Source organism: Sphingobacterium humi, assembly GCF_009768885.1.
Lineage (GTDB): Bacteria > Bacteroidota > Bacteroidia > Sphingobacteriales > Sphingobacteriaceae > Sphingobacterium > Sphingobacterium humi.
The window spans coordinates 115343-173013 of record NZ_WSQA01000008.1 but is presented as its reverse complement, the minus strand read 5'-3'; the positions used below and the strand labels follow the sequence as shown (position 1 = coordinate 173013).

Annotated in this window: 55 protein-coding genes (2 of these 55 running past the window's edge); 31 read left to right on the top strand and 24 right to left on the bottom strand. The window is 42.5% G+C overall.

Annotated elements, in window-relative coordinates; translation table 11 throughout:
• Nucleotides 1–699, top strand: the 3' portion of a protein-coding gene (locus tag GQF63_RS12140; protein WP_160369500.1) for a GH25 family lysozyme. It extends 165 nt beyond the left edge of the window; 699 of the gene's 864 nt are visible here — the last part of the coding sequence; its start codon lies off the left edge, out of view; the stop codon is at nt 697–699.
• Between the two features lie 78 nt (nt 700–777).
• The gene (gene trxA, locus GQF63_RS12135) at nt 778–1077 is read left to right on the top strand and encodes a thioredoxin (RefSeq protein ID WP_160369499.1); all 300 of its coding nucleotides are present in this window, start codon (nt 778–780) and stop codon (nt 1075–1077) included.
• A 6-nt stretch (nt 1078–1083) separates the two neighbouring features.
• On the opposite strand, the gene GQF63_RS12130 is transcribed toward trxA, so the two are convergent.
• Nucleotides 1084–2403, bottom strand: coding sequence for a hemolysin family protein (locus tag GQF63_RS12130; protein ID WP_160369498.1), 1320 nt, complete (start codon nt 2401–2403; stop codon nt 1084–1086).
• A 137-nt stretch (nt 2404–2540) separates the two neighbouring features.
• Here GQF63_RS12130 and GQF63_RS12125 point away from each other — a divergent pair, with 137 nt between their 5' ends.
• Nucleotides 2541–3677 carry a phosphotransferase enzyme family protein gene (locus GQF63_RS12125; RefSeq protein ID WP_160369497.1) on the top strand — a complete coding sequence of 379 codons (1137 nt, stop codon included), beginning with the start codon at nt 2541–2543 and terminating at the stop codon, nt 3675–3677.
• 1 nt (nt 3678) lies between these two features.
• Entirely contained in the window at nt 3679–4317 is a 639-nt protein-coding gene (locus GQF63_RS12120) for a carbohydrate-binding family 9-like protein (RefSeq protein WP_160369496.1), read from the top strand.
• A 1-nt stretch (nt 4318) separates the two neighbouring features.
• Here the strand turns inward: GQF63_RS12120 and GQF63_RS12115 are convergent, their stop codons facing one another.
• Nucleotides 4319–4879 (bottom strand): NADPH-dependent FMN reductase, encoded by a 561-nt coding sequence (locus GQF63_RS12115; protein ID WP_160369495.1) that lies wholly within the window; start codon nt 4877–4879, stop codon nt 4319–4321.
• A gap of 89 nt (nt 4880–4968) precedes the next feature.
• On the opposite strand from GQF63_RS12115, the gene GQF63_RS12110 reads away from it, so the two are divergent.
• Together GQF63_RS12110 and pdeM are read left to right on the top strand one after the other, a co-directional pair.
• Nucleotides 4969–7410: a ligase-associated DNA damage response DEXH box helicase gene (locus GQF63_RS12110; RefSeq protein ID WP_160369494.1), complete on the top strand. Its 2442-nt coding sequence runs from the start codon at nt 4969–4971 to the stop codon at nt 7408–7410.
• Nucleotides 7403–8053, top strand: coding sequence for a ligase-associated DNA damage response endonuclease PdeM (gene pdeM, locus GQF63_RS12105; protein ID WP_160369493.1), 651 nt, complete (start codon nt 7403–7405; stop codon nt 8051–8053). Before GQF63_RS12110 ends, pdeM begins: the two co-directional genes overlap by 8 nt.
• A gap of 5 nt (nt 8054–8058) precedes the next feature.
• Here the strand turns inward: pdeM and GQF63_RS12100 are convergent, their stop codons facing one another.
• The 5 genes from GQF63_RS12100 to GQF63_RS12080 all read right to left on the bottom strand — a co-directional run bounded on the left by GQF63_RS12100 (nt 8059) and on the right by GQF63_RS12080 (nt 16339).
• Nucleotides 8059–8583: a DinB family protein gene (locus tag GQF63_RS12100; RefSeq protein WP_160369492.1), complete on the bottom strand. Its 525-nt coding sequence runs from the start codon at nt 8581–8583 to the stop codon at nt 8059–8061.
• Nucleotides 8584–8593: 10 nt separating this feature from the next.
• Nucleotides 8594–8935, bottom strand: a complete 342-nt coding sequence (locus GQF63_RS12095; RefSeq protein ID WP_212592560.1) for a hypothetical protein — start codon at nt 8933–8935, stop codon at nt 8594–8596.
• 549 nt (nt 8936–9484) lie between these two features.
• Nucleotides 9485–11722, bottom strand: coding sequence for a beta-glucosidase BglX (bglX, locus tag GQF63_RS12090; RefSeq protein ID WP_246163510.1), 2238 nt, complete (start codon nt 11720–11722; stop codon nt 9485–9487).
• Between the two features lie 99 nt (nt 11723–11821).
• Nucleotides 11822–13195 (bottom strand): glucoamylase family protein, encoded by a 1374-nt coding sequence (locus GQF63_RS12085; protein WP_160369490.1) that lies wholly within the window; start codon nt 13193–13195, stop codon nt 11822–11824.
• A gap of 294 nt (nt 13196–13489) precedes the next feature.
• Nucleotides 13490–16339, bottom strand: coding sequence for a ligand-binding sensor domain-containing protein (locus GQF63_RS12080; protein ID WP_160369489.1), 2850 nt, complete (start codon nt 16337–16339; stop codon nt 13490–13492).
• 68 nt (nt 16340–16407) lie between these two features.
• On the opposite strand from GQF63_RS12080, the gene ispE reads away from it, so the two are divergent.
• Entirely contained in the window at nt 16408–17214 is an 807-nt protein-coding gene (gene ispE, locus GQF63_RS12075; RefSeq protein WP_160369488.1) for a 4-(cytidine 5'-diphospho)-2-C-methyl-D-erythritol kinase, read from the top strand.
• Between the two features lie 40 nt (nt 17215–17254).
• Here ispE and GQF63_RS12070 read toward each other — a convergent pair whose 3' ends face one another.
• Complete coding sequence (locus GQF63_RS12070) at nt 17255–17989, bottom strand: LOG family protein (RefSeq protein WP_160369487.1); 735 nt, start codon at nt 17987–17989, stop codon at nt 17255–17257.
• A complete protein-coding gene (locus tag GQF63_RS12065) occupies nt 17982–18824 on the bottom strand; it encodes an ATP cone domain-containing protein (RefSeq protein WP_160369486.1) in 843 nt (280 codons plus the stop codon). The genes GQF63_RS12070 and GQF63_RS12065 overlap by 8 nt, the downstream gene beginning before the upstream one ends.
• A gap of 120 nt (nt 18825–18944) precedes the next feature.
• On the opposite strand from GQF63_RS12065, the gene GQF63_RS12060 reads away from it, so the two are divergent.
• Together GQF63_RS12060 and GQF63_RS12055 are read left to right on the top strand one after the other, a co-directional pair.
• The gene (locus GQF63_RS12060) at nt 18945–19238 is read left to right on the top strand and encodes a YgaP family membrane protein (protein ID WP_160369485.1); all 294 of its coding nucleotides are present in this window, start codon (nt 18945–18947) and stop codon (nt 19236–19238) included.
• Nucleotides 19239–19353: 115 nt separating this feature from the next.
• Nucleotides 19354–20037, top strand: coding sequence for an SIR2 family NAD-dependent protein deacylase (locus GQF63_RS12055; RefSeq protein ID WP_160369484.1), 684 nt, complete (start codon nt 19354–19356; stop codon nt 20035–20037).
• A 186-nt stretch (nt 20038–20223) separates the two neighbouring features.
• Here the strand turns inward: GQF63_RS12055 and GQF63_RS12050 are convergent, their stop codons facing one another.
• Nucleotides 20224–20469 carry a hypothetical protein gene (locus GQF63_RS12050; RefSeq protein WP_160369483.1) on the bottom strand — a complete coding sequence of 82 codons (246 nt, stop codon included), beginning with the start codon at nt 20467–20469 and terminating at the stop codon, nt 20224–20226.
• Between the two features lie 81 nt (nt 20470–20550).
• Nucleotides 20551–21885: an NADP-specific glutamate dehydrogenase gene (gene gdhA, locus GQF63_RS12045; protein ID WP_160369482.1), complete on the bottom strand. Its 1335-nt coding sequence runs from the start codon at nt 21883–21885 to the stop codon at nt 20551–20553.
• 210 nt (nt 21886–22095) lie between these two features.
• Between gdhA and metA the strand changes: the two genes are divergently transcribed.
• The 9 genes from metA (at nt 22096) to GQF63_RS12000 (ending at nt 32097) form a co-directional block, all read left to right on the top strand.
• On the top strand, nt 22096–23040 hold the full coding sequence (metA, locus tag GQF63_RS12040; RefSeq protein ID WP_160369481.1) for a homoserine O-acetyltransferase MetA: 945 nt from the start codon (nt 22096–22098) through the stop codon (nt 23038–23040).
• Nucleotides 23041–23048: 8 nt separating this feature from the next.
• On the top strand, nt 23049–23873 hold the full coding sequence (locus GQF63_RS12035; protein ID WP_160369480.1) for a class I SAM-dependent methyltransferase: 825 nt from the start codon (nt 23049–23051) through the stop codon (nt 23871–23873).
• 99 nt (nt 23874–23972) lie between these two features.
• Nucleotides 23973–24551 (top strand): sigma-70 family RNA polymerase sigma factor, encoded by a 579-nt coding sequence (locus GQF63_RS12030; RefSeq protein ID WP_160369479.1) that lies wholly within the window; start codon nt 23973–23975, stop codon nt 24549–24551.
• Between the two features lie 72 nt (nt 24552–24623).
• Complete coding sequence (locus tag GQF63_RS12025) at nt 24624–25622, top strand: FecR family protein (RefSeq protein WP_160369478.1); 999 nt, start codon at nt 24624–24626, stop codon at nt 25620–25622.
• A 25-nt stretch (nt 25623–25647) separates the two neighbouring features.
• The gene (locus tag GQF63_RS12020) at nt 25648–28998 is read left to right on the top strand and encodes a TonB-dependent receptor (protein WP_160369477.1); all 3351 of its coding nucleotides are present in this window, start codon (nt 25648–25650) and stop codon (nt 28996–28998) included.
• Nucleotides 28999–29011: 13 nt separating this feature from the next.
• Complete coding sequence (locus tag GQF63_RS12015; RefSeq protein WP_160369476.1) at nt 29012–30535, top strand: hypothetical protein; 1524 nt, start codon at nt 29012–29014, stop codon at nt 30533–30535.
• Complete coding sequence (locus GQF63_RS12010) at nt 30535–31449, top strand: DUF4397 domain-containing protein (protein ID WP_160369475.1); 915 nt, start codon at nt 30535–30537, stop codon at nt 31447–31449. Before GQF63_RS12015 ends, GQF63_RS12010 begins: the two co-directional genes overlap by 1 nt.
• Nucleotides 31450–31549: 100 nt before the next feature.
• The gene (locus GQF63_RS12005) at nt 31550–31807 is read left to right on the top strand and encodes a toxin-antitoxin system protein (protein WP_160369474.1); all 258 of its coding nucleotides are present in this window, start codon (nt 31550–31552) and stop codon (nt 31805–31807) included.
• Entirely contained in the window at nt 31807–32097 is a 291-nt protein-coding gene (locus GQF63_RS12000; protein ID WP_160369473.1) for a type II toxin-antitoxin system YafQ family toxin, read from the top strand. The genes GQF63_RS12005 and GQF63_RS12000 overlap by 1 nt, the downstream gene beginning before the upstream one ends.
• Nucleotides 32098–32232: 135 nt before the next feature.
• Here GQF63_RS12000 and GQF63_RS11995 read toward each other — a convergent pair whose 3' ends face one another.
• Genes GQF63_RS11995 through GQF63_RS11970 form a run of 6 tightly spaced genes read right to left on the bottom strand, consistent with a single transcriptional unit; the run spans nt 32233 to nt 38572 of the window.
• A complete protein-coding gene (locus GQF63_RS11995) occupies nt 32233–33477 on the bottom strand; it encodes a sulfate adenylyltransferase subunit 1 (protein WP_160369472.1) in 1245 nt (414 codons plus the stop codon).
• A 22-nt stretch (nt 33478–33499) separates the two neighbouring features.
• Entirely contained in the window at nt 33500–34390 is an 891-nt protein-coding gene (cysD, locus tag GQF63_RS11990) for a sulfate adenylyltransferase subunit CysD (protein ID WP_160369471.1), read from the bottom strand.
• Between the two features lie 9 nt (nt 34391–34399).
• Complete coding sequence (locus GQF63_RS11985) at nt 34400–35098, bottom strand: phosphoadenylyl-sulfate reductase (RefSeq protein ID WP_160369470.1); 699 nt, start codon at nt 35096–35098, stop codon at nt 34400–34402.
• Nucleotides 35095–35676 carry a precorrin-2 dehydrogenase/sirohydrochlorin ferrochelatase family protein gene (locus tag GQF63_RS11980; RefSeq protein ID WP_160369469.1) on the bottom strand — a complete coding sequence of 194 codons (582 nt, stop codon included), beginning with the start codon at nt 35674–35676 and terminating at the stop codon, nt 35095–35097. The genes GQF63_RS11985 and GQF63_RS11980 overlap by 4 nt, the downstream gene beginning before the upstream one ends.
• Nucleotides 35677–35681: 5 nt before the next feature.
• Entirely contained in the window at nt 35682–36452 is a 771-nt protein-coding gene (cobA, locus tag GQF63_RS11975) for a uroporphyrinogen-III C-methyltransferase (RefSeq protein ID WP_160369468.1), read from the bottom strand.
• A 14-nt stretch (nt 36453–36466) separates the two neighbouring features.
• The gene (locus GQF63_RS11970) at nt 36467–38572 is read right to left on the bottom strand and encodes a HEPN domain-containing protein (protein WP_160369467.1); all 2106 of its coding nucleotides are present in this window, start codon (nt 38570–38572) and stop codon (nt 36467–36469) included.
• Nucleotides 38573–38743: 171 nt separating this feature from the next.
• On the opposite strand from GQF63_RS11970, the gene GQF63_RS11965 reads away from it, so the two are divergent.
• From GQF63_RS11965 to GQF63_RS11950, 4 genes are read left to right on the top strand one after another with little or no spacing between them, the layout of a single operon-like run.
• Nucleotides 38744–39721: a substrate-binding domain-containing protein gene (locus GQF63_RS11965; RefSeq protein WP_160369466.1), complete on the top strand. Its 978-nt coding sequence runs from the start codon at nt 38744–38746 to the stop codon at nt 39719–39721.
• Complete coding sequence (pstC, locus tag GQF63_RS11960) at nt 39714–40604, top strand: phosphate ABC transporter permease subunit PstC (protein ID WP_160369465.1); 891 nt, start codon at nt 39714–39716, stop codon at nt 40602–40604. Before GQF63_RS11965 ends, pstC begins: the two co-directional genes overlap by 8 nt.
• Complete coding sequence (locus GQF63_RS11955; protein WP_160369464.1) at nt 40601–41455, top strand: PstA family ABC transporter permease; 855 nt, start codon at nt 40601–40603, stop codon at nt 41453–41455. Before pstC ends, GQF63_RS11955 begins: the two co-directional genes overlap by 4 nt.
• Nucleotides 41410–42219 (top strand): phosphate ABC transporter ATP-binding protein, encoded by an 810-nt coding sequence (locus GQF63_RS11950; RefSeq protein ID WP_160369463.1) that lies wholly within the window; start codon nt 41410–41412, stop codon nt 42217–42219. Before GQF63_RS11955 ends, GQF63_RS11950 begins: the two co-directional genes overlap by 46 nt.
• A gap of 64 nt (nt 42220–42283) precedes the next feature.
• Here the strand turns inward: GQF63_RS11950 and GQF63_RS11945 are convergent, their stop codons facing one another.
• Entirely contained in the window at nt 42284–43780 is a 1497-nt protein-coding gene (locus GQF63_RS11945) for a dicarboxylate/amino acid:cation symporter (protein ID WP_160369462.1), read from the bottom strand.
• A gap of 462 nt (nt 43781–44242) precedes the next feature.
• Nucleotides 44243–44593 carry a 4Fe-4S dicluster domain-containing protein gene (locus GQF63_RS11940; protein WP_160369461.1) on the bottom strand — a complete coding sequence of 117 codons (351 nt, stop codon included), beginning with the start codon at nt 44591–44593 and terminating at the stop codon, nt 44243–44245.
• A 158-nt stretch (nt 44594–44751) separates the two neighbouring features.
• On the opposite strand from GQF63_RS11940, the gene GQF63_RS11935 reads away from it, so the two are divergent.
• From GQF63_RS11935 to dnaJ, 5 genes are all read left to right on the top strand, one after another.
• A complete protein-coding gene (locus tag GQF63_RS11935; RefSeq protein WP_160369460.1) occupies nt 44752–45765 on the top strand; it encodes an acyl-CoA reductase in 1014 nt (337 codons plus the stop codon).
• A gap of 61 nt (nt 45766–45826) precedes the next feature.
• Nucleotides 45827–46030, top strand: coding sequence for a fructose-6-phosphate aldolase (locus GQF63_RS11930; RefSeq protein ID WP_160369459.1), 204 nt, complete (start codon nt 45827–45829; stop codon nt 46028–46030).
• 6 nt (nt 46031–46036) lie between these two features.
• A complete protein-coding gene (locus tag GQF63_RS11925) occupies nt 46037–46717 on the top strand; it encodes a cell division ATP-binding protein FtsE (protein WP_160369458.1) in 681 nt (226 codons plus the stop codon).
• A gap of 127 nt (nt 46718–46844) precedes the next feature.
• On the top strand, nt 46845–47381 hold the full coding sequence (locus tag GQF63_RS11920) for a nucleotide exchange factor GrpE (RefSeq protein WP_160369457.1): 537 nt from the start codon (nt 46845–46847) through the stop codon (nt 47379–47381).
• 10 nt (nt 47382–47391) lie between these two features.
• A complete protein-coding gene (gene dnaJ, locus GQF63_RS11915; protein WP_160369456.1) occupies nt 47392–48540 on the top strand; it encodes a molecular chaperone DnaJ in 1149 nt (382 codons plus the stop codon).
• A 33-nt stretch (nt 48541–48573) separates the two neighbouring features.
• Here dnaJ and kdsA read toward each other — a convergent pair whose 3' ends face one another.
• Complete coding sequence (gene kdsA / locus GQF63_RS11910; protein WP_160369455.1) at nt 48574–49389, bottom strand: 3-deoxy-8-phosphooctulonate synthase; 816 nt, start codon at nt 49387–49389, stop codon at nt 48574–48576.
• 10 nt (nt 49390–49399) lie between these two features.
• The gene (recQ, locus tag GQF63_RS11905) at nt 49400–51589 is read right to left on the bottom strand and encodes a DNA helicase RecQ (RefSeq protein WP_160369454.1); all 2190 of its coding nucleotides are present in this window, start codon (nt 51587–51589) and stop codon (nt 49400–49402) included.
• A 107-nt stretch (nt 51590–51696) separates the two neighbouring features.
• On the opposite strand from recQ, the gene GQF63_RS11900 reads away from it, so the two are divergent.
• From GQF63_RS11900 to GQF63_RS11885, 4 genes are all read left to right on the top strand, one after another.
• Entirely contained in the window at nt 51697–52662 is a 966-nt protein-coding gene (locus tag GQF63_RS11900; protein WP_160369453.1) for a KpsF/GutQ family sugar-phosphate isomerase, read from the top strand.
• A gap of 119 nt (nt 52663–52781) precedes the next feature.
• Entirely contained in the window at nt 52782–53156 is a 375-nt protein-coding gene (locus GQF63_RS11895; protein ID WP_160369452.1) for a DUF1573 domain-containing protein, read from the top strand.
• A gap of 123 nt (nt 53157–53279) precedes the next feature.
• Entirely contained in the window at nt 53280–54476 is a 1197-nt protein-coding gene (locus GQF63_RS11890) for a pyridoxal phosphate-dependent aminotransferase (protein WP_160369451.1), read from the top strand.
• A gap of 347 nt (nt 54477–54823) precedes the next feature.
• A complete protein-coding gene (locus tag GQF63_RS11885) occupies nt 54824–55117 on the top strand; it encodes a hypothetical protein (RefSeq protein WP_160369450.1) in 294 nt (97 codons plus the stop codon).
• A 28-nt stretch (nt 55118–55145) separates the two neighbouring features.
• Here GQF63_RS11885 and cmk read toward each other — a convergent pair whose 3' ends face one another.
• The 3 genes in view from cmk to topA are tightly spaced (at most 4 nt apart) and all read right to left on the bottom strand, a layout consistent with a single transcriptional unit that may run on beyond the window.
• Entirely contained in the window at nt 55146–55829 is a 684-nt protein-coding gene (gene cmk, locus GQF63_RS11880; protein ID WP_160369449.1) for a (d)CMP kinase, read from the bottom strand.
• The gene (locus tag GQF63_RS11875) at nt 55826–56242 is read right to left on the bottom strand and encodes a hypothetical protein (RefSeq protein ID WP_160369448.1); all 417 of its coding nucleotides are present in this window, start codon (nt 56240–56242) and stop codon (nt 55826–55828) included. The genes cmk and GQF63_RS11875 overlap by 4 nt, the downstream gene beginning before the upstream one ends.
• A gap of 4 nt (nt 56243–56246) precedes the next feature.
• Nucleotides 56247–57671, bottom strand: the 3' portion of a protein-coding gene (gene topA, locus GQF63_RS11870; RefSeq protein WP_160369447.1) for a type I DNA topoisomerase. The gene runs 924 nt beyond the window's last position; the window shows 1425 of its 2349 coding nt (coding positions 925–2349); its start codon lies off the right edge, out of view — the gene reads right to left on this strand; the stop codon is at nt 56247–56249.

Genomic DNA, 57671 nt, shown 5'->3' with positions numbered 1-57671 from the left:
GTTAAATGGTTTGAAAAGGATAAGGTCGAACGCGAGGACCTCAGTAAATACGATATCCGCAATAAAGAGCTGATGCGGCGTCATGACGATAAAATCTACGGCATTGACGTTTCCCAATACCAAGGGGAAATATCTTGGGATGAGGTGCTGACCATTCAGGAGGAATTTCCAATCGACTATATCTTTGTTCGGGCCACCATGGGCGAGAAGGCCAAGGATACCAAGTACCACAAAAACTGGAAAGCCATTAAAGAAAAGAATAAGTTGCGCGGGGCTTATCACTATTTTCGGCCGAATGAAAACTCCGCCAAGCAAGCCCGCAACTTTATCAAAACAGTGAAATTGGAAGCCGGCGATCTACCCCCGGTATTAGATATTGAGGAGATGCCCCGAAACCAGTCGATGGATAGCCTGAAAGTCGGCTTAAAACGCTGGCTGTTGTTGGTTGAGGAGCATTATGAGGTGAAACCCATCCTATACTCAGGCGACAAATATTTTGCAGATTTCCTGGAAAAGGAATTCGCCGATTATACCCTATGGATTGCGAATTATAACTTTTGGATCGAGAAACCCAAGAAACATTGGAACTTCTGGCAGTTTTCGGAAAAGGGCACTGTCCGCGGCATCAAAGGTCCTGTAGATCTCAATATGTTCAGTGGCGACATCGAAGACTTGGAAGCGCTTTGTATAGCACTTTAATGACAATTTAATCCTCAGATATTCCCTATATTTGTATATAAATCATACGCTACACAGGCGTGTTAAATCTAGAAAAACATGGCTTCATTCAACGAATTAATCCAAGGAAATAAAGTAGTATTGGTCGATTTCTCGGCAGGCTGGTGTGGCCCTTGTCAAATGTTGGCCCCAATTCTTAAAGAGGTAAAAGAAGAGCTTGGCGAAAAATTGAACATCATTAAAATCGATGTCGATAAAAATCAAGCCCTAGCCAGCAAGTTTCAGGTACAGGGAGTGCCAACCTTAATTTTGTATAAAGATGGTAATCAGGTATGGCGACAAAGCGGCTTGCAGCAAAAGCATGAGCTCATCCGATTGATCAACTCACACCTTTCTTAAGCTATTTTAGTCAATATTGGATGTTTCGTCATTCGTCTCATCCAATATTTTCACAATCAGCTTATCAATGCGGTGTCCATCCATATCCAACACCTCGAAATCCAGGTTCTTATAGACTACGCGATCCCCTTCTTGCGGAATATGGTCTAACAAGAGAAATACCAAACCGGCGACCGTTGTTAAATTCCCGATTTCATCTTCATCCTCTTCCGATAGGTTAATGTTAAAGAGCTCCATAAAGTCATCCAGCTGGTAGCTGCCATCAATAACAAAAGAACCATCTTCACGCTTACGTATGGTTTTCTTCTCGTCATCCTCCGCCGAATTAAATCCACCAACCAAGGAAGCAACAATATCAGCCATGGTAATAATACCTTGAGGGCTTCCGTATTCATCCACAACCACCGCCTGCATCACCTGCGAATTCTTCAGGCTCTGCATCACGTTATAGGCGTAGGTATTCTCATTCACAAAGGGAATAGGATGGAGGAGTTTAGTTAAATCAGGCTCCTCATTATTTAGGTATTCCTTAAATAAGGTTTTTACATGCACCAAACCAATCACATGGTCGAAATTACCATTACATACCGGGTATTCCGTATGCTCACGATCCAAGATAAAGCTTTTATTCTCTTCAAACGTTTTTTGAATATCCAGGTAAGTCACCTTTCCGCGGTGAATCATCAGGTTGATAGCCCGTTTATCGCCAAGGCTTAATACCCGGTCCACCATATCATGCTCAATCCCTTCAATAGCGCCACTATCAACGCCTTCATCCACCAAAGCTTTGATTTCTTCTTCGGTAACTGCATTTTGGGAAGATTTAATATTAAAGAGTTTCACGATAAAGTCAGTAGAGACGCTGAGCAACCAGACGAAAGGTTTCACAATCTTGCTCAACAAGTTCATGGGAACCGCAATAAGGGAGGCGTATTTCTCCGGAATGGCCATACCAATCCGTTTCGGAACAAGTTCACCAATAACCAAGGAAAGGTAGGTAATGGTTAAAACCACTAAAATAACCGATAGTTGGTTGGCGTAGGGTGCCAGGAATTCCACCTGTAGCATTTGTTCGGCAAGAAAGGTAGAAATGGAGCCCCCCGAGAAAAATCCCGTCAAAATACCAATGAGGGTAATCCCAATTTGGACGGTTGACAAAAAATTGTTGGGGTTATCTTTCAGTTCCAGGGCCGTCTTTGCGCCGGCGTTTTTTTCGCTGGCCGCTTGCAGGCGGGCTTTTCTACTGGATACGATGGCAATTTCTGAGGCGGAAAGAATTCCGTTAAGGATAATGAGGATAAGAATGATAAGTATTTCCGTGACCATAGATGGTAAAATTCGCTTTAGCTGTCCTAAAATACAAAATATAAGTGAGTATCTATGTTTTGTGCAACCGTTTGATTGAAAATATTATTTTATTTATTGGCTGAATAAGTAGATATTGCATTAACGTACTTAGAATTATGAATGATTTTAATCTCATGTCAGAGCATAAAATAACAAACAGCATTTCCTCAGCCCAGCAATTTCAAATCGACGGAACCATTGTATCCTCGGTACCTTTTGGTTCCGGACATATCAACGATACTTTTAAAATTGTAACCGATGGTGCGCATGGCCATCTATATTTATTACAACGCATCAACCATCATGTCTTTCGCAATGTCGACGGGCTGATGGACAATATCGATAAGGTCTGCCGCCATCTAAAAAATAAACTCGCGCATTTGGGAGAACAGGAAGTCAGCAAACGCACCATGACCCTGATTCCAACCCTCGATGGTAAAAATTACTACCAGGATCCCCAAGGTGATTACTGGCGGATTTTTATCCTCATTCCCGATACCCGCAGCTACGATATCCTGGAAACCACCGATCAGGCTTATTCCGGTGGACTTGCCTTTGGCGAATTCCAAAAGCAGCTCAGCGATTTAGACCCAAGCAGCATCGTGGAGGTCTTGCCGAATTTTCATAACATCGAATTCCGCATGACGAACCTGCGGAATGCCATCGCCAAGAACGCCGTAAATCGCGTGGCAGAAGTGCAGGACCTGTTGGATTACATCTTTGAACGCGAAGAAAAAATGCGTCGTATCCTCGAAATGGGCCGCGCCAACCAATTGCCTTTACGTATCACTCATAACGACACCAAATTCAACAATGTCTTATTAGATAAGGACGATAAGGTACAATGTGTAATCGATTTAGATACCGTGATGCCGGGCTATGTAGCCTATGACTTTGGCGATGCTATACGCACGATCATCAATTCGGCGGCAGAAGATGAAGCCGATGTGTCTAAAATCGTATTGAACATCCCTTTATTTGAAGCCTTTACCGCAGGCTACCTGGCCGAGGCCAAGGAATTCTTGACCGATAATGAAATTGAATCCTTGATTTACGGGGTACATTTATTGCCCTATATGCAGGCTGTACGCTTCTTAACGGACTATATCGATGGGGATACCTACTATAAAATTGCCTATCCTTTGCATAACTTGGTGCGCACGAAGGCCCAATTGAAATTAGTGCAGGAGTTAGAAACGCATCATCAGCAATTATTGGATATCTTAGCTGAGAATTTAAAAACAAAAGAATAGCATGAAAACCCTAGCCATTGAAAAATTACCCCAGCAGGACCACCTATTGACCTATGCCGAATGGGCAAAAGCCTTAGCAGGTTTAAACTGGCAGGCTATTGCCGTTGCTCCTTGGCAACAAGAATATCCCTATGTGCCAACGGTAAAGTTTCAAATTGCCTATACGCAAGACGATATCCTGCTGCATTTTGAGGTGCAGGAAGAATATGTGAAAGGACAGTATATCCGTCCTAACGAAAACGTATGGGAAGACAGCTGTGTTGAATTTTTTGTGTCTTTCGATAATCGAGAAACCTATTATAACATCGAGTTCAATGTATTGGGGGTAGGGCTAATCGGCTATGGAAGATCGGTTAAAGCGGATCGCAATAGGCTACCAGCGGCCGATATCCTCCGCATACAAACCTTTAGCGCCGTACAAACCATTCAAGGTAAAAAACAATGGCAGCAAGTCCTGCAAATCCCTATAGCCTTGTTTCAAAAACAAGCTTCGGAACTTGAAGGAACAACTGCCTATGCGAATTTCTATAAATGTGGCGACGGCTTACCGCAGCCGCATTTCATTGCTTGGAACGCCATTGATTCGCCGACCCCGAATTTCCATCAACCGGCATTCTTCGGACAAATCGAATTCAAATAGCCTATTTTTTCACAAATCGGGCCACCCATTTTTCAAAAGCACCCATAAATCCTTTCAGGAATTTCTGGGTGTCTTCATTTATAAGCTTCCCTTGTTCATCAAAAAGCTTTGCTGCGTTGCCAATATAGGCCTCCGGTTGTGCCATCGTCGGCACATCCACAAATACCAAGGATTGCCGTAAATGATGGTTGGCACCAAAGCCACCGATAGCACCGATGGATACGCTGATGACGGCGCCGGGTTTGCCGCCCCATTTCGATTTGCCATAGGGCCGCGAGGCCACATCTATTGCATTCTTAAGAACCGCCGGCAGTGATCTGTTGTATTCCGGGGTCACAAAAATAAAGGCGTCAAACCCTTCAATTTGTTTGCGGAAGTCTGCATAACTGGCGGGCAAGGCATCGCCTTCGCTATCTTCGTTATAAAAGGGGAGTTGCCCTATTTCTACCAACTCCAAGCTATAGCCCTCCGGCGCAATTTCCATTAAATATTTCGCTGTTTTCCGATTGAAGGATTCTTTTCTTAAACTACCGACCAACAGGCCCACTTTAATCTTTTCCATAATCTATTTGTTTTAACAAACAACAAATAAATCCCCCAATTGTTAGGGATTCGGTAATATTCTCTTTATTTTGAATGCATATAGCGTCTATGAAAAACGAGTTAGCATCGGTATGGTTTTTTAATCAGGGTTGGCAACCGCATCCTTTCCAGGAGGCCTGTTGGCAAGCCATCGCCAAAGGGCAATCGGGTATTCTCAATGCACCTACTGGTTATGGAAAAACTTTCGCCATCTGGTTTGGCCTTATCCAACAGTATTATACGGCAGCCTATCAAGAAAAACTCGCCAAACAGCGTAAAAAAGGGCTCCACGCCTTATGGATTACGCCGCTGCGGGCGCTCTCCAAAGAAATACATCGGGTAACCGAGGGTGTTTCTAATGATTTAGAACTCGATTACCACATCGAACTCCGCACTGGGGATACCAGCACCGCCAATCGACAAAAACAACGCAAAAACCCACCGCAGGCTTTAATTACAACGCCCGAGAGTGTACACCTCCTCTTGGCCACTAAAGAGGGGCAGGCCTACTTCAAGCAATTGGAATTTATTGTTGTGGATGAATGGCATGAACTGTTAGGCTCGAAACGCGGGGTATTAATCGAATTGGCGCTAAGTCGCTTAAAAGCTATTAATCCCGAATTAAAGATATGGGGTATTTCGGCAACGATCGGAAACCTGGCCGCGGCCAAAACGATCTTATTGGGAATACATAATGATGGGGTGCTCATCAAAGCGGATATTCATAAAAAAATCGATATCAAAACCGTGCTGCCAGATACCCTGGAGAAATTCCCCTGGGCAGGGCACCTCGGAATCCGCCTGCTGGATAAGGTGGTGGATATCATCAATCAATACCAAACCACGCTTATTTTCACTAATACACGCTCGCAAGCTGAAATTTGGTACCAGCAGCTCATCAGCCAATACCCCGAATTTGCGGGCCTGCTAGCCATACACCATGGCTCCTTAAGCGATGAGGTACGCCTCTGGGTGGAAGAAGCCCTGCATGAAGCCCGACTAAAAGCTGTGGTATGTACCAGCAGCCTCGACTTAGGCGTCGATTTCAGGCCGGTAGACTGCGTCATCCAGATCGGGTCGCCAAAGGGTGTCGCCCGCTTTTTGCAACGCGCAGGGCGCTCCGGACATCGCCCCAACGAAACCTCGGTCATCTATTATGTACCCACCAACTCCTTGGAGATTATAGAAGGCGATTCCTTGAAGTATGCCGTAAAAGAGGGGATTGTGGAACAGCGGATCCCTTATATCCGATCTTTTGATGTGTTGGTGCAATACCTGATGACCTTGGCGGTTGGCGATGGTTTTGAACCCAACCAAATCTTTCAGGAAGTCCTGACGACGCATTGTTTTGAATCCATGAGCCGGGCGGAGTTTGATGATTGCATGGCCTTATTGCTACATGGCGGCTCAAGCTTGCAGGCCTATGATGATTTCCATCGCCTGGAATTGATCGATGGCCTGTATAAGGTCACCTCTCGTAAATTAGCCATGCGCCATCGCTTATCCATTGGGGCCATCGTTTCCGATCTGATGATGCGGGTCAAGTTTCTCTCCGGCAAATACCTGGGTTCTATTGAGGAATCTTTTATTTCCAAATTGAATGTTGGGGATGTATTCTGGTTTTCAGGCCGACAACTGGAGTTATTGCAGGTGTTGGGGAATGATGCTATCGTACGCCCTAGCCAAAAGAAGAAAGGCGTGGTGCCTTCCTGGATGGGGGGGCGTTTTGCCATATCTCCCGATTTAGGAATCGCCATTCGCCATAGTTTTAAAAGTATTCAGCAAACCCGGTCGACAAGTCCTGAAATACGATTTCTACAGCCTTTGTTTCAAGAACAAGCGCGAATTTCAGGCCTGCCCAAGGAGGATGAACTCTTGGTAGAATATATTGAAACCAAATATGGCCATCACCTTTTTATATACCCCTTTGATGGCAAGCTGATTCATGAAGGCATGGCGCAGGTGATTGCTTACCGCTTGGGTGAAATTAAACCTGCAAGCTTTAGCATTGCCAGCAATGAATATGGCATTGAATTGCTCAGTGATACCGCCTATGTTTTGGATGAAAAGCTTCTTAAAACGCTATTTTCCCCTAAAAACTTACATCAGGATATTAATTCGGGCATCAATGTGCAGGAAATGGCGCGCCGGCGCTTTCGCGATATCGCCGGCATTGCAGGCTTGGTGTTTCAAGGGTTCCCCGGCAAGCAGATGAAAAGCAAGCATCTGCAAGCAAATGCCGGACTTTTCTTTTCTGTCTTTTCTGAATATGAACCGAACAACTTACTTTTGCGGGAAGCCTATGATGAGGTGTTTGATTTTCAATTGGAGGAGGGGAGGTTAATAAAAGCTTTTGAACGCATTGCCAACCATAAGATCATTTTCCGACAATTGGATCGCTTGACACCTTTTTCATTCCCTATCTTTTCCGAATCTTTCCGGGAGCGGTATAGCAATGAAGACTGGCAAAGTAGATTAGAAAAATTAAAACTGCAATTATTAGATGGCTAAGCGACTGGAGCTAAATGGGTTGGAATGTTATTTATTGCCGCAACGTGCTTTCTATATTGCTAAATATCAGATGCTGCTGGTTTCCGACTGGCATTTAGGAAAGTTGAAGCATTTCCGCGCCGAAGGTCTTTTTGTGCCGGCACCGGCCATTCAAGAAGAACTCGCGCGCTTAGATGCGATTTTGAATGAAATACCTGTGAAACAGGTTGTTTTTCTTGGCGACCTCTTTCATTCCAAACTCAATTCCGATTGGCATCTTTTCTGTCAATACCTGCAAGGTAAAACAGGGATCAGCTTTAGCCTGACGGTTGGCAATCATGATATTTTGAACGATGAAGACTGGCATCGGGCCGGATTAAAACTTACAGATCACATCCTATTACCCGAAGGTATCCTACTTTCACATGAGCCTATAGTCGGGCTAGATGGGCATTTAATCAATATTGTGGGGCATGTACATCCCGGCTGTGTCATTCAAACGGCTGGCCGACAAACTTTTCGTTTGCCCTGTTTCCATTTGCAGAAACAACTGCTTACCTTGCCCGCTTTCGGTAAATATACCGGTCTCCATATCCTTCCGGCACATCAAGAGGCACGAATCTTCGCCGTTGTCGATCAAAGTATCCTAGAGCTTCCCGCATAGGGGAATTAATGTATCGACCGTTGCTGCTGTAAGGCGCGAACACAATGAATCGTTACTAATAACTGCCCATAATGGCGCTGCGCATGCTCGGCGGCATGAAAAAGTAAACCCATTAAGGTCGTCGGAATACGCTTTCTCCCCAAGTACCGCGTAGCTGTCAATGCTGCTGCTGAGCTATGCTTTAATTGCTCAATCGCTTGCTCCACCTGGTAGGAAAGGGCTTCTAGCAATTCATCGACCCCAAGTTCCTCATGTTTCATGGTTTCTTGTTCCAGGTACTCAAATTGATTTTCAGTAAGCGATTCCTCCCGTCCATAGGTAAACATGCGGTCAATGACCCCTCGCATATGTAAGAGGTGAAAGCCTACCGAGGCCATCCCAAATGGTTTTACCCACAGCAAGGTATCATCTTCAGCCGTTAATTGCCGATCCAGGTCTTCCAGAATTTGCAGCAAGACATGGGCTACCGGCTGTAATAAGTCGGGCACCTCCGGAACAGGGCCACGCATCCATACTTCCAAATTTTCCATAGGTTTCTTTTTAAGAATTTATCGATTCTTTTCCGCCGAAGGTCACCATCACCATGCCTAGGATCAATACCAAGGAGCCAAGAATCTGCATCCAGCTGAGGGGCTGTCGGAACCATAAGGCCATGGCAATTTGCACTGACAAAAACGTGCCCCCCGAGCCCAAGGCAATCACCACCGGCTGTGGCACCGTTTTAAACAGCTGAACCAAAAACCAACTCGCTGACAGAATAATAATATTCCCCGCAACAAGTGCTTTCCATTGATGCTTCGGGTAAATACCCCCGTATTTAAAGATAATGGTTGAACCAATCTGGCACATCCAAAATGCAGCGAAATAGACCATTTTTATCATAATATAAATATAGAATAATTTTGAATGTGAAAAGGCGGGGGGAAGTGATTTTGATGGAGGGAGGTGATTTACCCTTCGGTACGTTTTGTCATGGTGCTGTCATCGTGAGCGGAGTCGAACGACTGGTACGTCAGTACAGGTGATACACACATACATTTACTGATTAACAATCTATTAATAAAAAAAATATAATTCATTACTTTAACAAATATAACAGCGCAACAAACAGTTAATAACAAAGCCGTTCATCATAAAAACTTGCAATGCTATATTAAAATAATATGTTGTTGATAAGCATGTTAAAGATGAAAGATTGCACTGACGTACCAGTCGTTCATGGTTCGTGGTTCGACTCCGCTCACCATGACAGCACCATGACAAAACAATGGCAGATCACGATGAAAGCACTTGTCTAACTCTCTCCCTTTTCTCTCCCTTTTCACTTCCCTTTCAAACCCCTTTCACACCCCTTTGCAATGGGCTTGTAATAGGCAATGAAAAGCTTAAAAAAAGCCTCTGCTAAAATTAATAACAGAGGCTTTTTCGAAGCTAATTAATAAGCTTAAAGTCTCCGCTTAATACATCTCTCGAATTTCCGCCGATGAAGACTTTAAAATCTCCGGGTTCAGCGATATGCTTCAGCTGTTGATCATAGAATTTAAGGTCTTCAACGGTGATGTTAAATTTCACTCTCTTGCTTTCTCCTTTTTTCAAAAAGACCTTTTGGAAGTTTTTAAGTTCTTTTACCGGGCGGGTGACAGAGCCGACCATATCTCGGATATAGAGTTGCACCACTTCCTCGCCATCGTAATTTCCGCTGTTTGTTACATCCACTTGAACTTCCAGGCTTCCCTCACTGTTCAATTCGGGATGGCTAAGCTTCAGCCCGCTATAGTCAAATTTGCTGTAGCTTAAGCCGAATCCGAAGGGGTAGAGGGGCTCATTGCTTACATCCAAGTAGTTAGACCGGAACTTTTGGAACCAGGTTCCCTCGGCTAAGGGGCGGCCTGTGTTTTTATGCGCATAGTATAAAGGAATTTGTCCTACGTTCTGTGGGAAGGTGGCAGGGAGCTTTCCACTTGGGTTCACATCGCCAAATAATACATCGGCTACGGCTTTGCCAGTTTCTGTTCCGCCAAACCAAACATTTAATATGGCGGGTACATGCTGATCTTCCCAGCTTAGCGTTAAGGGGCGACCCGTAAACAATACCAATACCACCGGTTTGCCGGTTTTCAATAAGGCCTCCAATAAGCGACGTTGGCTTGCCGGGATATTTAAGTCTGTGCGGCTGGAGCTTTCCCCCGACATTTCAGAGCTTTCTCCTAAGGCTGCCACAATTACATCGGCAGATTGCGCCAGCTGTAAGGCTTCCTCGATTAGGAGCTGCGGATCGCGATCATCGCGTGGAATAGTTCTGCCAAACATGGTGGAACGTTCTTGCAGGGCCGCATCATCGCTGAGGTTTGCACCCAGATGGCTCGTAATGTTCACTTGCTTGCCCAATACTTCTTTCATCCCTTCAACTAGAGTTTGGGTATTTGCATGGTCGGCACTGACAGACCAAGTTCCCGGCATATTTGCACCGGTATTGGCTAAGGGGCCGATGACAGCGACCGTGCCTTGCTTTTTCAAGGGCAGGGTTTGGCTTTCATTTTTTAAGAGAACAAAAGATTTGGCGGCGGCTTTTCGGGCTAATGCGCGATGTTCCGGCGTGAAAATCTCTTTTTTTGCACGTTCCTCATTGCAATAGCGGTATGGATCGGCAAATAGACCTAAGCGGTATTTTGCCTCCAGCACATAGCGGCAGGCCCGATCTATCGCTTCCATATTGACCTTGCCCTGCTCTAAGGATTGTTTTAGTGTGGTCAAGAAGCCTTCACCCACCATATCCATATCTACACCAGCATTTAAGGAAAGGGCGGAAACCTGTTGCAGATCGCCTAATCCATGGTCTATCAATTCATTGACAGCGGTATAATCGGTGACAACCAGTCCATTAAATCCCCAATCTTGACGCAGCAAATCGGTTAATAGCCAGCGGTTGGCAGTGGCCGGTACGCCGTTGATATCGTTAAAGGAGGTCATCACCGATAAGGCACCAGCGTCTAATGCCGCTTTATAGGGCGGCAGGTATTCGTTATACATGCGGTGCAAGCTCATATCGGTGCTGTTATAGTCGCGACCGGCTTCCCCTGCGCCATACAGGGCAAAATGCTTGACACAGGCCAAGAGGGTATTGGGTTGGCTGAGGTCTTTTCCTTGGTAGCCCCATACCATTTCTTGGGCAATGCGGGAGGTTAGGTAGGTGTCTTCGCCACTTCCTTCCGAAATTCGACCCCAACGTGGATCTCTGGAGATATCAACCATGGGCGAGAAAGTCCAATTGATGCCATCGGCACTCGCTTCAATAGCGGAGACGCGTGCGGTTTGTTGAATCAAGGGCATGTCCCAAGTGGCGGCCAAGCCTAAGGGAATGGGGAATACCGTTTTATAACCATGGATAACGTCCATGCCAAAGATAATCGGGATTTTTAAACGGGAATGTTGAACAGCGAGTTCCTGTGCTTTCCGAATTTTAGCCGGGGAACTCATGGAAAAGATTCCGCCGATCTGGCCGGCTTTAATTTTGGCTTCTACATCCGTCGAAACCACCGAACCGGTGGTAGCTTCACCACCTGTAACCAGGTTCAATTGGCCTATTTTTTCTTCCAGGGTCATTTTGCCGAGCAGCTCGGTAATAAATCCATCCATGGATGCCTGTTGTGCCTGGCTACCAAAGCCCATAAGGAGGAGGCTCGAGCACAGGATATGCTTGAATAATTTCATGACAAAGGGGGTTTAATAAATCAATAAGTCAGCGATCGCCATGCGGCGACCCTGATTTTATTTTAAGTGCGGGCTTTGAAAGCCTAGTTTTTTCAGCCCTAATCTAATTTCTGGTGCGCCCATAAATAGATCCCAGATCAATGCGGTGCGGTAATTTTCGATCATCACCACAATAGGGCCTTGATCGATGGCTAAATAACGTTGTGGATACCAGTCTGCAGTTTCGCTATAGGCATCGTAAAAGCCATATTTCCCCCAAACTTTATCGCCTAGTCCTTGAAACAGATATTTGGCAAATTGGATGCTTTCTTTCGGGGTATAAGCAATGGATGATAACGCAGCAGTGGGGCTAATGACAGATTTATCATTGTCCGGATGGTGCGCATCATAACCATTGATGGAATAACTGGCGGTCCAGCCCCAACCTTTATCAGGACCGTAGCCTTTAAATCCTTGCGGATTCTCTTGGCTATAGGCTACATGAATGCGGGCATGATTAACAACGGCGTCTTCATAGGATACATAACGGTCTTTTAATCCGCGCGGGTCTAAGCCCAGAAAGGAGTAATGCGCCCAGAACAGGGGGCCTACAGCACCTTCGGCGGCATTATGCTTTACTTCCGTAGGGATGCCGTATTTTTGGATGGAAGTTTTTATTTTTCCGTTTCTAGCCCAGCCCTGGTTGTAAACGGCTGTATCGATAGCATGCGTAGGAGAAGAGGCTGCCAATACATAGGTAATTAGGCATTCATCATAACCTTGGATAGCATGGTTCATTCCAAATTGATGGACAGGGCTCCAATGCCAAAACAAAACGTTCTGACCATTGGTATAATGCTTCCAATTGATACCACGCCATAAACTGTCGGCTTTGCGAGCAATTTCGCGTTGGGAATCGTTTCCATTTTTAAAATATTCACGCACAACAAGTAGTCCTTGTGCTAAGAAGGCAGTTTCTACAATATCGCCACCATTGTCTTTTTCACTAAAGGCTTTCACCTCACCCACATTTCCATGATACCAATGGGCCCAAGCGCCTTCAAATCGAGGAATGCGGGTCAGGTAATCCAGCACCCGGTGTAAGCGTTCTTCCCCTTCGCCTTTGCCGATAAAGCCACGTTCCATACCAACCACCATACTCATTAACCCAAAGCCACTGCCGCCGGTTGTAATCACGTTTTTATCGTCCTGCGGATACACATCATCCATATGTATTCTTTCGCGTGCCAATCCGGTGATCGGTTCGGCACCTTCCCAGAAGTATTGAAAGGTTTGTTTTTGGATTTTCGTTAATAGGCTATCATTCTCCTGCAGCAAGGCATCATCGCGAAGCACACGTTGCTCGGCTTGCTGGTCTTTTTTAACCTGGCAAGATTGCATACTGAAACTGCTGATTAGGAGGGTAACTGAAAGGAGCGAATGTATCTTCATGCTGTATATCAATAGGTGGATTTATTAGCTTAATTAATGCGTGGTTATTTCTTTCCTTTAACAAAGATGTGATGTATAAGTTTGAAAAGGAAATAATTACATTATACATAACTACTACAGGCTGAAATAGACTGCTCAGATGGGTTAATAAGGGAAGGTATCTTCTTGTTTTTGTGCGCTTTAGTAAGGGGATGGACTACAGCAAAAATAAATGAATGTGTATAAAATACACTTAGTAGGATGTGAGGTAATGATGTAGTTTATTTTGGGGTTTTCTATACCTTCAGGCTTTACTTAAAGTTCCAATAGAAACTCCGTCAGGTTTTTCTCCGTTGGTAGGTTCAGTTTTTTACGCAGGCGATAGCGTCTGATTTCTACGCCACGGGTACTGATATTGAGGAGGGATGCAATCTCCTTGCTCGACATATTCAAGCGTAGATAAGCACAGAGTTTAAGGTCATTAGGCACCAGGCTCGGATAATCGAGTTTTAATTTCTTGAAGAAGTTTTCATGGGCTTCATTGAAACTTTTTTCAAATAGATCCCAATCCCGGTCATCGGAGTGAGCTTCATCGATTAGTTTATTTACCCGACGCAATTGTTCATGGCTCAGTTTATTGCCTTGTGCATCGTTTAAATTGGTTAATTCGTGGTGCAGGTTATTGAGCATTTCATTTTTATACACAATATTCATAGCAGCATTGGCCAGTTCTCGGTTTTTAATGGCTAATTCCTGTTCCAATTGATCATTTTTTAATGCCATGAGTTTTCGCTCGTTCATCTCGGCTTCTTTGGCCAGGCGGGCTTCCTGATCGGCAAGCATCTTTTTGCGCAGTACGATTTGTTGTTCTTCCAAGCGTTTGTCATAAAGACGTTTACCTAAGTAGAACAATGCGCCCAGGATGAGGAGGTAGCCGAGGATGGCGATCCAATGCAGGTACCAGGGCGGATGGATAAGCATGGGCAGCGAACTGATTTCTGATTGTTGCCCATTGGGTCCCAGGGCCCGAACATGGAAGGTGTAATCGCCGTAGGGAAGATTCGTGAAATCCTTAAAGGCAACCTCTTCCCAATTTGACCAGCTATCGGTATAGCCCTCCAACCAATATTGATACCGGATATTGGAGGAAGCAAACCAGGGGCTGGCATAGGCAATCCGTATATTATTTTCCCGATAAGGGAGCTGTAGCTCCTCGTAAATAGCGATAGGATCTTTCGTGGTGTTCCAAACTTGACTTATATAAGGTTTTGGTATACTGCTATTTTGCCCATGTTGATTAAAGTAAAGAGCGAATCCATTATCCATGCCTATCAGGCTTATCTTTTCGTCTACATTAAAGATATACTCATAATGGTTCATCATTTTACCACGTAAGGAATTCCAGGAGGAAGAGTCAATTTTCACCTTGCCTTCGTTCAGTAGTTCCACTTTGGCAATATGCGATTTCTTAATAAACCAGTATTCTTTATTGGATAGGGGGATTATTTTATTGGCGTTTTGGAAGCTTTTAAGCTGCTTGTTTAGCTCTTGATAGGGCTTAAAGCTATTGACGATATTATCGTACTGATAGAAGCCAGAATCTGTCGCAAAAACAATGTTATTGGCCAGGTTGAACACCCCATGTATATTTGTGTTTTGCGGCAGGCCGGTTTGTACGGGATCGATCTGCTGCACCTGCTGTAAATCATCACCCAGGCGCATGATATAAACGTTTTGGCTATTGGTTAACCAAAACTCTTGGGCATTACGCTGCAGCATGGAACGGATAGGCACCTTGATTTGCTCAAATTGTTTAAGAAAGCGAGCCTTGGGTTGCTCTTCCATCAAGCCGATGCCGGTATAATTTCCTTGTAACCAATAGCCTGCCTGTTGGAAGTGCAGGAAACTCCAAGCGCCTGTAGTCCAGGAAATTTGTTCCAAGCTATGGCCGTTTACTAAAAATGTACCATTGTTATGACCACAAACCAGCTGCCCATTCATGTTGACCAATTGCCAGACCTGTCCTTGAGAATTTGGAATAATCGTAAAATCTAGGGCTTTGAAATGGTCTATACCATTCCAATCGCTGACGAATAAACCTTGATTGCTGCCCAAGTATACCTTTTTATTAAAGATAATGGCCGTATAAACTGTGCCGATTTTACCGGTAAGATCGGCGTAATAATAGAGTGGGCTGTTAATGTCAATGCGGTCGACTCCATTATCAAGACCGACCCAGAGGTTGGCTTGCTTATCCAGCGCCATACTTAAGACGGTGTTGTTTTGCAGGCCGTTGTTTTTGTTGATTTGTTGCACCAATTCACCCTCTCCATTGATAATATACACCCCGTTTTGAATGGTTCCAAAGGCATATTGATCGCCGAATAGGCTTAAGGCATTGTTTATTTGATAGCGACTAAGTTGTTGTTGAACTTGCGTTTCCCAGGGTTTAATGTTGCCTAGTTTATCCATGAGGAATAATCCATGTTTTGCCGTAGCGATCAGAATCTGCTCCTCTTTAAAAGGAAGCATCCCTAGGATGTTTTTACCACGCAGCAGATCGGCATCTTTTACTTTCGCCAACTTTCCTTGGACGAGTTCAAACAAGCCGGATGGTAATTGTTCAAAGAACATCCGCCCTTCCACATTAAAGTTAAAGAGGAAAGGTTCGCCGTTTGCTGTTAAGGTTTTTATTTCGTTGTGCTGATAGATATAGCATTTGGAGAAGGCATGGAAGAAGATTTGATCGCCCACACGGGTTATACGCCATATTTCATCGTTTTTTAGGGCGTTTTGGTCTTTCACCAAGGCCGACAGGTTGCTGTATTCCATTTTCCCAAAACGTCCTCTTTTCCAAAAGCCGAATTCACCTGCGCCACCTACAAAAATACGGTTATCACGGTCGACATGCACACTTCGGAGGCTTTTTTGATTTTTGGTTTGATGGAGTTTCCATTCCTGCCCATCGTAACTCAAGAGGCCATCGGTATTGGCGACATAGATAAACCCTTCTGTACTTACTGCTATTCCCCAGTTTTGATTGCCGGCATGGTAGGTAGATTTGTTGTATTGTTGGACATAGGGCGTGCCTACCCTTGGTATATTTTGTCCATGGGCATGGAAAATTCCAAACAGAAAAACGATGACTATGTAGATTAACCTCAAGAATACAACAGTATTGATAAAACAAATATAGCATTTACCGATATAATGTCTATTTTTTATCTTTGTGTATGCTAAAATTTGCAAATGCGAAAATAAACATTGGCCTGCATGTTACGGAACGGCGTGCTGATGGCTTTCATAACTTGGAAACCATCTTTTATCCGGTTCAATTGTATGATGTTGTCGAGCTGTTGCCAGCCAACGAGCTGTCGCTTCATATTCATCTGGCAAGTTTAGCTGTTGATGAGCAAAACCTATGCTTAAGGGCATATCGTTTATTGGCTGCTGATTTTAACTTGCCGCCAGTAGCGCTGCATTTATTAAAGCATATTCCGATGGGTGCCGGTTTAGGGGGTGGTTCTGCTGATGCGGCCGTCACCTTACTCTTATTGAACGAGCAGTTCAATTTAGGGCTATCTACGCTAGCATTAGAAGCCTATGCTGCGAAATTGGGGGCTGATTGTCCATTTTTTATTCAAAATAAACCCATGTATGCGGAAGATATCGGAACGAAATTAAGTCCTATTCAGCTGGATCTTTCAGCCTATAAGATTGTGATTTTAAAACCCGATCTGCATATTTCTACCGCAGAAGCCTATAAGAACGTAAGCCCATTAACACCACAAATTGACCTTAGGGAGGCCGTTCAATTACCTATTCAGGAATGGAAACTGCATATTAAAAATGATTTTGAGATTGGCCTTTTTGACCGCTATCCGCAGATTGCAGAAATAAAACGACGTTTTTATGAAGCAGGCGCATTGTACTCGTCCATGACGGGCTCTGGTTCTGCCGTCTTCGCTATATTCGAGGAAGTGGATGCCTTGAAGGAAATGGAAGAATTAGGGCAGTTATTTTGGCCTACAGCACTTTAAGAAACAGCAAAACAGGCGCCGGATAGGTGCCTGTTTTGATTTATACTGCTTTTTTCTCGCCTAAAATCCAACTTGGTTTTGGTTCATCTAAGCTGATGATTCTATTCTTGTCGGCATATTTGATGATGTGATCGGCTGCTTCCTGGATATCATCCGTGAACAGCAAAAGGTCCTGATCTTCCGGAGAGATGGTTTTAGCGGCAATCATTTTGTCTACATGTTCGATTATGCCTTGATGATAATCCAAGCCCATCACGACAATTGGGAATTGCGAAACTTTCTTGGTTTGGATTAAAGTCAGGGTTTCAAAAAACTCATCTAAGGTGCCGAATCCTCCCGGCATAATTACAAAGGCAAAGGAGTACTTCCGTAATAATTCCTTGCGCACGAAGAAGTAATCGATATTGACAAACTTGTCCATATAAGGATTGTGCTTCTGTTCATGGGGTAATACAATATTACAGCCAACAGAAAGACCGTTTACATCTTTTGCGCCGCGATTCGCGGCTTCCATAATGCCCGGGCCGCCACCTGTCATGATGGTGAATCCCTGCTTGGCCAAGCTTGCCGAGATACTGCGGGCTTGGATATAATAGGGATGATCTTCAGCAAAGCGTGCTGACCCAAATACCGTGACACAGGGCCCTACAAAGTGCAGCGTACGGAAGCCTTTCATAAATTGAAAGATGACGCCTATGGCATATTTTAATTCATTCCAGCGACCACGCGCTCCTTTTAAGAAGCTGATCTCTTCTCTGACAAATTTGTTACTCATGGGATAAAGGACTATTAATTAATTCTTCGGCTTCGGTGAGGACCTGATTCTTTTTATCGGCTTTGATTTGTAAGCGATCGAGTACTTTTGGTTCTTTTAACAGGTCTTTCACGCAGATGCACTGATACTTTAACAACATGGCCTTATCTTGTGTGCTTAAGGTAGTTAAACAAGTAATAGGGTATTCTCCGGTATTATCTACACGGGTTTTTATGCTTGTGCCGTTGGGGTAATCCCAAGACAGCAGGTTCATGTTGTAATATTCGCCGAATTTGATAGAATCGCTCGTTAAATAAGCATTGGTTACCAGCCAGCCATCGGTAAATTGCTTGTTTTGGTTGAAAAATGGATAGGATATGCCCATAATATCCGTAACGCGCGATTTAAAATACATCGGCGTGGTAACCGATATTTTCGCATCTTCATCATTGCGGAATTTACACTCCATGGCCAGCATTTCATCACCTTTGAGGGCAACCACATCGATTTCGTGGGTTACAGCATGCCCTTGTACCGTTTGGCCAGTGATGGCTTGATAGCCATCTTCCTGAAATAGACGAGCCACCCATTTTTCAAAGTAAAACCCTTCGGGTCCTAATTGTCGCAAGGCCCTTTTTAGGCTATAACGGGCAGCATAGGAATTTTTCTTGGATTTTAAAGCTTTGAAAGCCAGCTCGTAAAGCTCTTTGGTGCTGATACCATCATATAAGCAATCTTTTATTGTAGCATAAACGGTTTGTACCTCCAGCTCGGAAGCTCCAGAGCGCATTAGTGACCTTCTTAAACTCGATTCATCGAAGGGAACTAAATCGCCTGAGTATTTTTTAACTAGCATATAAACTGTATTTTAGTGTTGAATGTACGAAATTATATAGGGAGATATCAAAATTTGTACCTAATCGGAAACAAATTCCCTTTTTAATCGTTCTATCCATAGAAAATAAAAATGAATCATATGAGTGGAATCGTAAATTATGCCTTTGATAAGCTAAAAACTAAGCTCGATGCTTCCTGTCATGAAGGCAATGTGGGTACTTCGGAACGCATTTTATCGGTCATTGCTGGCGGATTTATTTTAGGGATGGGCTTAAAGTCCATTGTAAAACGTCCCATGCGCGCTTTTTCCGGGGTAACCTTGGGAGGCGCATTGATTTACCGTGGTGTAACCGGATATTGTCCGGTGAAGGAGTCCATTGAACCCAAAGAGCCGGAGGCAACAGTTATTGAACATCGGTATTTTGTGAAATAAACGATGATTCTTATAGAAAAGAGGCTAAATCTATGAAAGTAGATTATAGCCTCTTTTTTTTTCTGAAAATTGGAGCTCCAGCTGTAGTTTATTGTAAATTGATAAAAAAAAGAGCATGAAAAAGATCGTGATATTCACGGGGGCCGGCGTATCGGTTGAAAGCGGGCTTCCGACTTTTCGGGGAACAGATGGGCTATGGGAAGGCCATCGCATTGAGGAGGTCGCTACACCGGAAGCCTGGCAACGAAACCCGGAATTGGTGCAGCGTTTTTATAACCAGCGGCGCAAAGACTGCATGCGGGTGATACCCAATGCGGCGCATCGTTATTTTGCGGAATTGGAACAGGATTATGATGTGCATGTGATTACGCAGAATATTGATGATTTGCACGAACGGGCAGGAAGTTCCAGCGTGCTGCATTTGCATGGGGAAATACGGAAGGCCCAATCATCGAAAGATGCAGGCTTGGTGTATCCGATTGCGGGAGATGAAATTAAAATGGATAGTGTTTGCGAGTTGGGATCTCCCTTGCGGCCGCATGTGGTTTGGTTTGGTGAGGCTGTGCCCAATATGGTTCCTGCGGCAAAGCTTGTGGAGGAGGCCGATGTGTTTATTGTGGCGGGTACATCGCTGCAAGTATACCCGGCGGCGAATTTACTGTATCACTGTAAGCCGGGCTGTCAAATCATAATTGTCGACCCCAATGCCAAGCAATTGGCCATTCCGGCCAATGTGATTAAAATACCGCATTCAGCAACGAAAGCTATCGATTATTTGGCAGAAATACTAAGCAAATAATATTTTGTTACCATATATAAGTCATATATAATCAATGTATTATGATATTTACCTTTATTTACAGTTTATATTAATGCTTAAGTAGAGGTGAAAAAAGCGCCCCGAAACAAAATATTATTTTGTTTCGGGGCGAATGATTTTTTATTAAACAGATATACAGCTAATTACATGCTATATATAAAGATTTTATTGATATTTATTATAGGTGCTAATGATTGCCTTTCGCATGTGGGCAAATAGCGCTAATACCTCGTTAATAAATGCTTCGTCTAGCATCTCAAAAACGCCATTGATGCCACCTACCACATCGGCTTCGGCCAGTTTATAGGATTGCTCTAAGCTGCCTTGTTCAAACTTGATAATATACTTTTGGTTCATGCCGAACAGGGTAATCTTACAATCGGGATGTGGTAATTCTGCTAATACTCTCATAATAGGAATGCTTTAGAAAAAATGCATAAAAAAAAGTCCCGACCGAAGTCGGAACCCTACAAATATAGATATAAATTAAGATTATACGACGCCTTGGGCTTTCATGGCTTCGGCTACTTTGATGAAGCCACCGATGTTTGCACCCTTGAGGTAATTGACATAGCCGTTAGGCTCTTTGCCATAACGAACACAGGTTTTATGGATGTTCTCCATAATTAATTTCAACCGGTGATCTACTTTTTCCGGGCTCCATTGTTGTCCAATTGCATTTTGAGACATCTCTAATCCCGAGACTGCAACACCGCCAGCGTTGGCTGCTTTGCCGGGGCCAAAATGGATTTTTGCCTGGTCATATACTTTAATGGCTCCAGCAGTAGAAGGCATATTCGCACCTTCGGCCACTATTTTACAGCCATTTTTCACTAATTTTTTAGCATCAGCTTCATTGATTTCATTCTGTGTGGCGCATGGTAAAGCGATATCACACTTGAACTGCCAAGGGTTTTCTTTGGCATGATAGCTTGCTGAAGGATATTTTTTCGCGTATTTCGCCAAGTCGCGACCGAGGCTAGCGATATAGTTCAGTTTTTCTAAGGTAAAACCTTCCTTATCATAAATAGTGCCTTGACTATTAGAAAGAGTAATGACTTTAGCGCCCATTTGAATCCCTTTCTCTGCCGCATAATAGGCTACATTGCCGGCACCAGAGATGCTGATTACTTTGCCTTCCATAGACTCGTTATTGTAGTCTAACACGCATTGTACAAAGTAGAGTAGGCCATAACCTGTGGCTTCCGGACGGATATAAGAACCGCCCCACTGCGGACCCTTGCCGGTTAATACACCGGTGAAATTATTTTGAATGCGCTTGTATTGCCCAAAGAGGTAGCCGATTTCTCGCGTTCCTACACCGATATCGCCGGCAGGAACATCGGTTTCAGCACCGATATGACGGTAAAGCTCGGTCATAAAGCTTTGGCAAAAACGCATAATTTCGTTGTCTGATTTTCCTTTAGGGTCGAAGTCTGAACCGCCCTTACCACCACCAATAGGAAGGCTGGTTAAGCTGTTTTTAAAGACTTGTTCAAAGGCTAAGAATTTTAAGATGCTTAAATTGACATCCGGGGCAAAACGTAATCCACCTTTATAGGGGCCAATGGCTGAATTCATCTGCACACGGTAGCCACGGTTAATTTGGATTTGATTCTGATCATCTAACCAGCTTACCCGGAAAGAAAGGACACGCTCGGGCTCAACCATGCGTTCCAGGATTTTCAGATCCGCAAAATCAGGACGATGCTCGTTAATATAAGGGATTAAATCTTCAATCACCTCCGTAACGGCCTGTAGAAATTCAGGCTCGTTGGGATTGCGAAGTTCTACGTTTTTGATAAAATTCTTAAGGTTTAAGGACATTTATTAGAGATATTTTATAGTATTTCCAGCAATATTAGCGAAAATTAATAATAAATGCCAATTTTATACAAAATTTGTTTTAACATGTAGCTTTAACTGATAAATGGAGAATAGGGTTTAATTTAAACGTCAATTTACCAGCTTGGTTATAGAAAACAACTTTCAATTTGTACATTTGTCAACTTAAAAATGAAAAGGAGGGAATAGCATATGCCAGTTAAGATACCAGATAATTTACCTGCAATAGAACTTTTAAAAAAGGAAAACATCTTTGTCATGAGCGATCTTCGCGCGAATACGCAAGATATTCGACCGATGAAATTACTCGTGCTAAACCTGATGCCTTTAAAGATTTCTACAGAAACAGATTTTATCCGTTTGCTGTCTAACAACCCCTTGCAGGTGGAGATGGATTTTTTACGGTTGGCAACCCATAACCCTAAAAACACACCTGAAGAGCATTTGGAGATGTTTTACAAAAGCTTTGAAGAGGTGAAAGCTAACACCTACGATGGCATGATTATCACAGGGGCTCCTGTAGAGATGCTGCCATTTGAGCAGGTTAGTTATTGGCCGGAGGTGACGATGATTTTCGATTGGGCTCGCCAGCATGTTTTTTCTACATTATACATTTGTTGGGCCTCTCAAGCGGCACTTTATCATTTCTATGGCGTGGAGAAGCAGCCTTTAGGTTCGAAACTATTCGGTGTATTTAAGCATACGGCATCCGATAAAAAAGATCCGTTGTTCCGTGGATTCGACGATGAATTCTATATTCCCCACAGCCGGCATACGACCTTGTTACCAGAGGATGTAAAAGCCAAGCCGGAGATTTCCGTGCTTTCGGAATCAAAGGAGGCAGGAATGGCTATTTTAGCGACTCGTGGTGGTCGTGAATTGTACCTGACAGGCCATTCTGAATATGCACCATTAACCTTACATGAGGAATATATGCGTGATATGGAGAAAGGATTAGAAATTGAGGTGCCCGCAAATTATTATCAGGATGATAAGCCGGAATTAGGTCCTGTAGTACGTTGGTCAGGACATGCTAATCTCCTGTTTAATAACTGGTTAAACTATTACGTTTATCAGGAAACTCCATATGATTTAAAAGAGGTACCAAACCTCGGTGATATCAAAATTAATGGCTAAGTATTGCGATGGCGAAGCAAGGACTGGTGAGTCGAGAAATTGAAGATTTTTACAATAAGGCCTCAGAAGAAGATCGCCTAAATTCGGGTTTAGGGATGTTTGAGTTTGAGCGTATTAAAGCATTAATAAGCAGGTTCTTAAGCAAAGATTCGCTGCTTGTTGATGTAGGCGGGGGCACAGGGAAATATGCGGAGTGGTTGGCACAGCTTGGCCATACCGTTTATTTGATTGAACCCTTAGATAAACACCTAAAATTAGCCGAAAAACGAGCTACAAAATTTAAAGCGCGTTTTAAAGTGATAAAAGGGGAGGCCCAAGCCTTGGATTTCCCCAGCGAGAAAGCCGATGTCGTAATATTGCATGGTCCTTTGTATCATTTACAGCAGGAGGGAGCGCGACTAAAGGCCATTCAAGAAGCGAAACGTGTCCTTAAACCTGGCGGTGTGATCCTTGGTTTTGCCATCAATTATTCCGCATCGACGATCGTGGGTTTAATGAATGGACTGATTCACGTTCCTTCATTTTTAGCCATGTGCCAGGAAGAATTATCCACAGGTATGCATCAGGCGCCAGCCGATTTACCGGGGATGATGGCAGAAGCCTATTACCATAAGCCGGCACAATTGAAGGCTGAGTTTGAGGCCTGTGGCTTAGAAGTCGATAAATTGTATGCCGTGGAAGGGATGACCTGGTTGGATAAGTCGTACTTTGAAAGTATGTTGAATAAGCAGAAAAGAAAAAACTTGGATGCGATAAGTTTGCTGACCGAGAATGATGAACAATTGCTTACCTTGAGCCCGCACATGATGATTGCCGCCTATAAACCCCAATAAATACATCTATATATTGGGTAAATAATATAATGTTAATGTAATAAATTATCGTATTAAGTATTTTATTGTTAGTTTTCCAATGTTTTATGGAGAATTACCATGTTCAATACACGTAAAAAAGCGATAAAGCAATTGTATGAGAAGTTTTGGAAGGAGCTTTATCTGGTTGCGCATCGGCGCATTCCTGTGGTACAAGATTGCGAAGATATTTTGCAAGATATTTTTATATCATTATTTAATAAAAACATAGACTTAAGCCAGGAAGAATCGGTGCGTTCTTTTTTGCACCAACGGCTAAAAAGTAGAATCATTAATTATTACCGTCGGAAACTAATTTTTCAATCCTACCAAGAGTTTTTAGGCTGGCAGGCCGATTATTTGATCGCGAATGAATCGTCTACATTAGCAAGCCAAGAGCTAGAGCTATTGATTATGGAAGAAATTGAGCGCTTACCCGAGCGTATGAAGACTATTTTCTTGTTGAGCCGGTTTGAACTATTGTCTAGTGCTGAAATTGCCGCTCAATTGGGGCTGTCGGATCAGACTGTCCGGAATCAAATTTCCATGGCGCTCAAACGTATTCGCCAGGCGGTGAATCGCTATACCCAAGATGAAATTCCACAACCTTTATTTAACAACTTGTTGACCATAGCTTTGCTTTTAGCGGAGCGATATTAACTCCATCTTCTCTTAATATTAAGTTTTTTACAAGCTTAGTACATCCATCCTTTTCGATTGGTTATTTAGTTGATGACACAAATTAATCAACTGAGGCTATGGGAACTACTTTACTTAGAAGCTAAGGAAGAACTAGGTCCTGTGGAACGTGCAGATTTAGCTATCTGGTATGCTCATTTTGACCAGGTAGGCAACAGCGCTGTTTTTCTGGATAGCAGTTCGGAAGAGGCCGTTAAAAATGCCTTACTAGCCAAGATTATGGCGGGCATTGCGCGGCAGAAAGTAAATCCACGGCATCTTTTATGGCGTTATAGCAAGCCTAAATATTGGATTGCTGCAGTTTTCTTGTTGACCCTAGGTTGTTTATTTTTTCTGAAGCACCGTGAGGTTAATTTCTACTTTTCGCAGCTGACCCAGCAACCTTCCTCCAGATGGCAAGTTTACACATGTGCACCCGGGAAATTGATGAAAGTGGCCCTAATGGATGGCAGTATCGTTTGGTTGCGTGGAGGTAGTACCCTGCATTACCCCAGCGCCTTTGATGATAAACGGATAGTGTCGCTGGAAGGGGAGGCCTTCTTTGAAATCGCCAAGCAGGAGGGAAAGCCATTTATAGTACATACCGATTATTTATCGACCCGGGTACTGGGAACATCCTTTAATGTGCAAGCATATCCGACGGCTGAGCAGGTGGAAATTACCGTCGCAACAGGGAAAGTGGAGGTATTGAAAGATACAAAAGCACTAGCTAAGCTTCTGCCAAACAGGAGCCTCAGGTATAGCAAAAGCAATCAACAGGTTTTATTGCAAGATAAACCAGCCGAACAGGCCTCTGCATGGCGAAAAGGCATTATTCGCTTAGCGGGTGTCAGCTTTGATGAACTGGCACTGCAGCTGCACCGCACGCATGGGATAACGCTGATTTGTGAAGATGCAGAGATTCGCAAAGTGAGCTTCTCGACACAATATCGGCAGACCGACGATTTGCAGGATATCCTAGCGATGCTAACTCGGATTGCCAATTGCCAGGCCAAGAAAGAAAACGATAAAATTAGATTTTATCGCGAATGAAAGCTACTAAACTAAACACATAGATATGAAAAAAAAGATTACCCCATTTCGGAATCCCTATTCCGTAGTCATTACGTTTATTTTTTACTGTTGTATGTTTGGAATTGGACCATTGCAAGCACAACAATTAAAACCTATCCCCGTTGAATTAAGCTTTCATAATGCAAGCTTGATTGATGTTTTTGAACAATTGGAGGGACTAGCGCATATGCCTATTTCCTATGACAAGAATCAATTTATCCATGCCAAGCGAATCAATGCTGAATTTTCTGGCACTTCCTTAGACCAGGTGTTGAAGCAGGTATTGGAAGGTACAGGACAAGATTATCAACTTATTAACAACAGCATCGTGATTGCGAAGCGAGCCGTAAATAGCAGCGAAAAACAAGAACTAGCCATGCTCAAAGGGCGGGTTGTCGAGTTTGAAACCTCCAGTCCATTGGCAAATGCTACCTTGCAGCTTGTGGAATTGAAAAGGACCGTAAAATCTAATGCAGCAGGATTTTATGAGTTTGTGGATGTTCCTGCAGGTCGCTATACCTTGCTAGTGAGCTATGTGGCTTACAAATCTGAAACCCTGCATGTAACCGTACGCGCAGGACGAGAAGCAAGTTATGATATCCGACTGCAATCTGATGATACTTCCTTGGAGGAAGTTCGCGTGATAGCTCGAACGCGACGTCCTGTTTCCCACTCCTCCGAGCGCCAGGTTTTGGACGAGGTAAGATCGGCCTCCTTGGTGATGTCGGCAATATCTTCCGAGCAGATTAGTCGGTCTGCGGATCGGAATGCTGCGGATGTGATGCAGCGCGTGGCTGGCGTGACGACCGTTGATGATCAATTTGTTGTGGTCCGTGGGTTAAATGAACGCTATAACCTAACGTACTTGAATGATAATGTGGCGCCAAGTACAGAGATGTTTAGCCGAGCATTCGCACTGGATCTGATTCCTAGCCGAATTATCGATAAAGTATTTGTGTATAAATCCCCATCACCGGAAAATCAGGCTGATGCAACGGGTGGGGTCATAAAAATATTCACAAAGGATGCCCGAATGGTGAAGCATTTTGATATTGAAGTTCAGGGTGGCTGGGAAACCGGCACCACCTTCAAGGATGGGTTTTTAACGTATGAGGGTGGGCGATTTGACTTCTTAGGCTTCGATGATGGCACGCGCAAGCTACCCGGTTCCATTCCGGGTTTTGGGAATTTCGACCAGGTGGATGTAAGTCAGGAAACTTATTTAAATGCGTTTTCACCTATTCTGACCTATGGCCAAAAAACCGCTTTACCCAATTTACAGATTACCGCCAATTATTACGATAGCTTTCCTTTGCTCGGCCGACAACTTTCTATGCTTACTTCCTTGAATTACAAAAATGATAGGCAGTACGCTCATTTTACCCGCCAAGATGGTATAACCTATATGGATAATGTGAATTTTGAAACCAGCAGTCGTGATAATGCGCAACTCAATCTATTGCAGAATTTTACTTATCGCCTTCGTGACAGTAGCAATGTGCAGTTTAAGAATTTCATATTAAACCAAGGGCAGTCTAGCACTATTGTAAGGATTAGTAGACCTTATGCTTTTGATGATAGCCGCCAATTAGAAACGATTGATAAAAACAATATTCTTACCTATTTTTCCAGGTTTCTATATGCTGGTAATTTAGGTGGCCAACATTATTACCAGCAAGCAAAGCATAAGTTCCTATGGAATCTAGGCTACACCTTTAGTCAACAAGCTACACCAGATGAGCGGGTCATCAGATTGCAAGCACCGGTTCCTTGGATGGAAATGGGTGATGCTTCTATGCATTGGACGGCACGAATACGTCAAGGGGATAAAGACGAAACGGATCAGACCTCAGTAACCAACGGTATTATGTCAAGGTTTTGGAGTCGCATGCAGGAGGGGGTTTATAATGTTTCTGCAGACTATCATTATAATCTACGCCCTTGGTTGAAATTTCAGACCGGTACTTTTCATCAATTTAAACAACGGAAAATCTACCGACGTATATACACCATTCATGAAGGCGATTTTAAAGGAGGGGCTGCCTCAGACGTGAGTACTCCTGCAGGATATTATGGAAAGTATGTAAACCCGAATTTAGTTAGTTTTAAAGAAAATTCCTTAGATAGGGTATGGAGTTCTTATTATTTCCGTCCGGATGAAACAGGTTTAAAAGTATTTGACCGAACTTCAGGAGCAGATGCTTATATAGGCACCGAACAAAATAACAGCGGTTATGCGATGTTAGCTTTGACTCCTTTGGATAGAAAGATTGAGGTTACGGGAGGCTTACGTGTGGAGTATAATCGCCAAAAAATTGCGGCTTCTATTCCCAAAAATAGTCCTTTTTCAGTGAACTATCCCATATTCATTGATAATCCAACCCTTCATTATCTACCGTCTATAAACATGAGTTTTCGACCATCAAACAGTTGGGTATTCCGTGCGGGCTATGGTCGAACCTTGAACCGCTATGAATTCAGAGAAGCATCACCTTATGAAGAAACAGACTACCAGAACTATCAGGTTATTCGAGGGAATCAAAATTTAAAAACAGCCTCTGTTGAGAATTACGACCTCCGCTTAGAATTCTATCCCGCAGCAAATGCCCGTGGTGAATTAATTAGTGTGGGCGCCTTTTATAAAGACCTGACAAACCCTATTGAACGGATACACATTAACAATAGAGTCCTTGATATTTTACCCATGATAACCTTCCAAAATGCCGGCCGAGCAACAATCAAAGGAATTGAATTGGAATTGCAGAAAAAAATGGATTTCCTACCAGGGAAATTTTTCAGGGAATTATCCCTAATTGGAAATGCATCCTTTATTCGTAGTGAGGCCATAAAGGATAGTTTGGACTTAAAGCAGGAGTTAGAGGAATTTGGAAGAAACCTTCGGCTGACCACCGTTAAACGACCCCTTCAGGGACAAGCTCCTTATATCTATAATGTAGGTTTAAATTATGATAATCCTGGGTTTGGCAGCAAGGTCTCACTCAACTACAATATCATTGGCCTTCGGATTTATGCTGCGGGCACCTATGAAAAATATAATAAACTTTTAGCCACGACTGAATTCCGAGGGAGTTTAATGGAATTACCACGGAAGAGTTTAGATTTTGCTTATACCCAACGTGTATTCCAACATATGCAATTGAAATTATCGGTTCAAAACCTCTTAAATCAACCCATAGAAATGGCCATAGATAATAATTACACCTGGAAATATGAACCTCAATATGAAATTACAGATCCGGATCCAATGACAAATATTACCAAAGGAGGGGATAATATTGCATCTTCCTTTAATCCGGGTCGGCATTTTATACTCACATTTTCCTATTCACTTTAAAAATGAAAAAATTATGATACACGCATTAAAAAACTGGAGACAGCTAAGTTTACTTATCGTAGTAATAGGAGGGATGTCTTCTTGCGAATCGGCAGATCAGTTTTATGAATTCCAAAAAGGGACTCCCGAAGTTCAAGAATTAGGCACCTATTCCTATAATGTAGGGGATACCATCAAATTTGTAGGTAGGTTAAATCCAGCGGACTTGAAAATAAATATCGGTGATGTAGCAGCAAAAATAGCTGCTGTAGAAACCCAAGGCGCTGGTGCTCTTTTTGGTAATAGACTATTGGATCGGGTAAAGGTTGTTGTAACCCGAGAAATGGGCTCAGGACCTGGTGTTCCTGTTAGCGTAGAATCTTTAGGGCAAAAAATTAACCTAAAGCCAATCGATATCCTTCCTGATCAAAATGTAGGTCTGATTCCCCATAAACTAAAACTAACAAGAAGAGCGAAGCCAGCGACTAGGTTAAGCATGATGGAGTGTTTAAGTGGTACTGGTACTATATTTTATTGGGATCATGAAAATAAGGGGCTTTTTAAAATGCTTAAAGATGATACGGAAATCAAAATTATAGAAGAAAGTTCCCTAAGCGATGAAAATGGAGAATTCAAAATTGATTTTGTATATGCAGGTGGAATTGATTCAAAAGAGCAAACCCTATATTTTATTGCTAGTACAAAAGATAATATTGTTAACCCGAATCCTAGTGGGAAAGTTTGGCGATTAGTGCAGTGTGATTTAACGAATAGAAAATGTGAAGTCCTGAATCGTTCTTATAGTCCATCATATTATAGGTTTCTGACTATGGATTTAGTGCTACCCTTTGAGGGAAAAATAAAGGATGTAAAAATTATAAACTCCTTCGACAAAATTAAAGTAATGGATGATGGTACAGTATATTTTTTTAGAAGCGGATATTATATTACTAAAATGAACCCAAATAGGGATTATAGGTACGTCTTTAAAATGAAAGGTTTTAATGCATGGGATTCAAAAACTGACCAAGAAGTTCCTGACTATGTAATGATAGGTATGTTACCTGGTGTTTTCATGAATCCTAATAGTTTTAATCCATTTGCAATTGCACCCGATGAACATATTTTTTACAACTCCTACAACGGGGTAACCTCCTTATGGGATGTTAAGAATAAATATATGATTCAATCGTTTGAATCAAAAGAATACAAAAGAGATAAAAAACCGGTTACTAATGTAAGTTTTGAATCCTTTTATACGGTTGATTTTAATAGCTTTTTCGGAGATTTTTCGGTAGAAACACCTCTTCCGGGAAGAAGGCTTTTGGGAGTTTTTTACCAGAATAAAAATGGTAAAAACTACGAAGACTTTCCGGTCTTTGGCATAATGAATTTTAAAACGAAAAAAATAAACCGGTATTCTCCGGGAAAAACAGATTTTGGGAATCACTTAATTTGGTCCAGCGAGGATAGAATTTTAAATTATGATGAGGACGGGATGTTCTATGCCACATCCGATGAAAAAAGAAGATTGGTAAAAACTGAAATTATAAAATAATGGAAGCAAAGACAAAATATTTTCACCTCCTTGAAATTATACTCATTTGTATCTTATTACAAACTTTAATGGGATGTAAAAAAGAAGTAATCCCAATTTCAAATGCTAATGAAATCGCACGTATAAATTTCTTTGATGCCTCTGAAGTCTTCAATGCTATTGGCAGAGACAATTATATCTATATCAATGACAGTGTACCTTCGGATAATTTCCGTAATGGATTCCCCAAGTTTAGGAGAATGGACAGAAATGACCCACATGGGAGAACTTTTCCGGGCAGTGGTTATATGCACCCTAACATAAGGATAAATGTGCATAATGCCAATTCGAACTTATACCATAATGTATATTGGTTTCCCATGCAGCAAGGTGAATATAAATTTATATTCAGCACAGATGAAAAGGTATTTGCAAAAGATACAACCTTAAAATTTGATCCAAAGCAATATTATGCGGTTTATTTATTGGATGACCCAAATAATGACGGGGCTTTCAATGTCTTGAGCTTTCCGGAAGATATAAAAGTGACAGAAGGGAAGGTGCGGCTTCGGGTCATTCATTTAAGCCCAGATTTAGGAGGAGTTCGAATAATTAGAAATGATGTTGAAGGAAAGGTAAAGAAAGAAAATTTCCCTGAAGTATTAAATTATAGAGATGTTACAGATTATATTGAAATTGATACAACAGGCGCTTCTAAATCTCATGGAAATATACTTTTGGGCCTAACGGATGCAAAGAATCCGGACCACATGCATAAAATGCAAATAATACCAGCAGATCCTGGAAGTACATATGTTTTATTGATTAAAGGACATCAAAATCAGATCCAAAGAAAACTGCTCCAAAAGGATGGAACTTATAGATCAATTGGGATAATTCCTAATATCAGAACTTTATTAAGACGCTTGAATTAGCATTGTTTATATAAATCAGGCGCTATAGCATTTTAGGATGTTGTAGCGCTTTTGTTTTTGTTGGGATTATATGATTATTTTTGTTATAAAAGAAGATGTCATGATGGATTCAGGAAAATTAAAAAAATCAACTTCATTAAGTTTGGATAAAGAGTTGTATTTGAAAATTGAAAAGTTAGCGAAGTTGGAGAATATAAGTGTTAACAACTTCATAGAAACTGTTTTGTTCCATGCAATTTCTGATTATGAACCCAATAAAGAAACAAAAGATGCTATAAAGGAGGCTCGAGAAGAAAGAAAGCTTTTAAAGCGATATGATGACCCTGAAAGCTTATTAAAAGATCTAAATAAGGATTGATGGGTAAGTATAAATTGACCTTCTCCAGTAAATTTAAAAAGGATTTTAAAAAGCATCAATATAATCCAAAAGAAGTCAGCGCGCTTATGGATATTTTAGGATTGCTTACTGATGGCGGTGCTCAAGCAATACCTGATAAATTTAAAGCACATAAACTCTTGGGTAATTATAAAGGATTATGGGAATGTCATGTACTTCCTGATTTATTATTGATTTGGGATCAAGAAGATGTTCCATTCAAGGAGATTCATTTAATAAGGCTTGGAACTCATTCTCAGCTATTTTATTAAGGATATTTAGTAAATTTATGTATGAATTATTCTTTAAATAACCTATCCTCTTGCATTAGTATATTGTTACTATAATTTATATTATGTTAAATAGATGTAAACACAGACTCCCCCTCAAGGGAATCTATTACATTATTAAGCACTTTGGATCATTACTGCGGCCACAGTAATATTGGTTCTGGGATCAATAATAATTGCGCGAGCATTTTCTGGGAAATCTGCTTGCTTATCATAAACAATATCTTCGGCTGCTTTAATCTGTACTCGAGCAATATCATTTAAACAAATCGCTTCGCCATAGATTGGTTCTTGCGTATGCACATCATACTTGAAAAGAATTTCAGGAATTTTAATCTTTACAAGCTTACTATGCGTTTGCAACAGATAAACCTGATTCTGATCCAGCTCCTTGTTTTCAAACCAAGAAATATTAGCTTCTAAAAAGCGATCTGTTGCTCCTGGATGTGCTGCACTAACAATAAAATCGCCTCTAGAGATATCTACATCATCATTTAAGTGAATTATTACAGATGCGCCGTTCTTCGCTTCTTGTAATTGCTCTTCATTAAATTCGATTGCTTTTACGGTAGAACGTGTTCCTGCAGGCAAAACAAGGACCTCTTCTCCTACTTTAAGCCCCTCTCCTAGCACGCGGCCTGCGTAACCTCTATAATCATGTAAATCAGCACTTTGTGGGCGAATTACCCATTGTACAGGAAAGCGCCAGCCTTTGTTGATTTCATCGGTATCCAGGTTGACTTCTTCTAGGTAACTTAATAAGGAAGGTCCTGTATACCAAGGAATTCTTTCTGATTTATGTACGATATTATCACCTTTTAAAGCAGATACAGGAATGAAGTCTATATTACTTAAATTTAACTTCTCTGCAAGCTTTAGGTAGTCGTTCTTAATGTTTTCATAAACAGCAAGTTCGTAATCCATCATATCCATTTTATTGATGCAAACCAATACCTTTTTGAGGCCTAGTAATTTGGCTAAAAAAGAGTGCCTTTTTGTTTGTTCAATGACACCTTTCCGGGCATCGATTAATATGATGATTAAATCGGAATTACTTGCCCCTGTGACCATGTTTCTTGTGTATTGAATATGGCCAGGCGCATCGGCAATGATAAACTTACGCTTTTCAGTTTGAAAGTATTTGTATGCCACATCGATGGTGATTCCTTGTTCGCGCTCAGCTTTTAATCCGTCGGTGAGGATGGCTAAATCGACAGTACCATCATCGTTTTTACGATTTGCCTTTTGAATGGCTTCTAATTGATCGTCCAAGATGGAATTGGTATCATAGAGTAATCGACCGATTAAGGTGCTTTTGCCGTCGTCTACCGATCCTGCGGTAATAAATTTTATGATGTTCATGTTGTTGCTCTTCTTTTAATGCTTAAAAATACCCTTGTTTCTTACGATCTTCCATCGCGGCTTCAGATACCTTATCGTCCAAGCGAGCTCCGCGTTCGCTGACTGTAGAGGCCTTGATTTCTGCAATGATATCGTCTAAATCTGTTGCTTCAGAGTCTACAGCGGCCGTACAGGTCATATCTCCTACTGTTCTAAACCTTACTGACTTATGCGCAACGGTATCACTCGCGTCGATCTGCAAAACTGGATCTGCGGCCATCCATTGTCCATTGCGAAATACCACGTCACGATAATGACTGAAATAGATTGATGGCAAAGCAATTTCTTCGCGTTTGATGTAATTCCAAACGTCTAATTCCGTCCAATTGGATATGGGGAATACCCGAACATTCTCGCCACGCTGAATCTTTCCATTGAAGATATTCCAGAGTTCAGGACGCTGCCGTTTTGGATCCCATTGGCCAAACTCATCGCGTACTGAGAAGATCCGTTCCTTGGCTCTTGCTTTTTCCTCGTCCCGGCGGGCACCTCCGATACAGGCATCAAAGCCGTTTTGCTCAATGGTATCGAGCAAGGTCACGGTTTGGAGCGCATTACGGCTCGCATGTTTTCCCTTTTGTTCGATGACTTTTCCGGCATCAATACTATCTTGAACATAGCCAACGATTAATTTTTCACCGGTTTGTTCAACTAACCAATCCCGAAAGGCAATGGTTTCCGGGAAGTTATGTCCCGTATCAATATGCACTAATGGAAATGGAAATTTGCCGGGGCGAAAGGCTTTTTTCGCCAAATGTACCAGCGTAATTGAATCTTTTCCGCCGGAGAATAATAAGGCAGGTTTTTCAAACTGTCCAGCCACCTCTCGTAATATATATATGGCTTCCGCCTCTAAATGATCTAAGTAATCCATAACCATTAATTATTTACTTGTAACATGTAATCCACACTCCTTCTTGCTTTTATCCTCCCACCACCAACGACCGGCTCTAAAATCCTCCCCCGTTGCAATAGCCCGCGTACATGGCTGACAACCTATGCTAGGATAACCTTTATCGTGTAAAGGGTTGTAGGGAACAAAGTGAGCTTTTAGGTATTCTTCCACTTCGGCTAAGGTCCAATTAAATAAGGGATGGACTTTGATTAGTTGGTTCCCTTCATCCCATTCTACAGCTTCCATATGGTCTCGGTTTTCCGACTGCTCCGCACGTATGCCCGTAATCCAAACTTGATAACCTTTAATCGCTCGCTTTAAAGGCTCTATTTTCCGGATGTAACAGCACTCTTTCCGATTCTCCACCGACTCGTAAAAACTTGCCGGTCCCTTGCTGGAAATAAGCTGCTCAACAGCTTCTGTATTTGGGAAATAGGCCTTGATGTTTAATTTATAACTTTCAATGGTTCTGCTCCATACATAATAGGTTTCAGGGAATAAGCGACCGGTATCTAGGGTGAAAATAGCCGTACTTGCTTTGATCTGTGCTAGCATATGGGTAATCACCTGATCTTCGATTCCAAAGGAAGTAGAAAAAACCGCCTGCTTAGTAAATGTGGCATCGAGAAGCGTTAATATCTCCAGGGCGTCCAAATCCTTTATATCTTCTTTTAGTTGTGCTATCATTGGCTACCTCCTTGTACTAATTGTGCGGTATGGCTATTCAGGCGCTTGATTTTTTCCTTTAAATCTCCCTTAATGCTGTTTCTATAATGCGCCATCAGGTTTAAAGTCTCATCGATTTCCTCAGGCAGCAAGTCGTTTAGGAGTTCTTTCAGACGCTTAGCGATGGTTGGCGACTTCCCATTGGTTGAAATGCCAATTTTTAGGTTTCCCTTTTGTACGACAGAACCAAGGTAGAAGTCGCACAGGTCCGGTTTATCCGCAATATTCAACAAGATATTCCTTGCTTTTGCTAATTGCTGTACTTCCTGATTAAACGCGGGGTTATTCGTCGCCATGATAATCAAATCCTTAGCATCCATATCGGCAGGTTCAAAACTGCGTTCTGCTAAGCTGATGTTTGGATTTCCAGCGATAGCCATTCGGAATTCCGATGAAACTTCGCTAGCAACCACTTGAACCTTTGCTTGTGGTGAATTCTGTAGGATGGCCTGTAATTTTTCTAAACCTACCGGACCTGCGCCAACCAGTAAAGTCTGGATCTGATCCAATTTTACGTAAATAGGAAATAAGGTATTCATTAGGCTTAAGATTTAGATAAAGTTGCTAATTCAGCAGTTAAGGCTTCAAATTGCTCATGTTTGGCCACCACTTCCCCTAATACAATGATCGCCGGTACGCCTACTAAGCTGCGTTCTGCTTCTTGAAGAATAGAATCTATTCTTCCTAGTACTACGCGCTCGTTAGCTAATGACCCATTCTGGATGATGGCAATCGGTAAATCTCCTTTTCCATAATTCTGATAAAGGTCTACGATTTCTCTTAATTTACCGAAGCCCATCAGTACAACTACCGTTGCTTGGGTTTGTACCGCTTGGTAAAGGTCGTTTGATAAACGGCCATCACTGGTAGATCCGGTAATGACCCAGAAAGATTCGGAAATACCACGATAGGTTAAGGGAATCTGCTGTAGCCCTGTTAATCCTACGGAAGATGAGATACCAGGAATAACAGCCGTCGGGATATTATACTGACGCACATAATCAATTTCTTCGCCACCGCGGCCGAACACAAAAGGATCTCCCCCCTTTAAGCGTACAACATGGCCATGGGTTAAGGCATAATCCACCAACAATTGGTTAATGCTATCTTGGGAAGTCGATAAGCGCTCCGCACGTTTTCCAACATATATCTTTGTGCAATGTGCCGGTGCATAATTTAATAAACTCTCGTTTACCAAAGCATCATATAAGATGACATCGGCCTGCTCTATGGCTTTAATGCCTTTTAAAGAGATTAAATCGGGATCTCCGGGGCCTGCGCCGACTAAGGTTACTTTTGCTTGAATGTCTTTCATATCGGTTCCTCCTCTTATTGATTTACTGTTTTTAATTCTTCCCGACGTGCAGCCGCTTCCAAACTGAAAGCTGTGGCTTGCAGCAAGAAGGCTTCCGCGAATTCTCTGGAAGGTTCGAATTTATTGATTTGCAACACCCGATCGCTAAAACTTGTCGGGAATTGAAATAAGCCTTCATTTACATAATGGTTATCAAACTCTTGGATCACTGCGGATTGTGTGGAGGCGTTTACCCCTTTATCTAGCAATAAAGCTTTTGCTGTCCATACAAATGAGCTGTAGGCATGATATATCGCATCGGCATATTGTTGCTTGTCGATTGCGAGTTGAGCGAGATCTAATTTCTCTTCCGCTTCTAGTAAAAGCGTGGCAACCAAGTCGATTATTACGCCGGCACATTCACCCACGCCAATCGCGGTGCTAAACGAGCCTTCATGTCCCCAATCGATATGCTCATCCGGAGTGAGGTTGGTTAAATCGGCCAAAGGCTTTAATAGTCTATAGAAATAGTCCTTCCCTTGCTGATCATAATAGCTATGGAAATTCTGGTCTGCACTTTTTGAGGCTTTGAAATCCTGCAATATCAAATCGACCACCTGTAGCACGCGCTTTGTAGGCACTTTTATAACCCGTTCTGCAACACGACCTTTGCCATCGCCAATCGTTCCTCCGGCCAACATCACCTGGGCTGCGGGAATCACATTTCCACCAGACTTTACCGAACTGCCATGAAAGCCGATATGTGCCAAGCCATGCTGTCCGCAGGAGTTCATACAGCCGGAGATCTTGATTTTTAGCGACTGCTCATAGATATAATCTGCATGAAATTCATGGATGTAGTTTTCCAATACCCGGGCCATTTCTGTCGAATTTGAAATCCCCAGATTACAGGTATCCGTTCCGGGACAGGTTGTAATGTCCGCGGTACTGTTGTAACCTGCTTTGGCAAAGCCCAAGCTTGCCAAGAGGTTGTAAATATGGGGAAGAGATTCTTCCCGAACGTATTTAAACAGCAAGTTTTGATCTTGAGTAATACGGATATCATCAGCAACATGACCTTGTAGCCCCGCTACGAGTGCTCTTGCTTTATCCGTAGAAATATCCCCCGTTTGAATGGAAGCATATACTCCAAAATAGCCATCTTGCTTTTGTGTAAAGGTGTTTGTCTGTTTCCAGGTCTCAAAACCCAGTAGATCTACCGGATCAATCGCCTCCACCAAGGCATTTGGCGCCTCAGGTTGTTGAATGCTTTCCCGATCCACCACCCAGGTTTTGTTTTTTATCGCTAGTTTTTCCTCTTCAATTAATGCCAATACCGTTTCTAAGCCCAGCTTTTGGATTAGGTATTTGAAGCGCGCTTTATTGCGGTTATTGCGTTCGCCATGGCGGTCAAATACCCGTAAAGTTGCCTCTACATAAGGTATAAAGTCATCTTCATGCAAGAAATCTGCAATCTCATAGGCTAAGATAGGTTGGGCACCAAGCCCCCCTCCTAACATTACTTTAAAGCCACGTTGTTCCTGTCCATCAATGAGTTTCAACTTTGGAATAAAACCAAAATCATGGATATAAGAAAAGGCGGTATCCTGCTCGCTTGCCGAAAAGGACATCTTGAACTTACGCCCCATTTCCGCACATATCGGATTCCGTAAGAAGTAGGCAAAGGTGGCCTGCGCGTATGGCGAAACGTCGAAAGGTTCCAAAGGATCAATGCCGGCAGTAGCTGAAGCCGTCACGTTTCTAACGGTGTTCCCGCAGGCTTCCCGCAAAGTCATGTCATCCTCGGCCAATTTCGCCCATAATTCCGGCGTTTTATCTAAACTAACAAAGTGGATTTGAATATCCTGACGCGTGGTTAAATGCAAATTCTTGCTGGCATACTCGTCAGAGATGGCTGCAATTTTCAGTAATTGCTGAAAAGTAACTTTGCCAAAGGGTAACTTAATGCGCACCATTTGTACGCCAGCTTGCCTTTGTCCATACACGCCTCTTGCCAAGCGTAAGGAACGGAATTTCTCTTCAGGAATCTCCCCATTTCTAAAACTTCTAATCTTCCTTTCTAGCTCAATAATCTCTTGCTCAACCAATGGATTCTCTAATTCTGTACGGAAACTTTGCATAGCAGCCTTCTATTATTATTGTGAATAATTCAATTGTTTTAACCTTTTGTTAGTTGATTGTTAAGGTTCAGTGGACAAATGTATAAATTTTCTGTAAAAATAATATATAATATCTAGTGATTTAGTATATATTTGTAAAAATAATTTTAAAAACCTCAAAACGACGCTCCTGTGAAGAAATATAACATATTATCAATCAGCGTATTAACATTTCTAATTTTAGCTTCTTGTGCACCTAAGGTTGCCGAGGGCTATGATTCGGAGAAAGGATATGTTGGTAATATTTCGATCTCCGGAGCCTTCGCACTCTACCCTTTGGCGGTACTTTGGGCCGAAGATTTTAAGAAAGAAAACCCGCATGTGCGCTTTAATATTTCTGCAGGTGGGGCAGGCAAAGGCATAGCCGATGTGTTGAGTAATATGGTTGATATCGGTTTAGTTTCCCGCGACCTGCATGATCAAGAATTGGAAAAAGGAGCCTATCCTTTAGTGGTTGCACATGATGCTGTTCTGGCAACTATTAATACAGCACATCCGAATTACAGCCTTTTGATGGAACGGGGCTTATCACAAGAAGAATTGAAAGGGATTTTCCTGACACAGGCCTATAAAAAATGGTCGGATATCGATTCCCGCTTTGTCGAAGAGCCTATTCAAGTGTATGTACGGTCGGATGCGGCTGGCGCTGCCGAAACTTGGGCAAAATTTTTCCACGCGAGTCAAGAAGACCTCAAAGGCATCGGAATTTTCGGAGATCCCGGCCTGGCGCAAGCCATAAAAGACCAAGCTCTCGCTATTGGTTTCAATAATGTGAACTACGTATATGATTTAAAAAGCAAGCATTATTCTGAAGGCATTAGTGCCTTGCCCATCGATTTAAATGCTGACGGGAAACTAAGCCCGGATGAAGATTTTTACGATAGCATCGATCTGCTCACACAGGCTATTGCCGAAAAACGATACCCCGCACCGCCAGCACGGGAATTGATGTTTGTCATCCGCAAGGATAAGCAAACGAAACTATTAGAAGCATTTATTGCCTTCGTGTGGCAAGAAAAAGAACAAGCCTACCTGTTAGAAAATGGCTATGTGCCTATTCAACGAGAATATCTTCCGGAAGCATTACAAAAATTGAAAGCCCGTGATTAGTAGATTAGCAAAAGATAAAATCGCCAAAAATAGCTCGGCCCTGCTCCTGGGGCTGAGTAGCCTCCTTATTTTACTCGTGTTTCTAGGCTTGCTCTGGAAAGCACAACCTGTATTGCAGGAATATTCCCTCGGCCAATTGCTGAGTGAAAGTGTATGGGCGCCGTTAAAGGGGAAATTTGGATTTCTACCCTTTATTATGGGCACCCTATGGGTTACAGCACTTTCTTTACTTCTTGCCGTGCCCTTATGCATAGCTGCATCGGTGTATTTAGTCGAATATGCGTCCGATAGGTTACGGAACATGGTATTGCCCTTGGTGAATGTGTTGGCGGCTATTCCGCCGGTGTTGTATGGCGTTTGGGGCGTTTTATTTGTTGTGCCGCTATTGGGTACTTATGTAGCACCAGTGTTTGGAATCAGTAGTTCAGGATATTCGGTATTTGCCGGTGGGATAGTATTGGCGGTCATGATCTTTCCCATCATGGTGAGCATAATGGTGGAGGTATTGCAAACCATTCCGTATGAGCTCCGGGCTGTTTCCCTAAGTTTAGGGGCTACGCGTTGGGAAACCATCAAGCATGTCATCCTGAAGAAGGCCAAGCCAGGCTTGTTGGCAGCCGTAGTATTAGCCATTTCGCGTGCATTCGGTGAAACCATTGCCGTATTGATGGTATGTGGTAATATTCCGCACCTACCGAAGTCCATTTTCGATGCCGGTTATCCAATTCCTGCCCTCATAGCCAATAACTTTGGTGAAATGATGTCGATACCCTTATATGATTCCGCACTCATGTTCGCCGCCTTATTGCTTTTCCTAATCATTTTTGGCTTCAACCTGATTTCAAGACTTATTCTAAACCGTTTGGAGGGCCAACATTCATGAGAAACATAAAAGCTAGATTAATAGAGGAGAAAATAGCGAAAGGCTTTATGCAGCTATCCGGCATCATCATTACCGGTTCCTTATTCTTTATCGTTGGCACCATATTGTATAAAGGCTTGCCTTATTTATCCTGGGAAATGATTAGCCAAACCCCACAGGGTGGCTTTTACATGGGAAAAGAAGGCGGTATTTTAAATGCAATTTTGGGTTCTTTGTATTTGGCCAGTGCCTCGACCTTTCTGGCTACCCTAATCGGTATTCCCATCGTTTTATACCTGAATGTATATGTAAAAAAGGGCTCTCTGCTCGCACGATCGGCTAAATTACTTTTCGACGTGCTTTTCGGCATCCCTTCCATAGTATATGGTGCCATTGCATTTAGCCTGATGGTCTATCTGGGTATTCGTGCCTCCTTATTAGGCGGTATTATCACGATAACCTTACTCACGATTCCCATCATTGTACGTACCTTAGATGAGCTGATAGACACCATTCCTACCGATTTAAGGCATGTAACCTCCTCGCTGGGTGCCACCCGTTGGGAAACAGCGAAAGTGATGCTGAAATACATTAAACCGGGTTTGTTTACCGCTATATTATTGGCTTTTGGCCGCGCCATTGGCGATGTTGCTGGCGTGCTGTTAACGACGGGTTTTAGTGATAACCTACCAAAATACATAGATGAACCTACCGCTACACTTCCCCTCGCTATATTTTTTCAACTAAGCAGTCCTATTCCCGAAGTGCAGGGCCGCGCCTATGCGTCTGCTTTACTCCTCACATTTTTAATTTTAGTCATCGTTTTATGTTCCCATATCCTAGCCTCGAAACAGAAAAAGCACAAGATCTAAGCCCGATTATCTTGCCCAAAATTCAAATTAAGAATTTGAATGTGCAGGTAGAAGGTAAACAGATCTTAAAAAACATCAGTTTAGATATTCCCAATAATAGCATTACATCCATTATTGGCCCATCGGGCTGTGGTAAAACGACGCTGTTAAAAACCTTAAATCGACTATTAGACGATCAGAAGGAAGTGGAAGTATCGGGCTCAGTATTGGTGAATAATGAAGATATTTATGCCCCAGGAGCCGAAGTAACACATATACGAAAGAAGATGGGTTTATTATCCCAGAAACCCTTTCCGCTACCGATGTCTATCTTCGACAACATTGCTTACGGCCCAAAAATTCACGGCATACGCGATAAGAAAGCCTTAAAACAGATCGTTGAGCAGCAGCTCATCAATGTAGGGCTTTGGGAGGAAGTAAAAGATCGTTTAGATGCCTCAGCAACGCGTTTGTCTATCGGGCAGCAACAAAGGCTATGCTTAGCCCGAGGATTGGCTGTAGCCCCGGAAATCATCCTTGGCGACGAGTCTACTTCCGCCCTTGATCCGATATCCACACAGACCATTGAAAACCTCTTAATAGAATTGAAAGAAGATTACACCATTGTGCTGGTGACGCATATTTTGCGGCAGGCGCGCCGGGTATCTGATTATATCCTCTTCTTATATAACGGCGAGATTGCCGAATTTGGAAGAACCGAAGATGTATTGCTGAATCCGCAGAATGAAATTACTAAACAATATGTAAAAGGATACATCTCTTAACTTGCGCAATTAATACCCATATATTTCAAAAAAGGGGCTGTGATGTATTCACAGCCCCGCTTTTTTAAGATCTTGTTTCGTTTTCCGGTCCTTCTTCAATCACCTCGGCAATTTCTTTAATGCCGTCTTCATCCGTATCTACCCGGAATGGGGCGGCCTCATCAAAATCACCCTCCCATTTCGCGACCACCACGGTAGCTAAACAGTTACCAATAACGTTCACCGACGTACGCGCCATATCCATAAGCTCGTCAATACCCAGAATCGCAGCAATCACAAATACCGGTAATCCAAATTGATCGGCCGTCGCGATAAGCACAATTAAGGAGGCACGCGGCACCGCTGCTACGCCTTTCGAGGTAATCATCAAGGTGAAAGCAATCATTAATTGTTGTCCGAACGACAGGTGAATACCCGCTGCCTGGGCCACAAAAATAGAGGCTAAAGATAAATATAGGGAGGTACCATCTAGGTTAAAGCTATAACCCGTCGGGATAACAAAGGATACAATTCGGCGTGGAACCCCGAATTTCTCCATGGCCGACATGGCTTTTGGCAATGCCGCATCCGAACTGGTGGTGGCAAAAGCAATGGAAACAGGTTCCTTAATGGCGTTCACAAATTGCTTCACCGGAATTTTTAAGTATAAGGCTACTGGTAATAATACCAGGAGTAAAAAGCAGATTAAGGCGAGGTATAGCGTGGCCAGCAACATAAAGAGATTCTTGAGGATATCGACCCCCAAATGCCCAACCGTATAGGCCATGGCTGCCCCCACACCAATAGGCGCAAACAGCATCACCAGGTTGGTGAATTTAAACATGGCTTCCGATAAGCTCTCCGTAAAATCGACCAGCGGCTTTCGCTTTTTCTCCTCCACCATCGCCAAACCTATACCGAAAATAACGGCGAATACAACAATCTGTAATACCTTGTTTTCGTAAATTGATTTCACGATATTTTCCGGGAAAGTATCGCGGAAGAACGTAGAGAATTTAAATAACCAATGTGCACTTTCGTCAATATGCTCTAAAGCTACCTTATCAGCGTCAGATAGTGCCGATGTTTGTGGCAATTCCTCATGAGGCATATGCTCAATATCAATTCCTACACCGGCGCGGGTTAAATTGATAGCACCCAATCCAATAAAAATGGCACAGGTGGTAGCACAGAAGAAGTATAACATCGATTTCCAAGCCATACGTCCCACTTGCTTTAAATCGGAATGCCCGGCAATACCGAACACCAAAGTCGAGAATAAGATAGGGCCAACGATGGTTTTTACCAACTTAATAAATCCTTGACTTAAAGGCTGCAAGGCTCGGGCGGCATTTGGAAAATCTAAGCCTACGAAAATACCCCATATCATACAGGTCAAAATCCAGGTGGTTAAATTTCTCCGCACCAAGGCATTCATCAACAACACCGCGGCCGTGACCCAACGTACAGCGACCATAACGGAGGCAGGGACGGCAACGATATTAAATTCGTAAAGAAGCGTGATAATTGATGCTAAGGCAACAGTGATAAGTAATATGTATCCCGTAGTTTTTTTCGACATGTAATTAATTTAGGGTTTATTATTCTGATAATTCATGTAATGACTGACAAAAATAAAAAAATAGCTGTGCTTCACAAACATTTAATTGATTCTCTACCTTGCAAAACTGCCTCATGCCTATGCCATCTATCCGCTTCCCAGGGCGAATAGATTTAATCCCACAAAAATATCATCCCCAAAAATCCCCTTCAAACTTCCAAAAAAGCCGCGCCATTTATATACCTTTTTTCACTCAGACCCATTTCACTCCCCTTTCACTCCCCTTTCAAAGCCCAATCAACTCAATGCCCATTGGGCTCTGAAAGGGAAGTGAAAAAAGAGAATGAAGGAGTTTTTTAAGGTTGGATGAATAGTAAGTGTTAGCATGCGTGGGCAAAAGGAGTTGAAGGGTTTGCCAGATGCGGGTTGGGCATAAAAAAAGCCCGGAACGAATTCCGGGCTTTCCATATTTTTTAAGCTTGCTTATTCAGCGTGTAACCATGCTTTTTTAGCAAGTAATTCTTCTTCGCTTTCGCGGATATCTTCGTCTTCGATACAACAGTCTACTGGGCAAACTGCAGCGCACTGCGGCTCATCATGGAAGCCTACACATTCCGTACACTTATCGGATACGATATAATATACTTCGTTCGAAATCGCCTCTTGTGATTCATTGGCATCTAAGGTTACCCCTTCACCAAAATCGATAATCCCATCTAAGGCAGTACCATCTGAAAATTTCCATGTAACGCCAGCATCATAAATTGCGTTGTTTGGGCATTCTGGTTCGCAGGCCCCACAATTGATACATTCGTCAGTAATTTTAATTGCCATTTATGTCCTTACAATAAAATATTAAACTAATTTTGCACAATCAAAGTTAATATTAAAAAAACATACAGTAAAAAAAAGTATACTAATTTAATAGCTATTTACTTTGATGTGGCAAATATAAGGGAAAATTAGGTGAGAATTATTCTAAATTATAAGTTTTGGTAAAAGAAAAGCGCATCCAAGCCTTCCATGAATTAGGCAAATTTCTAGCATCCGATGATGCAACTATTCAGGCATTATTAGCAAGTGTAAGCGTTAAAAATGCATGGTATACCCCACAGTTTGTACAGCAGCAATTTGAGGCTTTAGCAAGCAGCTTGCAGGTGGAGAAGTTAACGGCTTGGTTAAAAGATTATCCGGAAGGGGAAAGCGATAAGAAAGTAGGATTGGTATTGGCCGGTAACCTCCCTTTGGTGGGTTTCCATGATATCTTATGCGTGTTAATTACAGGCTTTAAGGCACAAATAAAAACTTCTTCAGACGATGCCGGATTAACTTCCTTTGTGTTGCATAAGCTGATTGAAATTGAACCTGACTTTGCCAAACAGATTGATTTGGTGGATAAATTAAGCGATTATGATTTAGTGATTGCCACGGGAAGCAATAATTCAGCGAGGTACTTTGAACATTACTTCGGGAAGAAACCTCATATTATCCGCAAGAATAGAAATTCGGTGGCTGTGATTTCCGGTCAGGAAAGCCAGGAGGAATTAACCCAGCTGGGCCATGATATCTTCGATTATTTTGGTTTAGGCTGCCGTTCGGTTTCCAAAGTATATATTCCGGCAGATTATGATATTCATCCTTTCTTTGAAGCTTTGGAATCGTTTAGCTGGATTAAGGATCATTTAAAATACAACAACAATTACGATTTTAATAAATCTATTTACCTGATTAATAAGAATGCGCATTTTGATAATGGCTTTTTATTGCTGAAGGAAGATGCAAGCCTGGCCTCTCCCCTTGCTGTGGTTCATTTTGAGCGCTATACCGACTTAAAAGCGGTTGAGCAGCAATTGGATGCCCAAGAAGCCGAGATTCAATGCGTCACCTCGCAGCTGCCTTTAGCCATTCAGGTTCCGTTATTTCCTTTTGGCGCCAGTCAGGCACCCGCATTAGATGATTATGCCGACCGGGTGAATACCTTAGATTTTCTTCGGAACAACCAATAAATGCTAAATTGTGGCGTTAATATCATGGTGAATTCATAAAAAGTTTTAATTTTGTTAATCTATGTATGTTATAAAAGTTAAGGGTGTAGCGAAGATTCCGGATTATGTGCAATTACGTGATGATGCATTTACCCTTTTGGCATACTTTCGGGTTGATCGACCTGATAAATCCCTTGATAAAATCGGCCTTGGAGATAAATTGGAACATATTATGAATATAGTTCGGGAATTGCCCTTTGGCCAAATAAAAAAAATTGACTTATAGAACGATATGAGAGAAAATACGGTTATTAAACTGAAAAACGTCGATATATACCAACAGAAGCATTTGGTGCTTTCCAATGTGAATTTGGATATTGCCCAGGGTGAGTTTCTTTACCTAATAGGGCAATCGGGTTCCGGAAAGAGTAGTTTGCTGAAGATTATCTATGGCGACCTTTATATTGCCAATGGTGAGGGAATGGTAGCCGGATTTGACCTCAAGAAATTACATGAAAACGACGTGCCCTTTTTGCGTAGGAAATTAGGGATCGTGTTTCAAGATTTCCATTTATTGAACGATAGAACGATTGAGAAAAACTTAGAGTTTGCCTTACGTGCGACAGGATGGAAAGAAAAAGGATTGATTGAAAACCGCATGTTGGACGTTTTAGAAAAAGTAGGGCTTCGCTCGAAATTAAAGAAAATGCCGCATGAGCTTTCCGGTGGCGAGCAGCAACGTGTAGTTATTGCTCGTGCCTTATTGAACAACCCAGAGATTATATTGGCCGATGAGCCGACCGGTAACTTAGACCCGGCGACTTCTGAAGAGATTGTCTTATTGCTTCGGGATATTGCCAGCTCGGGAACGGCGGTATTGATGGCGACACACGATTATCAGATTATTAAAAATATGCCTGCACGTATTCTCCGTACTTCGGATGGAGGCCTGCATGACAATGTCAACATTTAAAAGCTGACATTTATCTGAATTCCGACATTTTGCAAGTGTCCCTTCCGGAAACACTGACAGGATGTCGGATTTTTTTTATTGGCAAAAAAATTGATGAAATCAGATTTAAGAATAGAATAAAACGGTGATGATGAACGAAAACGAAAATATTCAAGACGAGAACGTAAATGCAGCAGATCCGCAAGCCACGGATCAAGTGGACAATCAAGAAGGCAATGAAGTTGCCGTTTTGACGGATAAATTGAACGATGCGAATGATAAATACGCGCGTTTGGTTGCGGAATTTGACAACTATAAGAAACGTACATCTAAAGAGAAGCTAGAGCTAATGCAATCGGCAGGAAAAGATGTATTGGTTAAATTATTGCCGGTATTGGATGATTTTGATCGTGCAATGACCTTTATGAAAGATGTTCCGGATGAGGATAGCGTGAAGCAAGGTGTAGACTTGGTGAACACGAAATTCCGTAAAACGATGGAACAATTGGGTTTAAAAGAGATGGACGTTATCGGCCAGCCTTTTGATCCGGAATACCAGGAAGCTATTACCTCCATTCCTGCACCTAACGACGAATTAAAGAACAAGGTAATCGATGTGATTGAGAAAGGCTATTTCTTGAATGATAGCGTATTACGTTTTGCGAAAGTTGTTGTAGGCCAATAAGATTATTAAAATGTCAAAAAGAGATTATTACGATGTACTAGGCGTATCCCGCACGGCTGAAGTGACGGAGATTAAAACGGCCTATCGTAAATTAGCCATTAAATTCCACCCAGATAAGAATCCGGGTGATAAGGAGGCGGAAGATAAGTTTAAGGAAGCTGCTGAGGCTTATGAAATATTAAGCAACAGCGAGAAGCGTGCGCGTTACGATCAGTTTGGCCATGCCGGCAACTCGGCATCGGGCTACGGCGGTGGCGGCATGAATATGGATGATATCTTCAGCCAATTTGGTGATATCTTTGGTGGTGGAAACCCCTTTGAGAGCTTCTTTGGTGGCGGCGGTGGTCGCAGTGGCGGCCGTCGGGTGCAACGTGGTACCAACCTGCGCATCAAAGTAAAATTAACGCTGGAAGAAATTGCCAAAGGCGTTGAGAAGAAAGTAAAAGTAAACAAGCAAGTTGTTTGTCATACCTGTAGTGGTACGGGTGCGAAAGATAAGAGCTCTTACCATACTTGTAATACCTGTGGTGGTAGCGGTTCTGTTCGTCGGGTTACCAATACCATTTTGGGCCAGATGCAAACCACAAGCACCTGCCCTACCTGTAATGGCGAAGGGGTAGAAATTACAGCGAAATGTACGACTTGTAAGGGCGACGGTTTAGAACGTGGCGAAGAGACCATCTCGATCAATATTCCTGCGGGTGTAAGTGAAGGCATGCAATTGTCGATGAGTGGTAAGGGTAATGCCGCCCCACGTGGAGGTATCCCTGGCGACTTAATTATTCTGGTGGAAGAAGTGCCGCATGAAAGCTTGAAGCGCGATGGCATCAATGTGATTTATGATTTATACATCAACTTTGCCGATGCAGCTTTAGGTACCAGCGTTGAGATCCCGACCATCGACGGTAAAGCTAAAATCAAAATCGATCCAGGAACCCAAGGTGGCAAAATCTTGCGTTTAAAAGGAAAAGGATTGCCGGAAGTGAATTCCTACCATAAAGGCGATCAGTTGGTGTACGTGAATGTGTGGACACCAAAAACAGTATCAAAAGAAGAGAAAGAGTTGTTAGAGAAATTGAAAGGCTCGGCCAACTTTAAGCCTCAACCGGGAAAGAGTGAGAAATCGTTCTTTGAACGGATTAAGGAATATTTCGAATAAAAAAAAGCCGGAGACTCTCCGGCTTTTTTAATGTTATAAGATCGCTTCCCTTACGCGGATTAATTTTTCCATTAATCCTTCCAATAAATCCAAGTGCAACATATTGGCACCATCAGATTTGGCATTGGCCGGGTCGGGGTGAGTTTCAATAAACAGGCCATCGGCACCTACGGCAATGGCCGCTTTGGCAATGGTTTCAATTAATTGAGGCTTCCCTCCTGTTACACCCGAGGTTTGATTCGGCTGTTGTAAGGAGTGGGTACAATCCATCACCGTTGGCACAGCAAAGTTGCGCATTGCTGGAATTCCCCGGAAGTCGACGATTAAGTCTTGGTAGCCGAAGGTATTTCCACGATCGGTTAAGATTACTTTTTGGTTTCCGGCATCTTTTACCTTGTCTACGGCAAACTGCATCGATTCGGCAGAAAGAAACTGTCCTTTTTTAATGTTTACGACTTTTCCGGTTTCTGCTGCGGCAACCAGTAATTCGGTTTGGCGGCAAAGGAAGGCCGGGATTTGCAATACATCCACATAAGCTGCAGCCATTGCGGCTTCATGGCTTTCGTGGATATCGGTAACTGTAGGTACACCGAAGGTTTTACCTACTTTTTCTAAGATTTTAAGGGCTTTTTCGTCGCCGATTCCGGTAAAGGAATCTACACGCGAGCGGTTGGCCTTGCGGTATGATCCTTTAAAAATAAAAGGGATACTGTATTTATCTGTGATGCGCACAATGCGTTCTGCAATGTGAAGGGCAATGTCTTCACCCTCGATAGCACAGGGGCCGGCCATAAGGAAAAAAGCGGTTGAATCGCCATTCTTTATCGTCGGCAAGTAGGTATTGATCATAAATTCTGTATTAATTTCCTAGTTCTGAAATAAATTTGATGCGCATCAATTGGATGTCTTCGAAAGAATAATCTTCCTCACCCAATTCATTTAAAGCACCTTCGATACTGTCGTTTTCTGCCGTTTTAAAGTAATCATACACCTCGTCCTGCCGGTCGGGGTCAATCATCTCATCCACAAAATAACCGATGTTCAACTTCGTGCCTGAATTGACGATAGATTCTACCTCCTTCAGCATGTTTTCGTAGCTGATGCCTTTGGAGGAGGCAATATCCTCCAGGCTGATTTTCCGGTCGATATTCTGTATAATAGATACCTTTAAGGCCGATTTATTGGCGGTACTTTTGATGACAAGATCTTGCGGACGGTCGATTTCATTCTCCTCGACGTATTTCTTGATCAACTCGACAAATGGCGCCCCGAACTTCATGGCTTTACCTGAGCCTACCCCTTGAATCTTTTTCAACTCTTCCGTAGAAACCGGATAATGTGTACACATTTCATCGAGAGACGGGTCTTGGAAGATTACAAAAGGAGGCAATGATTTTTGCTTAGCGATCTTCTTGCGTAAGTCCTTCAGCATTTTCAGCAATTCCGCGTCTAAAGCACCCGATTGCCCATGGGCATCTTCGGATCCTTCGCTGCTGGCTTTCTCCATCGGGCGGTTCAAGATAAACTTGATGGCATATGGATTGGCAATGTATTTTTTACCAGCATCGGTAAGCTTAAGAAGCCCATAATGGTCGATATCCTTCTTGATGAAATCGGACAGCTCGGCTTGACGGATCAGGGAGTTCCAGTAATTGGATCCTAAGTCCTTACCACTGCCAAATAAAGCATGCGTATCGTGCTTATAAGCAGAGATGGGTTGGTTGTTCTGGCCAATCATCACGTTGATGATGTGCTGATCGTCGAACTTATCACCTTCTTCTTTAATAAAGTTGAGTACCTTCAATAGGTTATCCTCTGCTTCGAAATAGGTTTTCGGCGATCGACAGTTATCGCACATGCTGTTACAACCTGTTTCATCGAACTTCTCGCCGAAATAATGCAAGATTTGCTTTCTACGGCAAACCGCAGATTCGGAGTAGTCGATGACTTCTTTCAATATTTGTGTCCCTATTTCCTTCTCCGAAACAGGCTTGTCTTTCATGAATTTGGTGAGCTTTTCTACGTCTTTTTCCGAGTAGAAAGCCAAGCAAAAGCCTTCGCCACCATCACGACCTGCACGTCCGGTTTCCTGGTAATAGCCTTCCATGGATTTCGGAATATCGTGGTGGATCACGTAGCGTACATCCGGTTTATCGATACCCATACCAAAGGCGATGGTGGCTACAATAACCTCAATATCCTCCATCAAGAACTTATCTTGTGTTTCGGCACGGGTTTTAGCATCCAATCCAGCGTGGTATGGCAGAGCTTTAATACCGTTGATGTTCAGTACTTCGGCAATCTCTTCCACCTTTTTGCGGCTTAAACAATACACAATTCCAGCCTTACCGCTATTACTTTTGATAAAGCGGACGATCTCTTTGATGACATCTACCTTAGGCCGAACTTCATAATAGAGGTTTGTGCGGTTGAAGGAAGACTTAAACAAGGTGGCTTCCGTCATCTGCAAGTTCTTGCGGATATCAGACTGTACTTTTGGTGTTGCAGTTGCCGTTAAGGCGATAATAGGGATGTTATCCCCTACTTCATTGATGACCTGTCGGATTTTACGGTATTCAGGCCGGAAGTCGTGTCCCCATTCGGAGATACAGTGTGCCTCGTCAACAGCCACAAAGGATACGGTAATGCTTTTTAAAAAGCTTACGTTGTCTTCCTTGGCTAAAGACTCGGGTGCAACATACAAGAGCTTGGTCTTGCCGTCGGTCACATCCTGCTTTACGCGTAAGATCTCATTTTTGGTTAAAGAAGAGTTTAAGAAGTGCGCAATGCTGTCTCTTCCTCCAAAGGCTCGGAGTTGATCCACTTGGTTTTTCATCAGCGCAATAAGTGGCGAGATCACGATGGCCGTGCCTTCACTCATTAACGCAGGTAGCTGATAACAGATGGACTTTCCGCCACCGGTTGGCATGATAACAAAGGTGTCTTTCTTGTTTAGCACATTAGTGATAATGGCTTCCTGATCTCCTTTGAAGGTGTCAAAACCAAAAAAATCCTGTAAATTATCAAATAGTGATTTTTCTATATCCATTCACCTAGCAATAATAAAATAGATGACTTCACAGTACATTAAGGATTACGCCTTAAATAATGTATTTTTGTGATGTAAATTGAAGAATAAAATTAGGTAAATATTACGTGAAAAACAACTTAGATATTAAAAAGGTTGCGATAGACACCTTTGAATTGGAAGCGAAAAATGTACTTGCCCTATCCGAAAGAATTGACGATGATTTCGTTAAGGTTGTAGAGACGATACTAGACTTGCAAGGCCGCGTGATTATCACCGGTATCGGAAAAAGCGCCATCATTGCGCAAAAGATTGTAGCGACCTTGAATTCAACCGGAACGCCGGCTATTTTTATGCATGCAGCGGATGCCATTCATGGCGATTTAGGCATCATTCAACAAGCAGATTTAATTATTGCCATTTCGAAAAGTGGCAATACCCCGGAGATTAAGGTCTTGGTTCCTTTTCTGAAGCAGACTCATAATACCTTAGTGGCCATTGTTGGGAATCGGGATTCGTACCTGGCCGAACAAGCGGATTATATTCTGGACACGACCATTACGCGGGAAGCCTGCCCAAATAACTTGGCGCCTACCACCAGTACGACGGTGCAATTGGCCATGGGCGATGCCCTGGCAGTGGCCTTGCAAACAAAACGTCAGTTTACGGATCGTGACTTTGCTAAATACCATCCCGGAGGGGCATTGGGTAAGCAACTTTACTTAAGAGTTGGCGACTTGTCGGATAACAATGGCTTGCCTGTAGTGTCGCCGGAAGAAGGCATTCGTTCGGTTATTATATCCATTACGACCTTCCGCTTGGGTGCGACTGTGGTGCTGGAAAATGAAACTATTTTAGGCATTATTACCGATGGTGATATCCGTCGGATGCTGGAAAAACACGAAGATATCAGTCAATTGACGGCTCGTGATATCATGAGTGTTGGCCCTAAAACCATCGATCGGAATGAGCTGGCCGTAAATGCTTTACACAGCATGCGTCAGTTTAGTATTTCGCAATTGGTGGTTACAAACGAGGGTAAATACGCAGGAATCATCCATATTCAGGATATTCTGAAAGAAGGAATTATTTAGCTTTTTTTTGTAATATTATTGTTGGTTTAAACAATTAAGGGTTTGAACAGTCGAATAATTATAAAATTGGTCTTAGATTTGAGTAGATCACATAAGAGATAAAAAAAGAAATGATAGCAATGAAAAAATTAACAAGTATAGGTGCGGTGCTAATTGCCTTTATCAGTTTAACAGCAATGACTTTATTAGCTGCGGAGTTTAAATTTGAAAAAGAATCTCATGATTTCGGGAAGATTCCGGCAAATAAACCAGTATCGTACGAGTACAAATTTAGCAATGCTGGTGATCAGCCGATTATTATTACGGATGTGCAGCCAACTTGCGGATGCTCGGTAGCCGAGTTTACTAAAACTCCTGTGAAACCTGGCGAGGCTGGAACGATTAAAGTGACTTACAATGCAGAAACTACAGGTCCGTTTACCAAATCGTTTATCGTAAAATCAAACACTAAAACTCCTGTTAAAACATTAACCATCAAAGGTATAGTGGAATAAGCAGGGGCAAAAATACATCATTTTGAAAGGCCATACCGAACAGGTATGGCTTTTCTTATTTCTATGCATTCCTTCGAAGATTATTCGTAATTTTGAGGGAAACAAAAACGAAAATTAATTATAATGCCAGCAATTTCTAAAAAGGGCATCAATATGCCTGCTTCACCGATCAGAAAATTAACCCCCTTTGCCGATCAGGCTAAGAAAGAAGGTAAAAAGATCTACCACTTAAATATCGGACAACCGGATATTGAGACCCCCGAAGTGATGTTGAATGCTTTAAAAAACATCGACTTTAAAGTATGGGCCTATACCCCATCGGAAGGAACCCTTTCTTATCGTACGAAGCTTGCTGAATATTATAATAAATTGAATTATAACATCACGCCAAGTGATATCCTGGTAACCAACGGTGGGTCTGAGGCAATTACCATCGCGATGCAATCTTGTTTGAATCCAGGGGAAGAAGTTATTATTCCAGAACCTTTCTATGCCAATTACAATGGCTTTGCGTGCTCTGCGGATATTGTTGTGAAGCCTATTATGTCGTACATCGATAATGGATTCGCCTTGCCTTCTATCGCTGAGTTTGAAAAGGTAATTACAGATAAGACAAGAGCTATCGCGATCTGTAATCCTAATAATCCTACGGGATACCTTTATTCAAGAGAGGAAATGGAAGCCCTTCGCGAGCTTTGCTTGAAGTATGACCTTTACCTATTCTCGGATGAGGCTTACCGTGAGTTCTGCTACGATGGTCGTGAGTTCCTATCGCCAATGCACTTGGAAGGATTAGAAAACAATGTGGTGGTATTTGATACGGTATCTAAGCGCTATTCTGCTTGTGGTGCACGTATTGGCTGTATCATCACCAAGAATAAGGAATTGTATCAAACCTGCTTAAAGTTTGCGCAGGCACGCTTGAGTCCTTCTTTGGAGGGTCAGATTGCTGGAGAGGCCGCAGTAGATACTCCAGATAGCTATTTCGAAGCTGTTTCCAAGGAATATACAGCACGCAGAGATACCTTAGTAGAAGGCTTAAATGCTATTGACGGGGTATTCTGTCCTAATCCTGGAGGAGCTTTCTATGTGGTGGCAAAATTACCTATTGATAATGCCGATAAGTTCTGCCAATGGATGTTGGAAGAGTTTAGCTATAACAACGAAACCGTGATGATGGCCCCTGCTACGGGCTTCTACTCGACTCCGGGAGCCGGACAAAATGAAGTTCGCTTAGCTTATGTATTGAACCAGGATGACCTTAAGAAAGCGTTACTGTGTTTGAAAGAAGCGTTGGCTGTTTATCCAGGAAGAAAATAGTTTAGATTTGAGATTTGAGATGTGAGATTTGAGATTTGAGATTTGAGATGTGAGATTTGAGATGTGAGATTTGAGAATTATTGTAGGGACTTTCTGGTTTCTTTTATAGTTCTCTAAGTTTTACTCTAAATATATTGAAGCACCGAAAATGGTTTCGGTGCTTTTTTATTGCATATGAAATAACCCATGCAAAAAACAGGATTGCTGTTAATATCAGGGCTGTTTTATTTATTCTTCCTATTAAATTGTAAGATGCCTTAATTCCTTAAAAACTGTTAAAAAGCCAATAAATAAAACAATTTCTTAATATGAGCGTTTTATAAGTAGAAACTAATGAATAAGAATTTATGGATAAACTGAAGAAATTTGATTTAATGGAGAAAATATCCAGGGAATTGGAGGACATTAGAAACAGTCAGCAAGCGGTATTAGAGAAAATCGCGAAAGTTGAAATCGATAATATCGAATTAGGCGACAAGACTATTGAAACGAAGATTCCAGAAATTTATCAGCGTACTGCTGATAACTCTGAAGCCATTCGGGAAATCTTGGAAGCATTCCAGGATAAAACCGATGACTTCGGTGAAAAGAACAATATTGACAAGCTTCGCGAGCAAAGCGAAATTGACAATATGAAATAAGAAAAAAGCGATCCGAGGATCGCTTTTTTTATGGCTTTATCAGTCTATCCTGAACCAGCTTCACCACAAATTCCAATTGCTCTTCCTGATTCATTTCACTGTTATCTAATACGATGGCATCTTCAGCCTGTCGTAAAGGGCTTTCTTCTCTTGTGCTATCGATATGATCGCGATGCGCTAGGTTTTCCTTTACATCTTCCATGGTTAAAACCTCTCCTTTTGCGGTTAACTCTGCATAACGACGTTCGGCACGTACCTGAGGGCTGGCTGTCATGAAAATCTTAAGGTGGGCATTCGGGAACACTGTTGTTCCGATATCGCGACCATCCATAACGATGTTGCGTTTGGCTCCTAGGGCCTGCTGTTGTTTCACCATGGCATGGCGAACAGCCTTTATGGCACTCACTTCACTAACATATTCGGAAATCTCCATGGTACGGATTGCATCAGAGATGTCTTCGCCGTTTAGCAATACCTGTGTTTTCTCTGGCAAAGGAACTAAATCTATATGGATATTCTCGATTGCTTGATCTACAGCTTCCGGATTTTGGATATCAATTTGATGGCGAATGAAGTAGAGCGTCACTGCGCGATACATGGCTCCAGAGTCCACAAAAACGAAGTTTAACTGCTTCGCTAAGGCTTTTGCGACGGTGCTTTTTCCGCAAGAAGAAAAGCCATCGATAGCAATTACAAAATTTCCTGCTTTCATGCGTTGGTGCCTCCTATCATTACGCCTGCTTTGTTCACAATAGGAATTTTAATTAAATTCTCATCCACAATGCTATCAGGCAAGAAAATATACTTTTTATCGTATATGGTGCCGTCGATATAATAGCTTAACCAGTATTCATTGGTGAGGCCGAAAACCTGAACATCGATTGCTTCGATCTTCTGAGCCGAGCTGCCTGCTACATCACCAATAAAATGGCGTAATGTGGTTGTCACGACCTTACGGCCGTCTTTCTCCCCATATCCTTTGGAAGAAACCAATACATTCTTTAAGGGGATATCTTTCTCGTTTACGAGGTATACATTCCAAACCTTGGCTGTTGGTGATTCCGACTCCAAGACTACAGCAATGGCAATATCTTCTACCAAGTTTAAAGGCAGATCTTTTTTCATGTCCTTATTTCTTTTTGGCGCGGCTTGTTTTCGTAGTTTTCTTCGCTCCCCCCGATTTGCTATCCTCTTCTGCCCATTTCATTACGTCGGCATAGGTGATGCTTTCAACCTCCGTTCCTTTCGGGATTTTCAGGTTTTGTTTTCCGAAGCGAACGAATGGACCCCAACGGCCGTTCTCAATCTTTGCTTCAGGATTCTCGTCGAAAATCTTGATAATCTTATCTTTATCCTTCTGACGTTTCTCTTGGATAATCTCTATAGCTTGATCTTGCGATACATCTAACGGATCTAAACCTTTCGGTAAAGAATAGAAGCTGCTGTTGTGGCGGATGTATGGTCCGAAGCGACCGATAGCCACCGTCATTTCTTTTTCTTCAAACTCCCCTACTTTTTTCGGCAGTTTGAATAAGTCCAAAGCTTCTTCCAGCGTGATGGTCTCGATCATTTGCCCTTTGCGTAAGGAGGCAAAGCGAGGTTTCTCCTCATCATCAGCTGTACCAATTTGAACCAAGGGTCCGAAACGGCCCACACGTACGGAGATTGGTTTTCCGGATTCCGGATCAACCCCAAGCTCACGCTCATGGGTAGCACGATCGGCATTATCTAAGGTATCTTGTACTTCATTATGGAAAGGTCCGTAGAAGTTAGACAGCATATCTGTCCATTCTTTGTAACCTTGGGCAATCTCATCAAATTCCTTCTCTACGGTAGCTGTAAAGTTGTAATCTACAATCCCGTTAAAGTGTTGTACTAAGAAGTCGTTTACTAACACACCAATATCAGTCGGGAATAATTTACTACGCTCAGCACCTGTAATTTCAGACTTCATCATGTTAGAAACCGCTCCGTTTTCTAAAGTGATAACCTCGTAAACACGCTCTTTACCATCACGATCTTCTTTCACCACATAGCCTCTATTCTGAATGGTAGAGATGGTAGGTGCATAAGTAGAAGGTCGGCCGATACCGAGCTCTTCCAGTTTTTTCACCAGAGAAGCCTCTGTAAAACGAGCCGGCGGACGCGAGTAGCGTTCTGTGGCCTGCATGTTTTTCAGCTGTAAAGCTTGACCCACCGCTAATGGAGGTAATAATTTATTTTCCGAGTCGTTATCTTCGAAGCCCTCGTTTTCATCGTCCGTAGACTCCATGTACACTTTCAGGAAGCCGTCGAATTTCAACACCTCACCTGTAGCTAGGAAGTCTTCTTTTCGGGTAGAAACATCGATTTTAGCACTAGTTTTCTCGAATTCAGCCTCCGACATCTGCGATGCGATGGCACGCTTCCAGATGAGTTCGTATAGCCGTCTTTCGGAATTATCGCCTTCAATGCTATGTTCATTAAAGTATGTAGGACGAATAGCCTCGTGCGCCTCTTGGGCACCTGCGCTCTTCGTACGATATTGTCTTTGTTTGTGATACTTGTCGCCGTA

Bases quoted from the DNA above. Each gene is read 5' to 3' on its own strand.
- trxA (WP_160369499.1), top strand. From the start codon at position 778: ATGGCTTCATTCAACGAATTAATCCAAGGAAATAAAGTAGTATTGGTC.
- GQF63_RS12130 (WP_160369498.1), bottom strand. From the start codon at position 2,403: ATGGTCACGGAAATACTTATCATTCTTATCCTCATTATCCTTAACGGA.
- GQF63_RS12125 (WP_160369497.1), top strand. From the start codon at position 2,541: ATGAATGATTTTAATCTCATGTCAGAGCATAAAATAACAAACAGCATT.
- GQF63_RS12120 (WP_160369496.1), top strand. From the start codon at position 3,679: ATGAAAACCCTAGCCATTGAAAAATTACCCCAGCAGGACCACCTATTG.
- GQF63_RS12115 (WP_160369495.1), bottom strand. From the start codon at position 4,879: ATGGAAAAGATTAAAGTGGGCCTGTTGGTCGGTAGTTTAAGAAAAGAA.
- GQF63_RS12110 (WP_160369494.1), top strand. From the start codon at position 4,969: ATGAAAAACGAGTTAGCATCGGTATGGTTTTTTAATCAGGGTTGGCAA.
- pdeM (WP_160369493.1), top strand. From the start codon at position 7,403: ATGGCTAAGCGACTGGAGCTAAATGGGTTGGAATGTTATTTATTGCCG.
- GQF63_RS12100 (WP_160369492.1), bottom strand. From the start codon at position 8,583: ATGGAAAATTTGGAAGTATGGATGCGTGGCCCTGTTCCGGAGGTGCCC.
- GQF63_RS12095 (WP_212592560.1), bottom strand. From the start codon at position 8,935: ATGATAAAAATGGTCTATTTCGCTGCATTTTGGATGTGCCAGATTGGT.
- bglX (WP_246163510.1), bottom strand. From the start codon at position 11,722: ATGGGCTTTGGTAGCCAGGCACAACAGGCATCCATGGATGGATTTATT.
- GQF63_RS12085 (WP_160369490.1), bottom strand. From the start codon at position 13,195: ATGAAGATACATTCGCTCCTTTCAGTTACCCTCCTAATCAGCAGTTTC.
- ispE (WP_160369488.1), top strand. From the start codon at position 16,408: ATGCTAAAATTTGCAAATGCGAAAATAAACATTGGCCTGCATGTTACG.
- GQF63_RS12070 (WP_160369487.1), bottom strand. From the start codon at position 17,989: ATGAGTAACAAATTTGTCAGAGAAGAGATCAGCTTCTTAAAAGGAGCG.
- GQF63_RS12065 (WP_160369486.1), bottom strand. From the start codon at position 18,824: ATGCTAGTTAAAAAATACTCAGGCGATTTAGTTCCCTTCGATGAATCG.
- GQF63_RS12060 (WP_160369485.1), top strand. From the start codon at position 18,945: ATGAGTGGAATCGTAAATTATGCCTTTGATAAGCTAAAAACTAAGCTC.
- GQF63_RS12055 (WP_160369484.1), top strand. From the start codon at position 19,354: ATGAAAAAGATCGTGATATTCACGGGGGCCGGCGTATCGGTTGAAAGC.
- GQF63_RS12050 (WP_160369483.1), bottom strand. From the start codon at position 20,469: ATGAGAGTATTAGCAGAATTACCACATCCCGATTGTAAGATTACCCTG.
- gdhA (WP_160369482.1), bottom strand. From the start codon at position 21,885: ATGTCCTTAAACCTTAAGAATTTTATCAAAAACGTAGAACTTCGCAAT.
- metA (WP_160369481.1), top strand. From the start codon at position 22,096: ATGCCAGTTAAGATACCAGATAATTTACCTGCAATAGAACTTTTAAAA.
- GQF63_RS12035 (WP_160369480.1), top strand. From the start codon at position 23,049: ATGGCGAAGCAAGGACTGGTGAGTCGAGAAATTGAAGATTTTTACAAT.
- GQF63_RS12030 (WP_160369479.1), top strand. From the start codon at position 23,973: ATGTTCAATACACGTAAAAAAGCGATAAAGCAATTGTATGAGAAGTTT.
- GQF63_RS12025 (WP_160369478.1), top strand. From the start codon at position 24,624: ATGACACAAATTAATCAACTGAGGCTATGGGAACTACTTTACTTAGAA.
- GQF63_RS12020 (WP_160369477.1), top strand. From the start codon at position 25,648: ATGAAAAAAAAGATTACCCCATTTCGGAATCCCTATTCCGTAGTCATT.
- GQF63_RS12015 (WP_160369476.1), top strand. From the start codon at position 29,012: ATGATACACGCATTAAAAAACTGGAGACAGCTAAGTTTACTTATCGTA.
- GQF63_RS12010 (WP_160369475.1), top strand. From the start codon at position 30,535: ATGGAAGCAAAGACAAAATATTTTCACCTCCTTGAAATTATACTCATT.
- GQF63_RS12005 (WP_160369474.1), top strand. From the start codon at position 31,550: ATGATGGATTCAGGAAAATTAAAAAAATCAACTTCATTAAGTTTGGAT.
- GQF63_RS12000 (WP_160369473.1), top strand. From the start codon at position 31,807: ATGGGTAAGTATAAATTGACCTTCTCCAGTAAATTTAAAAAGGATTTT.
- GQF63_RS11995 (WP_160369472.1), bottom strand. From the start codon at position 33,477: ATGAACATCATAAAATTTATTACCGCAGGATCGGTAGACGACGGCAAA.
- cysD (WP_160369471.1), bottom strand. From the start codon at position 34,390: ATGGATTACTTAGATCATTTAGAGGCGGAAGCCATATATATATTACGA.
- GQF63_RS11985 (WP_160369470.1), bottom strand. From the start codon at position 35,098: ATGATAGCACAACTAAAAGAAGATATAAAGGATTTGGACGCCCTGGAG.
- GQF63_RS11980 (WP_160369469.1), bottom strand. From the start codon at position 35,676: ATGAATACCTTATTTCCTATTTACGTAAAATTGGATCAGATCCAGACT.
- cobA (WP_160369468.1), bottom strand. From the start codon at position 36,452: ATGAAAGACATTCAAGCAAAAGTAACCTTAGTCGGCGCAGGCCCCGGA.
- GQF63_RS11970 (WP_160369467.1), bottom strand. From the start codon at position 38,572: ATGCAAAGTTTCCGTACAGAATTAGAGAATCCATTGGTTGAGCAAGAG.
- GQF63_RS11955 (WP_160369464.1), top strand. From the start codon at position 40,601: ATGAGAAACATAAAAGCTAGATTAATAGAGGAGAAAATAGCGAAAGGC.
- GQF63_RS11950 (WP_160369463.1), top strand. From the start codon at position 41,410: ATGTTCCCATATCCTAGCCTCGAAACAGAAAAAGCACAAGATCTAAGC.
- GQF63_RS11945 (WP_160369462.1), bottom strand. From the start codon at position 43,780: ATGTCGAAAAAAACTACGGGATACATATTACTTATCACTGTTGCCTTA.
- GQF63_RS11940 (WP_160369461.1), bottom strand. From the start codon at position 44,593: ATGGCAATTAAAATTACTGACGAATGTATCAATTGTGGGGCCTGCGAA.
- GQF63_RS11930 (WP_160369459.1), top strand. From the start codon at position 45,827: ATGTATGTTATAAAAGTTAAGGGTGTAGCGAAGATTCCGGATTATGTG.
- GQF63_RS11925 (WP_160369458.1), top strand. From the start codon at position 46,037: ATGAGAGAAAATACGGTTATTAAACTGAAAAACGTCGATATATACCAA.
- GQF63_RS11920 (WP_160369457.1), top strand. From the start codon at position 46,845: ATGATGAACGAAAACGAAAATATTCAAGACGAGAACGTAAATGCAGCA.
- dnaJ (WP_160369456.1), top strand. From the start codon at position 47,392: ATGTCAAAAAGAGATTATTACGATGTACTAGGCGTATCCCGCACGGCT.
- kdsA (WP_160369455.1), bottom strand. From the start codon at position 49,389: ATGATCAATACCTACTTGCCGACGATAAAGAATGGCGATTCAACCGCT.
- recQ (WP_160369454.1), bottom strand. From the start codon at position 51,589: ATGGATATAGAAAAATCACTATTTGATAATTTACAGGATTTTTTTGGT.
- GQF63_RS11895 (WP_160369452.1), top strand. From the start codon at position 52,782: ATGAAAAAATTAACAAGTATAGGTGCGGTGCTAATTGCCTTTATCAGT.
- GQF63_RS11890 (WP_160369451.1), top strand. From the start codon at position 53,280: ATGCCAGCAATTTCTAAAAAGGGCATCAATATGCCTGCTTCACCGATC.
- GQF63_RS11885 (WP_160369450.1), top strand. From the start codon at position 54,824: ATGGATAAACTGAAGAAATTTGATTTAATGGAGAAAATATCCAGGGAA.
- cmk (WP_160369449.1), bottom strand. From the start codon at position 55,829: ATGAAAGCAGGAAATTTTGTAATTGCTATCGATGGCTTTTCTTCTTGC.
- GQF63_RS11875 (WP_160369448.1), bottom strand. From the start codon at position 56,242: ATGAAAAAAGATCTGCCTTTAAACTTGGTAGAAGATATTGCCATTGCT.